The sequence below is a fragment of the Dickeya oryzae genome, from assembly GCF_020406815.2.
GTDB lineage: Bacteria > Pseudomonadota > Gammaproteobacteria > Enterobacterales > Enterobacteriaceae > Dickeya > Dickeya oryzae.
Window position 1 is genome coordinate 3,979,327 of sequence record NZ_CP162670.1, and the last position, 57,671, is coordinate 4,036,997.

Sequence of the window (57,671 nt, forward strand, 5' to 3'; positions counted from 1 at the left end):
CTGTTTATCACAGGCCACCACCACCACCTGCATCCCCGCCATCTGTGCGGAAGCCGGGTTGGTGCCGTGGGCGGAACTCGGGATCAGACACAGGGTACGCTCGCCTTCATTGCGGCTTTCGTGATAGCGACGGATAGCCAGCAAACCAGCGTATTCGCCCTGCGCACCGGAGTTGGGCTGCATGCACACCGCGTCATAGCCGGTCAGTTGCACCAGCCACTCGGACAACTGCGTGATCAGTTGGCGATACCCCAGCGCCTGTTCAGTGGGGCAGAATGGGTGCAGCTCAGCAAATTCCGGCCAGGTGATCGGCAACATTTCTGCCACCGCGTTGAGTTTCATGGTGCAGGAACCGAGCGGGATCATCGCCTGATTCAGCGCCAGATCCTTGCTTTCCAGACGGTGCAGATAACGCATCATCTCGGTTTCGCTGTGGTATTGATTGAACACCGGGTGAGTCAGGATATCGTCACTGCGCAACAAGGCTGAGGGGATCGACGCCGACTGCCCGCTGACCGCCGCATCCAGTGTGTCGATGTCCAGACCATGCGCGTCCCCCAGCAAGACAGCGAACAACGCCAGAACGTCATCACGACCGGTGGTTTCATCCAATGCGATGCCAACCGCGCCATCCAGATCGGCGCGCAGGTTGATACCGGCGCTCACCGCACGCCCCAGTACGGCCGCTTTATCCGCGACCTCGACGGTCAGGGTATCGAACCAGTGTTGATGACGCAGCGTCAGACCGCGCGCCGTCAGACCGGCGGCCAAAATATCCGTCAAACGGTGGATACGCCCGGCAATGCGTTTCAGCCCCTGCGGACCGTGATACACCGCGTACATCCCGGCAATGTTGGCCAGCAGCACCTGAGAGGTACAGATATTGGAGTTGGCTTTTTCCCGGCGGATATGTTGTTCACGGGTCTGCATTGCCATACGCAGCGCGGTGTTACCGGCCGCATCGCGGGAAACACCGATAATACGGCCCGGCATCGCACGTTTATATTCATCACGACAGGCGAAAAAGGCCGCGTGCGGACCGCCGTACCCCATCGGGACACCAAAACGCTGGGCAGAGCCCAACACAATGTCCGCGCCCTGTTTGCCGGGTGCCGCCAGCAGCACCAGCGCCATCATGTCCGACACCACACTGATGATGACTTTGCGCTCTTTCAACTCGGTCATCAACGCGCGATAGTCGTGCAACTCGCCGGTGGTGCCTGTCTGTTGCAACAACACGCCAAAAACGTCGTCGTATTTCACCGCCTCAGCGGCGTTGCCGGTCACTATCTCAAAACCAAAGGTCTGAGCACGGGTACGCACCACATCCAGCGTCTGTGGGTGGACATCGTCGGCGACAAAGAAACGATTGGCCTGCTTGAGCTTGCTAACACGTTTAGCCATCGCCATCGCTTCCGCAGCAGCGGTCGCTTCATCCAGTAACGAAGCGGAAGCCAGCTCCAGCCCGGTCAGGTCCTGTGTCAATTGCTGGAAATTCAGCAACGCTTCCAGACGCCCCTGCGATACTTCCGGCTGGTACGGCGTATACGCGGTATACCAACCTGGGTTTTCCAGTACGTTGCGCAAAATCACCGGCGGCGTCAGCACGGCGTGATACCCCATGCCGATATAGCTCTTATAGCGCTGGTTGCGGCTGGCGATGGCTTTGAGTTCGGCCAGCGCCTGATATTCGGTGGCGGCGTCGCCCACCGCTGGCGGCTGAGGTAACTGGATATCAGCAGGTACGATGTGACGGATAAGTTCGTCCAGCGAAGCCGCGCCAATGGCGGTCAGCATCTGTTGTTGCTGAACAACTGACGGGCCGATGTGGCGCTCGGTGAACGCACTGCCGTGTTCGAGTTGACTGAGAGTCTGGGTCATGTGGGGGAATTTCCTGCATTTGGCACAGTGATGTGCAGCGCAATTAACTAATTCAGAAAAACAAGCAAACCATTCACAAAACAAACCAATAGCAAAACCAGGCGGACCATAAAAACGCCCCGTTGCGGGAAGCAAACGGGGCGTCAGGCTTATTCTTCTTCGTCGCTGTCTTCTTCTTCCAGCAGTGCCTGATAACCGGCGGCATCAAGCAGTTCGTTCAATTCGGCTTCGTCAGAGGCTTTGATGCGGAACAACCAGCCTTCAGCGTAAGGCGCGCTGTTCACCAATTCCGGTGCGCCTTCCAGCTCTTCGTTGATCTCCACGATTTCACCGCTGATCGGCGCGTAGATATCCGACGCGGCCTTGACGGATTCTGCGACCGCGCAGTCGTCGCCAGCATTCACCGTACTGCCGACTTCCGGCAGATCGACAAACACCATATCACCCAGCAATTCCTGGGCATGCTCGGTGATACCCACGCTGTAAACGCCATTGCCTTCCGCCATCACCCACTCATGGGATGAGGAATACTTCAGTTCTGCCGGAACATTGCTCATTGCCACCTTCTCCTTCCATTAATGCCAAAAATTAAAACTGAACCAGCGCTTTGCCTGCCCGGACGAAATTCGGTTTGGTCACGTGCACCGGCATCTCACGATTGCGAATCTGCACGATTGCCTGCTCGCCGATACCGGCGGGCACACGGGCCAGCGCAATGCTGACGCCCAGCGTAGGCGAAAACGACCCGCTGGTGATCACCCCTTCCTGCATCACGCCATGATTATCGGTAAAGCGAACGGGTTGACCGTGACGCAGCACGCCTTTTTCCGTCATCACCAAACCAACCAACTGTTCAGTGCCTTCAGAACGCTGACGTTCAAGCGCCTCACGGCCGATAAACTGACGATCTTCCGGCTGCCAGGCAATAGTCCAGCCCATGTTGGCCGCCAGTGGAGAGATGGTTTCATCCATATCCTGACCGTACAGGTTCATGCCCGCTTCCAGACGCAACGTGTCACGTGCGCCCAGCCCACAGGGTTTTACGCCAACAGCCAGCAATTGTTGCCAGAAGTTGACCGCGAGTTCCTGCGGCAACGCAATTTCATAGCCTGCTTCGCCAGTATAGCCAGTGGTGGCGATAAAAAGGTCGCCCGCCTGCAAACCAAAGAAAGGCTTCATGCCAGCAATGATGTCACGCTGTGCATCACTGAGCAGGCTACGCACTTTCTCCTGTGCCTGCGGCCCTTGCACCGCAATCAGCGACAGGTCTTCGCGTTCGGTAATCGCAACCTGGAAGGAAGCGGCATGCTCGGTAATCCAGGCCAAATCTTTCTCGCGCGTGGCGGAGTTCACCACCAGCCGGAAATAATCTTCGGTCTGGAAATACACGATTAAATCGTCGATCACGCCAGCAGACGGCGTCAGCATCGCGGTATAGAGCGCCTTGCCGGGCTGGGTCAGTTTGGCAACGTCATTCGCCAACAGGTGACGCAAAAATTCGCGGACACGGGCACCGCGCAAATCCACGATAGTCATGTGCGACACATCAAACATGCCAGCACTGCTGCGTACAATATGATGTTCATCCAGTTGGGAGCCATAATGCAGCGGCATCATCCAGCCATGAAAATCCACCATTTTGGCGCCATCGGCCAGATGCTGTTCATATAACGGGGTGTGGTTTGCCATTTTTTTCTCTCTACGTTAGCCGTGCGTTGTGACGCCAGACCTCACGACGCAAACGTTTATCCTGTACCTGAACTTACCACTGAAGTCGACGTTCCACCACTCCCACAACCATAAGTTTATCTATATAAAAAGACAGAACCTCACCTTATTCACAAAACCAAAGAAAAATATATAAAACCAAAAATTATTAATTAAGTGAAATTTAAATCCAATTAAATTAATAAAATTGGCATATATAATTATTAAAAAATGATTTCATGGTGTGATATCAGAATCAGAATTCACCACATGAATTAGATAAAGTAATGCGAAAAAACCCTAAAATTAGATTATTTCAGGCAATAGAGGTGCCCTCAATCATCGCATGCACAGGCTGAGTTTGTGATCGCCATCGTGGACATCTTCCCGTCAACGACAACCTGATGCGGTTACTGGCGAGCGCGAGAAGGTGACAGATACAGAATGTGGATGATCACGTCAGACCATCACCAACGGTGGGATATTTCAATGCAAGACATAACAGATAAGGCGAAAAAACGCGCGTCCTGCCACTCTCGGACGGCGTTCCCGACCGTGTGAAACACAGTGGGGGACGCGAAGCACCCTATCTCGGGGCTTCAGGACGCGTGGAGCATCATGAGCGAATCACACTCAAAAAGGCTGCAAACCCTGCAGCAGGTAGGATGACAGGGCCTGAATAACTGACGATACGACGTCTTAAATCAGGTGGCTGATGTTGACGTTCTCCATCAGGTAATGGTTGTCGGAATAATCCACCGGAATGGCGATAACCGCCGGGCCGTCGACGTCCATGGCCTGCCAGAGTTTCGGCACCAGTTCAGCCGCCGATTCCACGGCAAACCCTTTGGCACCGAAGGCTTCCGCATAGGCTTTGAAATCGATAGGCCCGAACTTGACGCCAGAAGCACGGTGATACTTTTTCTCTTCCTGAATTTCCACCATGTTATAGGCGTTATCCACCCAGATAATATGCAGGATGTTGGATTTCAGCCGTACCGCCGTTTCCAGCTCCATACTGGATTGCATGAAACCGCCATCACCCGAGACGGATACTACCTTCTGACCAGGATTGACCAACGCAGCAGCAATCGCCCACGGCAATGCCACCCCCATGGTTTGTTGTCCATTCGTCATCAACACCTGACGGGCACGGAAGCTATAAAGATAGCGCGCCAGCCAGATATGGAAGCTGCCCATGTCCACGCACAAGGTCACATCTTTATTGACCAGATCTTGCATGACCCGCACCAGCCGCAGCGGGTGAATGGCAAAGCCGTCCATGTTAATCGCGCGGGTCGCCAGTTGATGACGCAACTGACGGCGCTCTTCCAAAATTGCCTGAGCTTTTGACGACAGCACAATCGGTGAGGTCAGTTGCTCATTGAGCATATCGATGGTGATGCTGATGTCACCCACCAGTTCCACATCCGGGCGGTAGGCGCTTTCCACTTCAGCGGGCAACACATCAATGTGCACCAGCGTCGCCTTACCGGTATTCCACAACGCCGGGGCATACTCCACCGGGCTGTATCCCACCGTCACGATAAGATCGGCCTGCTGTAACAGCTTGTCGCCGGCCTGATTATTAAACAGCCCAACCCGCCCGGCAAAATGGTCAAAGTGCTGTTGGTCGATCACCCCAGCCGCCTGATAAGTACTGGTGACCGGCAGGCCGCTGTGATGCAGCAACCGGCGCAACGCCTGCGCATTTTTCGGCTGGCTGGCCATCAACCCCAGCAACAGGATCGGGTTCCTGGCATTTTTGATAAGCCCGGCCACCCGCTCGACATCGGCATACGGCGCACTGTTGAGGGTCGGCAACGTGGTTCGAGCCAGAACAGGGCTATCAACCGGTTCGTTAACAATGTCTTCCGGCAGGCTGATAAACGCGGCCCCTGGACGACCAAATTCGGCGGCACGAAAGGCGTTGGCCATCACTTCTGAAATCGCCGACGACACGGTGATTTCCGCACTGTACTTGGTCACGGGCTGAAACAGGCTAACGGTATCCAGGCTTTGGTGGGTCAGCTTCAGGCGGTCGGCACGTTTTACCGCGCCGCCCAGCGCCACCATCGGGTCGCCTTCGGTTGTCGCGGTAGCCAGCCCGGTCACCAGATTCGAACAGCCAGGCCCCGAGGTCACCAGCGTCACACCGGCTTTACCGGTCAGGCGACCGACAGCCGCCGCCATAAAAGCGCCGTTGGCTTCATGCCTGACGGGAATGGTCTGAATGGGTGAGTCCACCAATGAATCAAACACGCGGTCGACTTTTGCACCAGGAATGCCGAAGACATAGTTGACGCCTTGTTGCTCAAGATGTTTTACGATCAGCTCCGCACCGCTCGTCCAGTGCTGTTGACCATCCATATTTTCCATAATGTTTATCCTCTGCATAACAGTGTGCTTGTGCTTTCAGTACCTACACCTACCCGATGTCTCAGCTCTCTACGGAGTGAATGACGCTATCGAGATCGTCAGGGGATAAATTGGCTTTCAGAAAATCCCGGTCACGGGGAAGGTCGATAACCAGCTTCGCGATAGAGCCAAAGGTCAACACGCCTTCTTCCAATTGATAATCAAGGAGATGTCCACCACCTTTGCGATCGTCGGTGATGAAATGCTCATGATAACCAGCCACATTAATCCCCTGAACATAGGCAGGACTACGGAAACCGATTACGCTGCCCTGACAGTGTTCGAAACGAAACGTCGGTTGTTGGGCAATCGCTTCCAGCATCGGTTTATAAGGTCGTTCCTGGCGGGGTACCGTACGGGTTTCTGCATGGCTAAAACGGCCATCTATCCGCAGGGCACAAAACAGATTATCTGTTGCAATCAATTCATTAATGCGCTGATGAATCGCTTCGCGGCCGATGGTCTGTCCGAAATGGATCTGTTCCGTCGGCCGGAAAAAGGTCATTACCGCGAAAGGGGTTTTCTGGTACGGCAACGCCGCACGTGCGCTACCGTCTTCACGAAGCTGAAAGATGCGGCTATTGAGCGCCACCAGCTCACCATCGAGATTGTTAAATGTTCCTAATCCAAAATCGCCATGTTTAAGAAGTTCTTCCATGGTGGTGTGACCTTCGTAAACCCCATTAATAAGGCCACTCATTAATGAGGTCTGATAAATAACGCATTCTGGATGCTGTTCCTGATGATGAAGTGCAAAGCTGGCCAGTTCCCTGACACACGGGTCGACACAGTTAACATCTTTCATATCCATTCCCTTTCGACGATGATCAACTTAAATTTATTTAACCTTTCACTTGAATATTGACCGCCGTCACACCAAAGTTCCAATACAGAGAAGTGGCCAATTGGAGATCGAAAATATATGGAATTACGTTATCTGCGCTATTTTGTCGCAGTGGCCTCAACCCGGCATTTCACCCGTGCAGCGGAAAGCCTTGGCATATCACAGCCCCCATTAAGTCAGCAGATTCAAAAGCTTGAGCGGGAGATCGGCACACCGCTGTTCAAGCGGCTAACCCGTGGAGTGGAGATGACGGAAGCGGGCGAAGCGCTGTATCAAGACGCCAACCATATTCTTGAGCTGACCGATGCCGCCGTGGAAAGGGTGCGCAGCATCGCTCGTGGAGAGAGCGGCGTTATCAATGTCGGCTTTTCCTGCGCCGTCACCTTTCACCCAGCGGTACTGACACTGCTGCGCCGCTATCGACAACACTACCCCAAAATACGGCTACAGCCGCGGGAAGAGCACATCCATGAAATTCTGGAGAGCCTGCGTAACCGCACCATCGATATCGCGTTTGTACGCCTGCCAGACAACATCGGCGAAGAGTTTGAAGGTGAACTGCTGGCTAACGAGCCGATGCGTCTGGTGCTGCCGGAAAACCACCCATTTAGCGATCAAACGCGAATCAATCTTGGGCAGTTGCAGAATGAACCGCTGATTATTTTCCCACGTGAGCTCTGCCCCAGCCTGCACGACCTGATTGTCCGGGCCTGCTACTTGTCGGGTTATCAGCCCAAAATCAACCCGCTGGCACCACACCTCACCGCGACCATCAGTATGGTGGCATCCGGCTTTGGCGTGACCTTCGTCCCGGCATCGATGACCAGCATCCAGACCGGTAATGTGACCTACCACGATACCAACACCCCCCACCTCACCACGCAGATTGCCGTCATCTGGCGTAAACATGACCGCAATGCCACGCTACTCAACATGTTACAGCTGGTACGCAGCTATCTGCGTGACGCGCCTGAATCTGCCTGATTTATCCCCCTGCCGTCGGCCAAACGGCAGGTCATAGAAAAATCACACAGCATCGGTTGTGTAGCGGAAAATCTGATATATGATATTGGTTATCATTATCAACAAGAGAAACCACCATGCTGACTGCCATGATCGCAGCGTGCGGGCTGTGGGGAATAAGCTGGTATTTTGGTAAACGCCTGTCCAGCGCCTGGGGTGTACTGCTACCGGCTGCGTTGATGCCGTTACTGGCCCTGCCGGAACTGAATCAAACGCACTTAAAATACATCTGTGCGCTGGCCATGCTGCTCACGGTGGGCATGTTGTTCCACCGGCGTATGCGCCACTATCTGCTGCTGCCTTCCTGCATTGCACTGGCAGGCGGCCTGGCGGCGCTGTCGCTCACGCTTAAAGGCTGGCCGCATTGGCCCTGAATCAGCATAACGGTCAGGCGCATGAGGAAATATGAGGGAAAAACGAACAGTAGTAGATGTAGTTATGGGTGGGTATTGCTGTGTTGAAGCCAAAGAAAGATAAGGAGAGTGGTGCGAAGAGAGGGACTTGAACCCTCACGTCCTAAGGACACTAACACCTGAAGCTAGCGCGTCTACCAATTCCGCCACCTTCGCACTGTGTACTACGATTGCTTACTACACGATTACTTACTGCGATGATACAACAAGATGCTGATTTGTATCCCAGTGGTGCGAAGAGAGGGACTTGAACCCTCACGTCCTGAGGACACTAACACCTGAAGCTAGCGCGTCTACCAATTCCGCCACCTTCGCAGGTACTGTGAAATACAAATCTGTGGTGAGTTTGGTGCGAAGAGAGGGACTTGAACCCTCACGTCCTAAGGACACTAACACCTGAAGCTAGCGCGTCTACCAATTCCGCCACCTTCGCAAACCAAGCAACATTACGTCACATAATGCCACCACGGAGGCGCATTCTAGAGATTTTCGCACCAACGTCAATCATTATTTCCTTAGCGCTACAGCGTTTGCTGTAAAAACCAGCATTCACCCAAACGGTGGCTGATGAAAGCATTGCGACAACCAGTCGATCACGGCCCGAATGCGCGGTGCCAGAAAACGCCCGGAAGGATACATCACATACAGCGGCATGTCGGGCGGTGGCAACTGCGGCAGTATCTCAATCAATTCGCCGCCAGAGAGCAACGACTCCAGGCCATAACGGGGAGCCTGGATAATCCCCATCCCGGCCTGACAGGCAGCGATATACGCATCCGCACCGCTTATCTCGACCAGACTGGGCAAGGTACGGGTAACGAGCTGCCCTTGCTGCATGAATTCCAGCGGATAACGCTGCAATGTGCGTAACGAAAAATACCCGACCATGCGGTGTGTCGCCAGCGCCTCCAGCGAGTCAGGCACACCAAACTCCGCACAATAGGCCGACGAAGCACAGGTAACCTGCGGCAGCGACGGCAATGATCGCGCGACCAGTGAGTCATCGTCCACCTGCCAGGCACGCAATACGCAGTCCACGCCTTCTCGCAACACATTAATCGCCGCGTCGTTGGCACTCAGCACCAGTGAAATCTGCGGGTACCGGCGGTAAAACGCAGGTAATGACGGGATCACCACCTGTCGTGCCAGCGAGTGAGGCATATCGATACGCACACGGCCGCTGGGCTGCTGACGCTGATGGGAAAACAACGCGTCCGTCTCGTCGAACTCCGCCAGCAGTTGAACACAACGCTGGTAGTACAGCAGGCCTTCGTCCGTCACCTGTACCTGACGTGTAGTACGTTGCAGCAAGCGCACGCCCAGCCTGACTTCCAGCCGTTTCAGCGTCTGGCTCACGGTGGCGCGCGGCAATCCCAGCTTTTCCGCCGCCCGACTGAAGCTCTCCGCCTCCACGATACGCACGAAGACCCGCATGGCCTGAACCTGATCCATTCCCGGCTCCATTGTTTGTATTTTACAAACAGTGTTGCATAAAACCGCGAATTTATCTTTTTGATTGAAACAACCACACTGAGAAACCGCCGCTAACAACACGGAGCAAGAAACATGCAACAGCGAAAACTCGGCCCGCAGGGGCCAACGGTATCTGCCCTCGGCCTCGGCTGTATGGGAATGAGTGACTTCTATTCCACCCGTCAGGATGAAAACGAGGCCATCGCCACCCTGCATCGGGCGCTGGAACTGGGTGTCACCCTGCTGGACACCGCCGACATGTACGGCCCCCACACCAATGAAATACAGGTAGGCAAAGCCATCAAGGGCAAACGGGATCAGGTGTTTCTGGCTACCAAATTCGGCATTTTGCGCGATCCGGCCAACCCGGCGTTGCGCGGTGTCTGTGGCCGACCTGAGTATATCCGTCAGGCCGTTGAGGGCAGTCTGACGCGTCTGGGCGTTGATGTTATCGATCTCTACTACCAGCATCGCATCGACCCGGCCGTGCCGATCGAAGAGAGCGTTGGCGCGCTGGCTGATTTGGTGAAAGCGGGCAAGATTCGGTATATCGGCCTGAGCGAGGCGTCTGCCGCCACGCTGGAGCGGGCACAGCGCGTGCATCCTATCACCGCACTGCAAAGTGAATACTCCTTGTGGACACGCGATGTGGAAGCGGAGATCCTCCCCACCTGTCGCCGTCTGGGTATCGGTTTTGTGCCTTACAGCCCGTTGGGGCGTGGCTTCCTGACCGGTGCCATCACGCGCCCGGAGGCCCTGGCCGCAGACGATTTTCGGCGCAGTAACCCGCGTTTTAGCGATGAGAATTTCGCTAAAAATCTACAACTGGTAGAAAAAGTCACGCAAATGGCGCGGGAAAAAGCCGTCACGCCCTCACAATTGGCATTAGCTTGGGTGATGGCACAAGACGAGCATATCGTGCCGATCCCTGGGACCAAACGTCGTCGCTATCTGGAAGAAAATATCGGCGCACAGTCGATATCCCTGACACCACAGGAACTGGATGAGATTAACGCTATCTTCCCGCCGCATGTCGCGGCTGGCGAGCGCTATGGCCGAGAGGGGATGGCGACGATCGATAACGCCTGAGCATCAAGCCTGAAGGTCCGGCGAGAAAGCCGGACCTTCAAGTGAATTGCGGGTTACTTTCGGGTGAATCAGCGGTTTTTATGGCGACGCAGCACAGCGCGGTACACGCGGAAACGGCCGGTCTGAGCCAACACTTCATGACTGCCGAATGTCTCGTCCAACAGCGCCGGGTATGGCAGGAAGGCGTTGGCGACGATGCGCAGTTCACCTTCGATGTTCAGATGAGCGGCAGCACCGCGAATCATCATTTCCGCCGCATGCAGGCTGGTTTGCATGCCGTCGTGGAACGGTGGGTTCGAGATAATCAGATCAAAGCGCCCTTGAATATCCGAGTAGGCATTGCTGGCGATAACCTGGCCTTCCAGTCCATTCGCCGCCAGCGTCGCCTGGCTGGCTTCCAGCGCCGCCGCGCTCACATCGCTCAGCGTCAGGCGAATTTTCGGCGATAACCGGGCGAATGACGCCGCCAGCACCCCAGCACCGCAGGCAAGATCCAACACTTTCCCTTTACGATGCGGTTCCAGCGTCGAGAGCAGCAACTGGCTGCCGCTATCCAGTCCCTCACGGCTGAATACCCCCGGCAATGTGCGTACCGGCACACCATCCACGTCATATTCCAGCCACCAGTCTTCCAGTGCAAACGCGGAAGCAGCATCCAGACGACCGTGGTACAAACCGCAGCGACGTGCGCTGTCTATCTTATTGATAGCGGCGATCGGCTCCAAAATACCTTCAGCGCTGCGCACCCCACTACGGTTTTCGCCGACGACAAAAATCTCACAGCCGACCGGCAACAGCGACAGCAGATTAGACAACTGGAACTGTGCTTCCTGTTTGCTCTTCGGCCAGTAGTAAATCAAGGTGTCGCACCCGGCGACCATATCCGCCTGCGCCAGCAGCGAAAAATGCACGTTGTCGCCCAATACAGGCTGCAACTGCTGCCAATGATGGTATTGCGTGGTGTGCACAGTAACGGCCGCCGCCTCAAAATGCGCAGGCAATGTATCCTGCAAATCACCGGCAAACAGTACCCGGCGGGCAACAAATTCATCACTATGGCGCAATATCACTTCACTGGCGGGGGTTAATGCTGACATCAGGTCTGGCTCCTCAATAAACTGAGCGAGGATTATAGTGGTTTGTTGGCGCAGGTTCAGCGATTTGTTAGCATAGCGCCGCACAATCGTGCGCCACCATCGCCAGATACGACGATTTGCGACATCGGGCGCGGTTACCACGGGCACTAACATCGCACGCAGAGTGAGTAAGGCATGACATCAAGACGGGACTGGCTGTTACAGCAACTGGGGATCACCCAGTGGACCTTGCGTCGTCCGTCGGTGCTGAAAGGCGAAATCGCCGTCAGCCTGCCGCCTGATGCCCGGCTGATTATCATCGCCGATCCACTGCCCGCCAGCGATGACCCGCTGTTACAGGATGTTTTGCGCAGCCTGAATCTCTCTTCGCAGCAGATGATAAGCCTGACGCCACGTCAGGCACAGATGCTACCGGAACATACCCGCTGCCACAGTTGGTGGCTGGGTCAGCCAGTCACCGATGCGCTGGCATTGGATGGCGTGCAACTGACCAGCCCATCTCTGGCCGAGCTCTCTCACAACGCCGGGGCGAAACGCGCCCTGTGGCAACAGATTTGTCACCATGAACATGATTTCCACCCTGACCACGGCTGACCTGCCGCAGGCGTTTGATATTGAATGCTTAAGCCACGCTTTTCCGTGGAGCGAAAAAACCTTCATCAGCAATCAGGGCGAGCGTTACCTCAACCTGAAACTGTGTCATGACCAGCAACTGGTGGCCTACGCCATCACCCAGGTGGTGCTGGATGAAGCCACGCTGTTCAATATTGCGGTTGACCCGGCGCACCAGCGCCACGGCTACGGGCGTCAGTTGCTGGAACACCTGATTACCGAACTGGAGCAGCGTGGCATTGTGACGCTGTGGCTGGAAGTGCGCGCGTCCAACGCCCGCGCCATCGCGCTGTATCAAAGTTTGGGATTTAACGAAGTCTCGGTACGGCGGGATTATTACCCGACTGCCAACGGCCGCGAAGACGCCATTATTATGGCGCTACCGCTGGGGTGATAAGGCGGGAGATACAGAAGCTGAAAATAACAACGCTGCCAGGCGGCAGCGTTGTTTTATCGCATCAAGCCTCAGCGGCGTCGCCCAGCAGTACCGACTCCAGCGCGATTTCGATCATCTCGTTGAAGGTGGTCTGGCGCTCGGCTGCCGTGGTCTGCTCGTGGGTGCGGATATGGTCGGACACGGTGCAGATAGCCAGCGCTTTCGCGCCAAATTCCGCCGCCACGCCGTAGATACCGGCCGCTTCCATTTCCACACCCAGAATGCCGTATTTTTCCATCACGTCGAACATTTGCGGGTCCGGCGTGTAGAACAAATCAGCGGAGAATAGGTTACCAACGCGGGCGTTGATGCCGCGTGCTTTCGCCGCATCCACCGCGTGACGCAGCAGATCAAAATCGGCAATCGCCGAGAAATCATGATCTTTAAAGCGCATGCGGTTCACTTTGGAATCGGTGCAAGCCCCCATGCCGATCACGACATCACGCAGTTTCACATCGGCGCGCACCGCACCGCAGGACCCCACGCGGATGATTTTCTTCACGCCGAACTCGGTTATCAGCTCTTTGGTGTAAATCGAGCAGGACGGGATGCCCATGCCGTGGCCCATCACGGAGATACGACGTCCTTTGTAAGTCCCGGTGAAGCCCAGCATGCCACGCACGTTGTTCACTTCCACCGCGTTTTCCAGAAAGGTTTCCGCGATGTACTTAGCGCGCAGCGGGTCGCCCGGCATCAGTACCACGTCAGCGAAGTCACCCATTTCTGCATTGATATGTGGCGTAGCCATCCTTTTTCTTCCTTTTTAAATCCAGTGTGAATTCATGATGATGAAGTATAGCGTCGCGCGGTCAGCGCATCGACCTATCAACGTATCGATCCATCAAAGCATTGATCCATAAAACATTGATCCATAAAACATCGAGCCGATCCGTTAAAACAGCGGCGTACCGTAATCCATCGGCGACAGGCCGAAATAACGGGCAACCGTCTGGCCGATGTCGGCAAAGGTGGTGCGATGGCCGTAATCACCCGGCTTCACACCCGGTCCGTACATCAGTACCGGTACGTGCTCACGGGTGTGATCGGTTCCGGGCCAGGTCGGGTCACAGCCGTGGTCGGCCGTCAGAATCAGAATGTCATCACCCGTCACGCGAGCGAGCATCTCCGGCAGGCGGCGGTCAAACAGCTCCAGCGCGGCGGCATACCCTGCCACATCACGACGATGGCCGTAAGATGAGTCGAAATCCACAAAGTTGGTGAACACGATGGTGTTGTCACCCGCCTGCTCCATTTCGCTGAGCGTGGCGTCAAACAACGCATCGATACCGGTAGCTTTGATCTTTTTGGTGATGCCGACGTTAGCGTAGATATCGGCGATTTTCCCTACCGATACCACCCGGCCGCCTTTTTCATCCACCAGCTTTTTCAGCATGGTCGGTGCTGGCGGTTCCACCGCCAGATCATGGCGATTGCCGGTACGCTGGAACTGGCCGGCTTTATCACCGACAAACGGCCGGGCGATCACGCGACCAATGTTGTAACCGCCTTCGGTCAGTTCCTCACGGGCGATTTCACACAGTTCATACAGTTTATCCAGCCCGAAGGTCTCTTCATGGCAGGCGATCTGAAATACCGAATCCGCCGAGGTATAGAAAATCGGCTTGCCGGTTTTCATGTGCTCCTCGCCAAGCTGGTCAAGGATCACCGTACCGGAAGAGTGGCAGTTACCGAGATAGCCCGGCAACCCGGCGCGTTCTACCAGCCGGTCCAGCAACGCCTGCGGGAAGCTGTTGTGTTCGTCGAGGAAGTAGCCCCAGTCGAACAACACCGGCACCCCGGCGATTTCCCAGTGGCCGGATGGCGTATCTTTACCCGAGGAGATTTCGCTGGCGTAGGCATACGCGCCGATGATATCCGCCTGTGCATCCAGCCCCGGCGGGAACTGCCCGGTGGAGCCTTCCGCCGACTTGCCCAACCCTAAACGGCTCAGGTTCGGCAACCGCAGCGGCCCCTGCCGACCGGTATCCGCCTTGCCTTGTGCGCAGGCCTGTGCGATATGGCCCAGCGTATCTGAACCCGCGTCGCCAAACCGCCTGGCATCAGCAGTGCTGCCAATCCCAAACGAGTCGAGAACCATAATAAATGCACGTTTCATGTTGTTATCTCCTGCGTCGTGCGTAAGGGCACAGCGTGTACATAAAGTATAAATGCGCGTAGGGCAAAACGGCGACCAACGCTTAGATATCCGCGATATCCAGTCGGCGATAAATCAATGGACAAGGCGCAGGTGCCTGAGAATCCAGACAGATTGCTTCACGCAACGCCTGTGCCGCCTGCTGCCAATCCGATTCGGTTCTGGCATGGATAACCGCCAGCGGACGCTCGGCATCCACCCGATCACCCAGGCTGACCATGTCACTCAACCCTACGCTGCTATCAATGATATCACTGGCCTGACGTCGGCCACCACCCAACGCCACCACAACCATACCCAACGCTCGTGCATCCATCGCGCTGACAATCCCATCCCGTTCGGCAAACACGGGTTTGCTTAGCGTCGCCGGTTGCAGATAACGATCGTAATGCTCGACGAAATCCGCCGGGCCATGCTGGGCTGCCACCATACGGCCAAAGACCTCCGCCGCACGGCCACTGTCCAACGCACTCTGGAGTTTGGCTCGCGCCTCGGCGGCGTCGCGCGCCAGGTTGCCCGACAGCAACATCGATTCGCACAGCGCCATCGTCACTTCAAACAGGCGAGGATTACGCTGCTCGCCGGTCAGAAAACGCACCGCTTCGCGGACTTCCAACGCGTTACCCGCACTGGAAGCCAGCACCTGGTTCATGTCGGTTAACAGCGCACTGGTACGGCAACCGGCATTATTGGCGACACCGACAATCGCCTTCGCCAGCTGTTCAGACTGTTCATAGGTCGGCATAAACGCACCGGAACCGACCTTAACATCCATCACCAGCGCATCCAGCCCTTCCGCCAGTTTTTTCGCCAGAATGGAAGCGGTAATCAGCGGGATGGAATCCACGGTAGCGGTGATGTCGCGGGTGGCGTAAAAACGCTTGTCTGCCGGAGCCAGCGAGCTGGTTTGTCCGATAATCGCCACCCCAACCTGACGAATAATCTGACGAAACACCTCGTCATCAGGGAAGATATCCAGCCCCGGAATAGACTCCAGTTTATCCAGCGTGCCACCGGTGTGGCCCAGTCCCCGGCCAGAGATCATCGGCACATAGCCGCCACAAGCCGCCACCATCGGCCCCAGCATCAGCGATGTCACATCGCCAACACCACCGGTAGAGTGCTTGTCCACCAGCGGGCCATTCAGGTGCAAGCCGGACCAATCTAACACGGTGCCGGAGTCGCGCATCGCCAGCGTCAGCGACACCCGTTCATCCATCGTCATATCGTGAAAGAAGATGGTCATCGCCAGTGCGGCGATCTGCCCCTCTGACACGGTGTTATCGCGCACACCGTTAATAAAAAAGCGAATCTCTTCCGCACTGAGCGGATGGCCGTCCCGTTTTTTACGAATAATTTCCTGAATCAGAAACACGATAGCTTCTCCTGTCTGGTGCTGAGGTACGTCTGCGTCGCGCCGGTAGCACGAACCGCATTAGTAGCTGCTGCGTGCCTGCCCGACGGCGTGGCCCAGTGTGGTCAGCAAGCTGCCGAGCAAACCGGACGCGCCGAAGCGAAAATGACGGGCATCTGCCCAGCCAGCGCCCATTATGCTATCGGCCAGTTGCAGATAATCGGCAGCATCTTGTGCCGTACGCACACCACCCGCGGGTTTAAACCCAACCTGCTCGCCAACGCCTTTATCGCGGATGACACTCAACATCACCTCAGCCGAATGCAGCGTAGCGTTTACCGCGACTTTTCCGGTCGAGGTTTTGATGAAATCCGCTCCCGCATCAATAGCAATCTCACTGGCTTCACGGATCAGTGCGTCGGTTTTCAGCTCACCGGTTTCAATGATGACCTTCAACAGCACACCGGCTGCCGCACAGGCCGCTTTACAGGCTTTCACCAGCTCGAAACCGACCTCGCGGTTACCCGCCATCAACGCCCGATACGGGAACACCACGTCCACCTCGTCGGCACCATAGGCGATAGCCGCATTGGTTTCCGCCAGCGCGATATCAATGTCGTCGTTACCGTGTGGAAAATTGGTCACGGTGGCGATACGAACATCCGGCGTACCCTGCTCACGCAGCACCTTGCGCGCCAGCGGTATGAAACGCGGATAGATGCAAATAGCGGCGGTTTTCCCCGCCGGGCTATTGGCCTGACGACACAGGGCCGTCACCTTTTCATAGGTGTCGTCGTCATTCAGGGTGGTTAAATCCATCAATCCCAGCGCACGCTGCGCTGCTGCAGTTAAATCAGTCATACAAGGCTCCCGCTTATCGACCACACGGTCATCTCTCCGGCGAATACTGCTATTTCACCCGGAGATGACAACCCTTTTTGTGGTTTTATTCACATAAAAAAGAAATTACACACACATAATTCACGATAGATGTGAATATTATCACAATAAAGCCCAATGCATCGCGACGGATTGTGCCGCGCTATTACGTTAACGCTTATCCCCGCTAACGCGGGGAACACAGGACACCAGCACCGCCGTACACGCCAGCCCACGGTTTATCCCCGCTGGCGCGGGGAACACGTGAAAAGACGCGGCATACTGTTCATGTCAAGCGGTTTATCCCCGCTGGCGCGGGGAACACGCGAACCGATTCATGTTCCTGCCGAAATTGAGCGGTTTATCCCCGCTGGCGCGGGGAACACGTCGGTTGAGGTACGCTGTGAGAGGAATATTCCGGTTTATCCCCGCTGGCGCGGGGAACACAACAGCCCAATTAGCAACATTAGTTACACCATCGGTTTATCCCCGCTGGCGCGGGGAACACCATAATTACCTCAACCACAGCCATCGGATTGGCGGTTTATCCCCGCTGGCGCGGGGAACACCGGTTTACCAGCTATTCAAAAACGGCCATTTTCGGTTTATCCCCGCTGGCGCGGGGAACACGCGTAACACTTAAAGGGAATGCATTCCATCTGCGGTTTATCCCCGCTGGCGCGGGGAACACTAACGTGACCGGCACAGTAACAAAGCTCGCCACGGTTTATCCCCGCTGGCGCGGGGAACACATCATATCCACTCCTAATAGTGCGTTATTCCGCGGTTTATCCCCGCTGGCGCGGGGAACACGCCGTGTGGTGTACATCTTTTTGCGCAAGCGCTCGGTTTATCCCCGCTGGCGCGGGGAACACCCCCATTCCAGCACTGCCAGTAGCAAGCTCATCGGTTTATCCCCGCTGGCGCGGGGAACACTGAGCGAACTCAAACATGGTCGTCCTGTCGCGCGGTTTATCCCCGCTGGCGCGGGGAACACAGACGGTTTTCGCTCAGAGGGGTACATCCCGCCGGTTTATCCCCGCTGGCGCGGGGAACACGTGAAAACAGTTGGAAAAAAACACTGTCCTCACGGTTTATCCCCGCTGGCGCGGGGAACACTATGCAGCGCGGCGCTTCTTGTCGGTCGCGGCCGGTTTATCCCCGCTGGCGCGGGGAACACGGCCGCAGGCTCCTGAGTCGTAGTCGTTGTCGCGGTTTATCCCCGCTGGCGCGGGGAACACTTAAAGATTCCGCTTTACTCACGCCAGAAGCGCGGTTTATCCCCGCTGGCGCGGGGAACACCAGCCCTGCTTGGCAGTGCATCGAAAGAATACCGGTTTATCCCCGCTGGCGCGGGGAACACTGTATCCAGATGCCACGGGTAATCCCGAGCGACGGTTTATCCCCGCTGGCGCGGGGAACACAATTCGGTACGCCGTCCGGCGGCCTGATCCAGCGGTTTATCCCCGCTGGCGCGGGGAACACGAGCTTGCTGAAAGTGCTGAAGCGCAACCCTAAAGGTTTATCCCCGCTGGCGCGGGGAACACTCTAAAAGTATATACTTGTTTTCTAATGACTTTTAAAGCCTGAAAAATTCCACCAACTTTTTCACGTTGTTAAAGAGCGCTAACTCATTGATAAATAAAGGTCGCAATTTCCCTCACCCACGTCCACCGATGAATGCCGTCAAACAGGCAGCCTTTATCGGCTTGTCACCGTAAAATAAGCGCTAAACCACGAAAAGGAAATGGCGTGAACAACAGTGAGACTATCTGGTTTGTCTATCTGCTGCGTACTGGCAGCGGGTGGCTTTATACCGGCATTACTACCGATGTCGACAGGCGTCTGGCAGAGCATCAGAATGGCAAAGGTGCGCGATCACTGCGCGGAAAAGGGCCGTTGACGCTGGTGTATCACTGTGTGGCGGGTGATCGCTCGACGGCGCTGAAATGGGAATACCGCATCAAGCAACTGAGCAAACTGCAAAAAGAAAGGCTGGTACAACACCAGCCTTCAACACTGACCGATTTTCTGCCGTGCTTTAAAAACGATTAAACGGTTCGGCGTACTCCACCAGACCACTGGCACCCTGAAAGTGGTTATCTGCCAGCGGATAGACCTGAAAGTCCGACTCGTAACCCAGCCAGCGGCAATACAGTTGCTGTTCCGCTGCCGGCACAAAGCCGAAGCGCGCGTAGTAACGCGGGTTGCCCAGCACTACCACCGCGGTATAACCAAACTCGTTAAGTGCATCCAGCCCTTCGTACACCAGCTTCTCGCCAATACCCTGACAACGGTGGTTTTCGTCCACCGCCATCGGTGCCAGCGCGACCCACTGTAAATCTTCGCCGCCCAGCGTGACCGGGCTAAACGCGGCATAGCCGATGACACCGCCCTCGTCGTCAGTCGCGACGATCCCCAGCGTCAGCTGGCCGTCTTCACGCAACTGATGCACCAGCTCCGCCTCCGCACTGGTCGGGAACGAGCGCCGCAGTAAAGCATCAATCCCCGGTGCATCCACCGGAATCTCAACACGAATCAACATGATACTGGCGCGTGCGGGCTAACCGGCTCCGCGCCCTCCTGTAAACCGGCTGCGACAAATCCCGCCAGTTGCAGCAACGCCACCCGCAACGGTGCAGGCATATTTTCCAGCTCGATGGCGTCCATCAGGTTTTTGACGTACAGCCCCAGCTCGGTATCGCCTTCAATACGCAGACGACGCTGGAAAAACAGCGTATCCGGGTCTTCCCGGCGAGCGGCTATCAAAATCAGATCGTTGGCGTCGGCGCTAAAGCTGACATCCGCCAGCTCATTATGGCTGATTTCCAGTCGGTTATCGCGCAGCGTAACAAACCACTGCAAACCGATATCACGGACTTCAACCCGTAACCAGCGACCCTCCAGAAAATCCAGTTCGCCCTCTTCCAATGCCTGACGGAACTGCCAACCCAGCAGTTGCTCCAGCACCCGGCGTTGCAGGAAGAAAGGCGTTAACGTTAACGGCTTACTCAGTAAACGTGGCCCCTGACGCACAATCTGCGCCCGTAATTTTTCCAACACTGGCGTACTCCTCATAAAGCAATGCTGCCTGACCGACATGGTCATTATTCTGCCATAGAACGGGAAACGGGCAGCAAGGGTCTACATCAATAAAAGTGCCGGAAGCGTTTTTTTAACGTCGTCTGGCGACACCCGCAGGAAAAGTCACACGATGGTGATGAAATAAATTTAGCGTGTTCTGCGCGAAATCACGACCGCAAAGCGCCAGCAATTCCCCGATATGCTGGTTTAAATCAAAGTTGCTGGCAGCCGGGTTCACTAAGATTCTGTCTCATTGCAAACCGGCCCGCTGCGTCAGGCCGTGATGAAAGGACGTAAGAATGGAACTGCTTTGCCCCGCCGGTAACTTGCCGGCATTGAAAGCCGCCATCGATCATGGCGCCGACGCGGTGTACATCGGGCTGAAAGACGATACCAATGCCCGCCACTTCGCCGGCCTCAACTTCAACGACAAAAAATTGCAGGACGCCAGCGACTACGTGCATCGCCACCGTCGCAAGCTGCATATTGCTATTAATACCTTCGCCCACCCGGATGGTTACCCACGCTGGCAGCGAGCGGTGGATACCGCCGTGCAAACCGCGGGAGCCGATGCGCTGATTCTGGCGGATCTGGCGATGCTGGAATATGCCGCCGAGCGTTATCCGTCGGTAGAGCGCCACGTGTCGGTTCAGGCTTCCGCCACCAACGAGGAAGCCATCCGCTTTTATCAGCGCCACTTTGATGTCGCCCGTGTTGTGCTGCCGCGCGTGCTGTCCATCCATCAGGTCAAACAGTTGTCGCGCACCAGCCCGGTGCCGCTGGAAGTGTTCGCCTTCGGTAGCCTGTGCATCATGGCTGAAGGGCGTTGTTACCTGTCGTCTTACCTGACCGGCGAATCCCCCAACACCGTGGGTGCCTGCTCCCCGGCCCGCTTCGTGCGCTGGCAACAAACGAAGAACGGTATGGAATCAAGACTGAATGATGTGCTGATCGACCGCTATCAAGACAATGAAAACGCCGGTTACCCGACGCTGTGTAAAGGCCGCTATCTGGTGGATGGCCAGCGCTATCACGCACTGGAAGAGCCCACCAGTCTGAATACGCTGGAACTGTTGCCGGAATTGATGGCGGCGAATATCGCCTCGGTAAAAATCGAAGGCAGGCAACGCAGCCCAGCCTACGTCAGCCAGGTAACCCAGGTGTGGCGGCAGGCGATAGACCGCTGTAAAGCTGACCCGGCACATTTTACCCCCACCGCCGAGTGGATGGAGGCGCTGGGTGCCGTTGCCGAAGGTACGCAGACCACGCTGGGCGCTTATCATCGCCAGTGGCAGTAGTCAGGAGACATCAATCACATGAAATATTCACTGGGCGCCCTGCTCTACTATTGGCCGAAAGCCGACATTGAAACCTTCTATCGTGCTGCGCTCGACAGCAGTGCCGACATCATCTATCTGGGTGAAACCGTGTGCAGTAAACGCCGGGGGATGAAAGCCGGCGACTGGCTCACACTGGCGCGTGAAGTCGCCGCCAGCGGTAAACAGGTGGTGATATCTACGCTGGCGTTGTTACAAGCGCCTTCCGAATTGACCGAACTGAAAAAATACGTGGAGAACGGCGAATTTCTGCTGGAAGCCAACGATCTTGGCGCGGTCAATATGGCGGCAGAACGTCACCTGCCGTTTGTCGCCGGTCATGCGCTGAACTGTTATAACGCTTACACTCTGCGGTTGCTGCACAAACAAGGCATGATGCGCTGGTGCATGCCGGTGGAATTGTCGCGTGACTGGCTGCAAAACCTTCTTAATCAGTGTGATGAACTGGGTTTTCGCCATCAGTTTGAAGTCGAGGTGCTGAGTTACGGCCATCTGCCGCTGGCCTATTCCGCCCGCTGTTTTACCGCCCGTTCGGAAAACCGCCCCAAAGACGAATGCGAAACCTGCTGCATCCATTATCCACAAGGACGCCAGATGTTGTCGCAGGAAAATCAGCAGGTATTTGTACTTAACGGCATCCAGACTCAGAGCGGTTACTGCTATAACCTCGGTAACGACCTGACTTCCATGGAAGGGCTGGTGGATATCGTACGTCTGTCGCCTCAAGGGCTGGACACACTGGCGATTATCGACCGTTTCCGCACTAACCAGCACGGTGAGCAACCACTGACACTGGAAAATCAGCAGGATTGCAACGGCTACTGGCGACGCGTCGCCGGGCTGGAACTGGTCAGTTAACACCGTCAGGGCGATGCGCACGCATCGTCCGTTGCAACGTGTTAAGATCGCGTAACATCTTATCTGTGTTTATTTGGGCTGATGCGTCAGCCCCTCAACCTGATGAGTGACGCTTATGACCGCTACCGTTCCTTTCTCGCTACTCGATCTGGCTCCCATCCCGCAGGGCAATACGGCCCGTGATGCGTTCCACCATTCTCTGGATTTGGCGCAACATGCGGAAAAGTGGGGGTATCAGCGCTATTGGCTGGCGGAACACCACAACATGACCGGTATCGCCAGCGCGGCCACCTCGGTGTTGATCGGTTACCTTGCCGCAGGAACGCAGCGCATTCGGCTCGGTTCCGGTGGTGTGATGCTGCCAAACCACGCACCACTGGTGATAGCCGAACAGTTCGGGACACTCGAATCGCTCTATCCTGGCCGTATTGAACTCGGTCTGGGGCGCGCACCCGGAACCGATCACCGCACCATGCAGGCGTTACGCCGCCACCTGAATGCCGACATTGATGATTTTCCCCACGACGTGCAGGAACTTCAACGCTACTTCGGCCCAGCTCAGCCGGGTCAACCCGTGCAGGCCGTACCGGGACAAGGGCTGAACATTCCCATCTGGCTATTAGGTTCCAGCCTGTACAGCGCCCAGTTAGCGGCATCAATGGGGTTACCGTTTGCCTTCGCCGCCCATTTCGCACCGGATATGCTGCTACAAGCCCTGCAGCTTTATCGTGACACTTTCCGCCCGTCGGCCCAACTGGAAAAACCGCACGCCATGGTGTGCGTCAATGTCGTCGCCGCCGATAGCGACCGTGACGCCCGTTTCCTGTTTACGTCATTACAGCAGCAGTTTATCAACCTGCGACGTGGTACGCCGGGGCCGCTGCCCGCACCGGTAGAGTCGATGGAAACACACTGGTCTGCGGCCGAGCAATTTGCTGTTGAGCAGACATTACGGCTGGCTATTGTCGGCGATATCGCCAAAGTGCGTCACGGCCTGCAAACCTTGCTGCGGGAAACCCAGGCGGACGAGCTGATGATCAACGGCCAGATCTTCGATCATCAGGCACGGCTGCGCTCCTTTGAGCTGGTCGCGCAACTGCAACCGGATATCGTGCGGGAAGCACGCATCCAGTAACCGTCAGATTGATGCCATAAAAAAACCAGCCCGAAGGCTAATGCCGATCGTTTAAGGATCGGTTGACCGATCCGGTGGCTGATGTAAAAAGGGTTCATGTCTTCACATGGACCCTTTTTAATGGAACTTTCACAGGCCCTCGGCATTATCAATCTTACTGCTCCCGATGAAGTTCAGAGTCTTGCCGACCTCCTTTCCCCCGACCTTATTCAGCAGGCCTTTACCCTCACGGATACCGTGACGCTACGTAAGCGTAAGCTTCCCCTCGAATCCATGGTCTGGCTGGTTATAGGTATGGCTATTTTCAACAACAAGCCTGTGTCCCATATCGTCAATCTGATGGACATCGCTGACCGGACTGGCAGACCTTTTACCGCACCCAGCTCCGTCATTGCCCGCCGCAAAACGCTGGGTGAGGATGCCATTAGAGTTCTGTTCGAACTGACACAACAGCACTGGCATGAGGAATCCCGGCATCCGCTCTGGAACGGGCTGACGCTGAACGCCGTTGATGGCGTGGTCTGGCGAACGCCCGACACACCGGAAAATGCCGCTGCCTTCGCGAAAGCGGAAAATCAGTACGGTGAAAAAGGCTTCCCGCAGGTCCGCATGGTGTGTCTGATGGAACTGAGCAGTCACCTGCTGCGCGCCAGCGTGATGGGCCGGTATGACGTTAATGAGATGCGGCTGGCGGCAGGACTGGCAAAGCAGGCACCGGATAATAGCGTGACGTTGTTTGACAGGGGCTTCTGGTCAACAGGCCTGCTGCATGACTGGCACAGGGCAGGAGAGAACCGCCACTGGTTGTTGCCGCTGAAAAAGGGCACGCAGTATGAGGTGATACGCAGACTGGGCAGGCAGGATGAACTGATAACGCTGAAGACCTCGCCACAGGCAAGAAAACAGTGGGAAGGTCTGCCGGATGAGCTCACTGTCCGGTTAATCAGCAGGAAGGTTAACGGTGTGGAACGTCAGGTTGTCACATCGATGACGGACGCGATGCGTTACCCGGCGGCAGACATAGCAGAACTCTACAAACACCGGTGGGAAATCGAACTGGGGTATCGTGAGGCGAAGCAGTTCCTGTGCGGCAACCGCTGGACGCTGAGAAGTAAATTACCGGAGATGGTGAGACAGGAGCTGTGGGGGATACTGCTGACATACAACCTGGTGCGGTATCAGATGGTGAAAATGGCGTTCAGCCTGAAAGGAGATTATCTGCCGTATCAGCTGAGCTTCAGCGGTTCGGTGGCAGAAATAATGCGGCTGTTAATCGGGCTGCCATGGTCCTCACCGGGAGCAGTACCGGGACACCTGAAACACTTCTACAGCAATGCCGCGATGCTGAAACTGCCGCCGAGACGGGAGCGGGAGTATGAAAGAGAAGTGAGGCAAAAAAAGCCCAAATACCCTTTTAAAAACAATGCCAGTCACCTTAAGTGACTGGCATTAGCCCGAAGGCTGGTTTTTTTATGGCATCAATCGCTGAGGTTATCAGCAACGGACATTATCAGGCATCGTTGAAACGACGCGGTGCGCGCTGACCATCGCGGTTACCGTTACCACGACGCTCGCCGCCTTCACGACGTTCACCACTGAACGGACGACCACGACCGCCACCGGTACGATCGCCAAACCCACGGGCACCACGATCGCCACGCTCACCACCATCGCGGCGCTCACGGCGTTCATGCGGCTGTGCATCACCCATCAGTTGCATGTTCATCGGCTTGTTCAGAATACGCGTACGGGTAAAGTGCGACAGCAGGTCTCCCGGCATACCTTTCGGCAGCTCGATAGTGGAGTGCGAAGCAAACAGTTTGATGTTACCGATGTAACGGCTGCTGATATCGCCTTCGTTGGCAATCGCGCCCACGATATGACGCACTTCTACGCCATCATCACGGCCCACTTCGATCCGGTACAGATCCATTTCACCCACGTCACGACGCTCGCGACGAGCCGGACGATCATCACCACGCGGAGCACGATCGTTGCGCTCGCCACGACGTTCGAAACGCTCATCACGATCGCGGAATTCGCGACGCGGACGGCGCTCAACCACCGGATCCGGCGGCAGAATCAGCGGACGTTCACCCTGCGCCATCTTCAACAGTGCGGCGGCCAGTGTTTCGATATCCAGCTCTTCCTGCGGCTGCAGTTTGCCAAGCAGCGCACGGTACATGTCCAGATCGCTGCTTTCCAGTTGCTGCTGCACTTTGGCAGCAAACTTCGCCAGACGACGCTGACCGAGCAGTTCGGCGTTCGGCAATTCCACTTCCGGAATCGTCAGCTTCATGATGCGTTCGATATTACGCAGCAGGCGGCGCTCGCGGTTTTCCACGAACAACAGCGCACGACCAGCACGACCGGCACGACCAGTACGGCCGATACGGTGTACATAGGATTCGGAATCCATCGGGATATCGTAGTTCACCACCAGGCTGATACGATCAACATCCAGACCACGTGCAGCAACGTCAGTCGCAATCAGGATATCCAGACGACCGTCTTTCAGGCGCTCCAGCGTTTGTTCACGCAGCGCCTGATTCATGTCACCGTTCAGCGCGGCGCTGTTATAACCACTGCGCTCCAGCGCTTCGGCCACTTCCAGCGTAGCATTTTTGGTACGCACGAAAATGATCGCGGCATCAAAGTCTTCAGCTTCCAGGAAACGGATCAGCGCTTCGTTTTTACGCATGCCGTATACCGTCCAGTAGCTCTGGCTGATATCCGGACGCGTGGTCACGCTGGACTGAATACGCACTTCCTGCGGATCGTTCATAAAGCGACGAGTGATACGGCGAATCGCTTCCGGCATAGTAGCGGAGAACAACGCCGTCTGATGCTCAGCCGGGATCTGCGCCATGATGTTTTCCACATCTTCGATGAAACCCATACGCAGCATTTCGTCAGCTTCGTCCAGCACCAGACCACTCAGGTTGGACAGGTCCAGCGTACCGCGTTTCAGGTGATCCAGCAGACGTCCCGGCGTACCGACAACCACCTGCGGCCCCTGACGCAACGCGCGCAACTGCACGTCATAACGTTGGCCACCATACAGTGCGACCACATTGACGCCCTGCATGTGTTTGGAAAATTCATTACAGGCTTCTGCAACCTGCACCGCCAGTTCACGGGTCGGTGCCAGCACCAGCAACTGCGGTGCTTTCAGATCAGCCTTGATATTGTTCAGCAGCGGCAGGGAAAATGCCGCGGTCTTGCCACTCCCGGTTTGCGCCATACCCAGTACGTCGCGCCCGTTGAGCAGATGAGGAATACATTCCGCCTGAATTGGGGACGGTTTTTCATACCCCATCTCAGACAGTGCATTCAGAATAGGAGCAGACAGCCCCAAGCTAGCAAAAGAGGTTTCAAACTCTGCCATGTAAACTTTGCCTCACTTCAAAATGGCGGCCAGTCTACATAACTTGTCGAGAAAATACTCAATCATTTTCATTGAAAAGTGTGAACCGGCTCAAATTGGATTAAAAAGCGAACAAAAAAGCCTCGCCCGTTAAGGCGATGAAGAAATCGTCATGATCTCTGGCTGAAAGGTGTTCGTCAGCTATTGCTGGTCCGATCCTGATAGGTCGTCTTGCTCTTGGCCTAACTGCGCCAATTCCAACAATGCATAGCGGTGCTCAACAAAATTGTGGACATTGTTAGCAACCGTCAGCTTGAACAACGCCTCGGCGGTGTTCTTGTCCCCCAGACTTAGGTAGTGCTTACCTAAATAGAAGTCAGTTTCACTGAGATGCTCGGCGAGCGAAGTGTTATCCTTAGCTTCTTCCTGTACACGCTGCATCAGCGCTTTTTCGCTGATGTTGCCCAGGTAGAATTCGACAATCGTCCATCCCCACACACCTTTCTTTGCACCCTCGTAGCGTTCTTTCAACGCTAGTTTGGCTTTCTCGGGATTGATTTCTCTCTCCACCAGATAAAGCCACAGGGAACGGAAAGGATCATTAGGATCGTCGCGATAAAACGCTAGCAGATCATCCTGCGCCAACTGGTAGCGACCGCCGTAGTACAAAGCGATGCCCCGATTCAAACGCGCATAATTGTAAGTTGGATCAAGCTCTAATACAGAATCAAACGCTTCATAGGCAGCATCAAAATTGCCTGCCTGCGTCAAGTAAATGCCGAGATAGTTAAACACTTCCGGCATATCGGGACGGATAGAAAGCGCTTGTGAAAAATCATTTCGCGCCAACGCCCGTAACCCGAGGCTATCATACAGCACTCCGCGCTCATATAACAGCTGTGCTCGCTCATCGGGAGTAATTGCCCGGCTCGCCAGGATTTGCTCCATGCGCGCCAGGATGACTTCCTGCTGCAACGTAGGCTGCAACGGAACCGCCAGCACTGCATCTTTGCGCCAATCCGTGTTGCTGCATCCTGCCAGCATAATTGCTGTCGCAACATAACACCAGCGCAAGAAAGGCTTCATTTCCCACTCCCGAAGACAAACATTGGATGAACATCCTGTCCCCGACTGCTCAGCATAAGGATATCCGTTCCTTATAATACACGCAGCTCCTTCATACTGTAAGGAGCTGCCAATTGATTATCCGCTATTATTCTGCCTCGGAAACCGGTGTAGTTTCCTGAGGTTGAGCAGTTGCTTCTTTTATGCTCAAACGGATACGACCCTGACGGTCCACTTCCAATACCTTGACCGGTACTTCCTGGCCCATCTGCAGATAGTCGGTCACTTTCTCAACACGCTTGTCGGCGATCTGAGAAATATGAACCAGACCTTCTTTACCGCCACCGATGGCAACAAACGCGCCAAAGTCAACGATACGAGTCACTTTGCCCTGATAGATACGGCCCACTTCGATTTCAGCCGTGATCTCTTCGATACGACGAATCGCGTGTTTAGCTTTTTCGCCGTCGGTCGAGGCGATCTTCACCGTACCGTCATCTTCGATCTCGATAGTCGTACCGGTTTCTTCAGTCAGCGCACGGATAACAGAACCACCTTTACCGATCACATCTTTGATCTTGTCAGTGCTGATCTTGATGGTGTGGATACGCGGTGCGAATTCGGAGATATCGCCACGCGGCGTGCTGATAGCCTGTTCCATCACACCCAGAATGTGCAGACGCGCACCCTTGGCCTGATTCAGCGCCACCTGCATGATTTCGCGGGTGATCCCTTCGATTTTGATGTCCATCTGCAACGCGGTCACGCCTTCACGGCTACCGGCTACTTTGAAGTCCATATCGCCCAGGTGGTCTTCGTCACCCAGAATATCAGACAGGACAACGTAGTTGTCGCCTTCCTTCACCAGACCCATCGCGATACCGGCAACAGCCGCTTTGATCGGCACGCCTGCATCCATCAGCGCCAGCGAAGCACCACAGACGGAAGCCATGGAAGAAGAACCGTTGGATTCGGTAATTTCAGACACAACACGTACGGTGTACGGGAAGGCTTCCGGTTTCGGCATAACGGCCAGCACACCACGTTTAGCCAGACGACCGTGACCGATTTCGCGGCGTTTCGGCGATCCAACCATACCGGTTTCACCTACAGAGTACGGAGGGAAGTTGTAGTGCAGCAGGAAGCGATCGGTACGCTCGCCAGTCAGCTCATCGATGTTCTGTGCATCACGCTCGGTACCCAGCGTCGCGGTAACCAACGCCTGAGTTTCACCACGAGTGAACAGCGCGGAACCGTGAGTACGCGGCAGCACGCCAGTACGTACATCCAGACCACGGATCATGTCTTTTTCGCGACCGTCGATACGCGGTTCGCCACGCAGCACACGGCTACGTACCACGTTTTTCTCGATGCTACCGAGGATGTCACGCAGTTCGTTTTCGTCCAGCGTTTCATCTTCTGCCAGCAGGGCTGCAACCACGTCAGCTTTGATGGTATCAACCTGCGCGTAGCGTTCCTGTTTTTCAGTGATGCGATAAGCGTCACCCAGACGCGCTTCAGACAGCGCCTGCACACGGTTGTGCAATTCGACGTTCACTTCCGGCGCCTGCCAGTTCCACTTCGGTTTACCCGCTTCTGCCGTCAGTGCCTTGATGTTCTCGATAACAACCTGTTGCTGATCATGACCGAATACCACTGCACCCAGCATCTGATCTTCGCTCAGCAGGTCTGCTTCAGATTCCACCATCAGTACCGCACCTTCAGTACCAGCGACAACCAGATCCAAACGGCTGGTTTTCAGCTCTTCGGTCGTCGGGTTCAGCACGTACTGATCGTTGATGTAACCAACGCGAGCGGCACCAATCGGGCCATTGAACGGGATACCCGACAGACTCAGCGCCGCAGAAGCACCGATCATGGCAACGATATCCGGGTTAACCTGCGGATTCACGGAAACCACAGTGGCAATAACCTGAACTTCGTTAACGAAACCATCTGGGAACAGCGGGCGGATCGGACGGTCAATCAAACGGGAAATCAGCGTTTCGCCTTCGCTCGGACGGCCTTCACGGCGGAAGAAACCACCGGGGATACGACCAGCAGCGTAGGTACGCTCTTGATAGTTAACAGTCAGCGGGAAGAAATCCTGTCCCGGTTTAGCGTGTTTGGCGCCCACAACAGTTACAAATACTGCAGTGTCATCCATGCTAACCATAACAGCGGCAGTGGCCTGACGGGCCATCATGCCGGTTTCCAGTGTTACGGTATGTTGACCGTACTGGAATTTACGAACGATCGGATTTAGCAAAATACTATCCTTTACCAGAGGCGCGCACCATATCCCTGATATGGCGCACCAGTTAAATACCCGATCCGCTCATTACATCCTCGCGACTAATGACAGACTTTATTCTGATAACGCTATTTTCGATGCAGCTATTTCCCATGCACCCGTATATATAGCAACAGTAATAAATAAAGCCTCTCATTAGCCGCGCGAATCGCTGTAATTACGGATCCTATTCACAACAGCAATACATTACTCTGTTTTGCTGGTACTTCCTAGAAGAAAGGGGCCCAAAGAGGCCCCTTTCTCCTGAAACTCGTCGAATTAGCGACGCAGACCCAGACGTTCAATCAGGGTAGTGTAGCGTGCCAGATCTTTACGCTTCAGGTAGTCCAGCAGCTTACGACGCTGAGAAACCATACGCAGCAGACCGCGGCGGCTGTGGTGATCTTTCTTGTGCTCAGCAAAGTGACCCTGCAGATGATTAATCTGCGCGGTCAGCAGAGCAACCTGGACTTCGGTAGAACCGCTGTCATTCGTGCCACGACCAAATTCCGCAACAATTTTCGCTTTTGCTTCAACGCTTAGAGACATGATTTACTCCAAAATAATATAAATAGAACGAGCGCCGATCTCTAATTCAGCAGCCCAAGATTTAAGCCGCACTATTTTACTCTTAGCGCTATATAATCGCAAGGCGCTCAGATACCCGTCGGCTCAGGGTTTTCTACTACCAGACGGCGCGGTGCCACCCGTCCTTCATCATCGATTTCACCCATACCGATGAATCGGTGTTCGTCACCCTCAGTGATGCGCACCATGCCATCGGTCGGTACAGCAGTAGCACGCACTGCCTGGCCGAGTTTAAGGTAACCCGCCACCACCGGTGACAGATTCACCTCTGGAAACGCCTGCACAGCGGTATCCATTGGTAACAGCAGTACATCCAGCAAGTCACTAATTGGTTGTTCTTGTACTTCTGCCTGTTCACGCAGCGTCTGTAACTGCTCCAGCGTGACCATACGCTTGGTAGGATACGTCGCGACCTGCAAACGGCGCAGATACATCACATGAGCGCCACACCCCAGCTTCTCACCCAGATCATCAATGATGGTACGGATATACGTTCCCTTGGAGCAGTGGATTTCCAGTTCCAGCTCATCGGCTTCCCAGCGGATAAACTGCAACTCATAGACGGTGATGTCACGCGCTTCCCGCGGCACAACCAGCCCTTGACGGGCGTACTCGTAGAGCGGGCGGCCCTGGTATTTCAGTGCAGAATACATCGACGGTACCTGCTGGGTATCGCCGCGAAAACTGTCCAGCGCCAGCATTAACGCGTCATGCGTAAATGTGACGGGTCGTTCCTGGATAACATTACCGTCTGCATCAGACGTATCGGTCCGTTGCCCCAGACGGGCTATCACCCGGTAACGCTTATCGGCATCCAGCAGGTATTGGGAAAACTTGGTCGCTTCACCCAGACATATCGGCAGCATACCGGTCGCCAATGGATCCAGTGCGCCCGTATGCCCGGCTTTGTTGGCATTGAAGAGGCGCTTTACCTTCTGTAGGACATCGTTAGATGACGCCCCTTGTGGTTTATCCAGCAGTAGAACGCCGTGGATATCACGACCACGACGGCGAGGACGCGACATTACGCCTCCTGCTCATCATCTGTGTCAGATGTACGACGCTCGGCATCGCGTTTAACCACGCGGGTCACCAGATTGGACATCCGCATCCCTTCGACCAGAGAGTTGTCATAGGAGAAGGTCAGTTCAGGCACGACGCGCAGACGCATCGCCTTGCCCAGCAGCATACGGATAAAACCGGATGCATCCTGTAATGCTTTCACCCCGGCTTTAACCTGCTCAGGCTCGTTGTCATTCAAAAAGGTCACAAATACTTTGGCGTAAGCCAGATCGCGTGACACTTCTACGCCAGATACTGTCGCCATACCGACACGCGGATCTTTCACTTCACGCTGAATAATAATGGCGATTTCTTTTTGCATTTCCTGCGCCACACGCTGCGTGCGGCTGAATTCTTTTGCCATGATGAATCCTCAAAGAAAAATTGGGGGGCACTCGGCCCCCCAGCATGAAAACATCAGGTACGTTGTTGCACGTATCACTCGATGGTGCGTTTGATCTCAATAGTTTCAAACACTTCGATCATGTCACCGGTGCGAACATCGTTGTAGTTCTTCACGCCGATACCACATTCCATACCATTACGGACTTCGTTGACGTCATCCTTGAAGCGACGCAGGGATTCCAGCTCACCTTCAAAGATAACCACGTTGTCACGCAGCACGCGAATCGGGTTGTGACGTTTCACCACCCCTTCGGTCACCATACAGCCAGCAATCGCGCCGAACTTCGGTGACTTGAACACATCGCGCACTTCCGCCAGACCGATAATTTCCTGCTTGTATTCCGGTGCCAGCATACCGCTCATTGCCTGTTTCACTTCGTCGATCAGGTCATAGATAACGGAGTAGTAACGCAGATCCAGGCTTTCTGCTTCAACGATACGACGAGCAGAGGCATCCGCACGGACGTTAAAGCCAAGGATAATCGCGTTGGAGGCAGCAGCCAGTGTGGCATCAGTTTCGGTGATCCCACCCACGCCGGAACCCACAATTTTGACTTTGACTTCGTCGGTAGACAACTTCTGCAACGAATCGGAAATGGCTTCCACAGAGCCCTGAACGTCGGCTTTCATTACGATGTTCAGTTCGGATACTTCGCCTTCAGTCATGTTGGCGAACATATTTTCCAGCTTGGACTTCTGCTGACGCGCCAGTTTCACTTCGCGGAACTTACCCTGACGATAAAGCGCAACTTCACGTGCTTTCTTCTCGTCACGGACAACCGTCGCTTCGTCACCCGCAGCCGGTACACCGGACAAACCCAGAATCTCTACCGGAATAGACGGACCTGCTTCGGTAATTTCACGGCCCAGCTCGTCACGCATGGCACGAACACGACCATATTCAAAGCCACACAGTACGATGTCGCCCTTGTTCAACGTCCCTTCGCGTACCAGCACGGTAGCCACCGGGCCACGGCCTTTGTCCAGGAAGGATTCGATGACCACGCCACTGGCCATACCGCTGTGAATGGCTTTCAGTTCCAGTACTTCAGCCTGCAGCAGGATAGCTTCCAGCAGTTCGTCGATGCCTTCGCCACTCTTGGCAGAAACATGTACAAACTGGGATTCACCACCCCACTCTTCCGGCATAATACCGTACTGGGAGAGTTCGTTTTTAACGCGATCCGGATCAGCTTCCGGTTTATCGATTTTGTTAACCGCCACAACCACCGGCACTTTAGCCGCTTTGGCATGCTGAATAGCTTCAATCGTCTGCGGCATCACGCCGTCATCAGCAGCCACTACCAGCACCACGATATCCGTCGCCTGAGCACCACGAGCACGCATAGCGGTAAACGCCGCATGCCCCGGGGTATCCAGGAAGGTAATCATGCCGTTATCCGTTTCAACGTGGTAAGCACCGATATGCTGGGTAATACCACCCGCTTCGCCTGCTGCCACTTTGGTTGAACGAATGTAGTCCAGCAATGATGTCTTACCATGGTCAACGTGACCCATGATGGTGACCACCGGCGCACGTGATTCAGATTCGGAGGACAGACCGGTATCACGGTCGCTCATTACCGCTTCTTCCAGCTCGTTTTCACGGCGCAGGATCACTTTGTGACCCATTTCTTCCGCGACCAGTTGAGCAGTTTCCTGATCGATAACCTGGTTGATGGTTGCCATCGCTCCCAGCTTCATCATCGTTTTGATGACCTGAGAACCTTTGACCGCCATTTTGTTGGCCAGCTCGGCAACGGTAATGGTTTCGCCAATCACAACATCACGGTTAACCGCCTGCACCGGCTTATTAAAGCCTTGTTGCAGCGTACTCGGCTTACGTTTGCCTTTGCCGCCGCGAGTCACCGCACGGGCTTCTTCACGGTCAGCTTTCGACTCAGACAGGCGATTGCCTTTCTTCTGTTTGGCTACTTTGCCACCGCGACCGCGACCGCGGCCACCTTCGACCTGACGATCGTTCTCATCTTCCGCTTCACGCGCGTGATGAGAAGTGGTTACGTGATAATCGGCGTCTTCGGTGACTTCGCTGCCTTCTTTTTCCCAGCGTCCGGCATTTTCTTCTGCCATACGGCGAGCTTCTTCAGCGATACGACGAGCTTCTTCCTCGACCTTACGACGAGCCGCTTCTTCCGCCTTACGCTTGAGTTCAGCCGCTTCCGCTTCGCGACGCGCTTTCTCAGCCTGAGCTGGTTTAGTCATACTATCGTTTTGTTGATTGCTCACTTTCTCTTTTTCCGCTACGTCACGCTTAGCTTTTTCGGCGGCCTCACGTTTGGCTTGCTCTTCAGCAACAGCGCGTTTTGCCTTCTCTTCTTCCTCACGTTTGGCTTTTTCTTCAGCTTCACGTTTGGCTTGTTCCTCAGCAGCACGCTGTGCCTGTTCTTCCGCTTCACGCCGTGCCTGCTCTTCCTCAGCCGCAGCTTGCTGCTCTTCGTGAGGATCGCGTTTTACATAGGTGCGTTTCTTGCGGACTTCGATCTGCACCGATTTACTCTTACCACCGGTGCTGGGAATATTTAACGTGCTACGTGTCTTACGCTGCAAGGTCAATTTCCCTGGCGCAGCACCGCGATCACGGTTCAGGTGCGCCAATAGTGTTTCTTTTTCGTTCTGAGTCACAGAGTCCGACGCAGATTTGGTGATCCCCGCATCAGCAAACTGCTGTATCAGGCGGTCAACCGGCGTCTGGATCTCTGCGGCCAGTGATTTCAGGGTTACATCTGTCATGCTGTTCCTTTCCTGCTACAGTTCGTTATTCGTTACTGCCACCAAACCAACAGATATTACGTGCAGCCATAATCAGCTCACCGGCTTGTTCTTCATTAAGCCCTTCGATATCTGCCAGGTCATCGACGCCCTGCTCAGCAAGATCTTCCAGCGTGCAAACACCGTGAGCTGCTAGTTTAAACGCCAGCTCACGTGACAGACCAGATAAATTGAGCAAATCTTCTGCCGGCTGACCGTTGCCACGGTTCTCTTCATTCGCCAGAGCCAGTGTGGTCAGCGCCGCTTTCGCACGCTCACGCAATGCCTCGATGGTTTCTTCATCCAAACCATCGATTTCCTGCAACTCATGGATGGGGACATAAGCCAGCTCTTCTAGTGAAGAAAAGCCTTCTTCAACCAGCGCAGTAGCGAACTCTTCGTCGATATCCAGATGTTTGGTGAAAATATCGATAGCAGCATGGGCTTCGGCCTGATGTTTAGCCTGCAAGTCCTCAATGGTCATCACGTTCAGCTCCCAGCCACTCAGTTGGGAAGCCAGACGCACGTTCTGACCGTTACGGCCGATGGCCTGAGCCAGGTTACCCGCCTCAACCGCGATATCCATGGTGTGTTTATCTTCATCAACCACGATGGATGCCACATCAGCCGGTGCCATGGCATTAATCACGAACTGTGCCGGATTGTCATCCCACAGGACGATGTCGATACGCTCGCCGCCCAGTTCGCTGGATACTGCCTGAACGCGTGCACCACGCATCCCCACGCACGCACCGACCGGGTCGATACGCTTGTCGTTGGTTTTAACCGCGATTTTAGCGCGGGAACCTGGATCGCGGGCAGCGGCTTTGATTTCAATGACTTCTTCACCGATTTCCGGCACTTCAATGCGAAACAGTTCAATCAGCATTTCAGGGCGGGAACGGCTCACAAACAACTGCGCGCCACGCGCTTCCGGACGAACGGCGTACAATACACCGCGAATACGGTCACCTGGGCGGAAATTTTCACGCGGCAGCATATCTTCACGGCCGATCACTGCTTCGGCATTACTCCCCAAATCCAGCGTGATGTTATCGCGGTTCACTTTCTTCACTACACCGGTAACAATTTCGCCTTCCTGCTCGCGGAACTGATCAACCACCATCGCACGCTCAGCTTCACGCACTTTCTGTACGATAACTTGCTTAGCGGTTTGCGTGGTGATGCGGTCGAAAGTCACGGATTCGATCTGATCTTCGATGTAACCACCCAGATCAATACTCGGCTCTTCGAATTGCGCCGCTTCCAGAGTGATTTCACGTGTTGGCTGGGTTACTTCGTTGACAACCAGCCAGCGGCGGAAAGTATCGAAATCGCCGGTTTTACGGTCGATGCAAACACGAACATCAATTTCCTGCTCGTATTTTTTCTTGGTCGCTGTCGCCAGTGCAGTCTCCAGCGCTTCAAAAATCTTTTCGCGCGGCACGGCTTTTTCATTGGAAACCGCTTCAACAACAGCCAGAATCTCTTTATTCATCCTAGTTGCCTCATCCAAACTTTAAAAGTGGGGTACCAGGTTCGCCTTCTGGATATTGCTCAGCGCGAACACTTCATCTTTGCCTTCCACTGTTACGGTAATCATCTCACCTTCGACGGACTTGATAATACCTTGCCACTTGCGGCGATTCTGAACCGCCATGCGCAGTACCAGACTCACTTCTTCACCCACAAAATGCGCGTAATGTGCAGCAGTAAAAAGCGGCCGGTCCAGGCCCGGTGACGACACTTCCAGGTTATAGGCAACGGATATGGGATCCTCAACATCCAATACCGCACTGACCTGGTGGCTAACATCAGCACAATCATCAACAGTGATACCATCTTCACTATCAATATAGATACGCAGTGTCGACTGGCGTCCCCGGATGAACTCAATGCCCACCAGCTCATAGCCAAGGGCTTCAACAGGTGCCGAAATCATCTCTGTTAACTTTTGTTCTAATGTGGACAAGCCCACCCCCAAGACATAAAAAAAGGGCTTAATAGCCCAGTAATTCTGCTGTCAGATAACAAAAAACCCCGATATATCGGGGCTTTATGCAACTGGACCCTATTTACCGCAAACTGCTGCGGTATAACTACCATCAAGTATTCTTTCAAAATTCACCGTAAACAGTACGCTTGATGCAAAACAGTTTATTTGAAAAAAAACTTTTCTGGGAAGTTAAGTGGTTGCGGGGGCCGGATTTGAACCGACGACCTTCGGGTTATGAGCCCGACGAGCTACCAAGCTGCTCCACCCCGCGTCCGAAAACGTGGCAAATACTACGCTGACAACCGCGAAAATGCAAGTTATCTATAGGATTGGTACCGAGGACGGGACTTGAACCCGTAAGCCCAATCGGGCACTACCACCTCAAGGTAGCGTGTCTACCAATTCCACCACCTCGGCATCACAATTTGTTTTTATCATCAACATTTTTGTTGATGAAGCGTCTGCGATTATTTAGGAATATCGCTCGACGGTGCAGCTGGTGCTTTAGGCTGGTCTGCTTTCTCAGCAGCAGCCGGCTGACTCAGGTTATCCCAGCCACTGCTTTTTTTGCTGTGGTCAGAACTCATGTTGCCCAGAATCAGACTGAGTACGAAAAACAGCGTGGCAAACAGCGCCGTCATTCGGGTCATGAAATTGCCGGAACCGCTAGAACCAAACAGCGTAGCGGAAGCACCTGCTCCGAACGACGCTCCCATATCTGCACCTTTACCTTGCTGCAGCATGATAAGACCAACAAGGCCAATCGCTACCAGCAGGAAAATTATCAGAAGAGCTTCGTACATAGTTGTACCCGTTATGTATCCCCACCATTCGGCAAGGCATCGCTAATTCTTGCGGTTCACCCGCGACTATCCGCAATAGGATGTGTTACATCCCCTATAAAGCGGGTCTGAATACTAACTAAAGCCTCGGATGTACGCAAGGGTAATTTGGTGCCCATTAACCGATTGAGGAAAAAAACAGCGCATCGGGAAAAAAGACCGGAAAATACTGATTACTCAGTGGTTCACACATTTGTCGGCGTGGTGGCAAGAGTCTCAGCCCCTTGCCACTGTTTCAGTCCGCTGTGTTGCCGTTTAGCCTGCGGCTTTTACTGCATCCGCAATGTGGTTTGCCATCTGTGTCACGGTCGCCTCATCTTCCCCTTCCACCATCACACGGATTAGCGGTTCTGTACCCGATTTACGCAGCAACACCCGACCACGACCGGCCAGCTGTGCTTCCACATCCTGGGTCGCCTGTTTCACCGCATCGCTTTCCAACGGGTCACCCTCACCGGAAAAGTGAACATTCACCAGTATTTGCGGGAAGAGTTTCATACCGCTGCACAGGTCATGCAAGCTCATGTGGTTGCGAACCATCGCCGTCAGCACCTGCAAGCCTGCGATAACGCCATCACCCGTCGTCGTTTTATCCAGCAGGATAACGTGGCCTGAATTCTCCGCCCCCAGCCGCCAGCCTTTTGACTGCATCAGTTCCAGAACATAGCGGTCACCCACTTTAGCGCGGGCAAACGGCACACCAAGCTGTTTTAGCGCGACTTCAAGCCCCATGTTACTCATCAGCGTGCCAACCGCACCACCACGGAGCTGGCCCTGACGCAACGCTTCACGCGCGATGATATACAGGATCTGGTCGCCATCCACTTTGTTACCCTGGTGATCAACCATAATCAGACGATCACCGTCACCATCAAACGCCAGGCCCACATCAGCCTTTTCAGACAGTACGCGTTCCTGAAGTTGGGTCACATCGGTCGCGCCACACTGTTCATTGATGTTCACCCCATCAGGCTCACACCCAATCGCGATCACCTTGGCACCTAACTCGCGCAATACGCTGGGTGCAATGTGATAGGTCGCGCCATTCGCACAATCCACCACGATTTTGAGGCCATTAAGACTCAGCTCACTCGGAAACGTACTTTTGCAGAACTCAATGTAACGCCCAGCGGCATCGACAATACGGCTTGCCCGGCCCAATTCGGCTGATTCCACGCAAGTCAGCGGTTTTTCCATTTCCGCTTCGATCGCCTCTTCAACTTCATCCGGCAATTTAGTGCCGTCAATCGAAAAGAATTTGATGCCGTTATCGTAGTAGGGGTTATGAGACGCTGAAATAACGATGCCAGCCTCTGCACGGAAAGTCCGGGTAAGATACGCCACCGCCGGGGTTGGCATCGGGCCGGTGAACGATGCTGACAGCCCTGCGGCAGCCAAACCTGCTTCGAGCGCAGACTCCAGCATATAACCCGAGATACGGGTATCCTTGCCGATAATGATCTTTCTGGAACCGTGGCGTGCCAGTACTTTACCGGCTGCCCAACCTAATTTCAGTACGAAATCAGGTGTAATCGGCAGATCGCCCACTTTGCCCCGAATACCATCAGTGCCAAAATATTTGCGGCTACTCATATTTGTTGTTATTCCTTCGCTGATAGAGTTGCTTCGACTACACGTATCGCATCCACCGTCGCTTTCACATCATGGACGCGGATAATATGGGCTCCTTTCATGGCAGCAATCACTGCACACGCCACACTCCCGTAAACCCGCTCAAGCGGCGGGACGCCCAGCAGTTGCCCAATCATGGTCTTTCTGGACATGCCAACTAATAGCGGTAAGCCAAATTGGTGTAAGTCTTCCAGACGTCCCAGCAGCCGATAATTATGCTGCAAATTCTTGCCAAACCCGAACCCGGGGTCCAGCAATAACTGCTCGCGTGGCATACCAGCAGCGGTACAGCGGGCAATATGATGCTCAAAAAATGCCATAACCTCACCCACGACATCATCATAATGCGGGGTGTGTTGCATGGTTTTGGGTAATCCCTGCATATGCATCAGGCAGACGGGTAAACCTGTTGCTACCGCAGCCTCCAGCGCCCCTGGTTCTCTGAGAGCGCGAATGTCATTAATCAGATGGGCACCTGCCTGCGCACTGGCGGTGATCACTTCCGGTTTAGACGTATCGACTGAAATCCAGGTTTCAAAACGTTGTGCCAACGCTTCCACCACCGGAACAACGCGTTCCAACTCTTCTTGCGTGCTGACTTCATCAGCACCAGGCCGGGTAGATTCACCACCAACATCGATGAAAGTCGCACCCGCAGAGATCATCTGTTCAGCATGTATCAATGCAGCGTTGAGGGTATTGTGCTTACCACCATCAGAAAAGGAATCAGGGGTGACATTCAGGATCCCCATAACCTGGGGACAGGAGAGATCTAGCGTTAATCCGCGCGCGTTCAATTTCATGTTCTGTATCTCAGTGCGTTTGGTCAGTGCGCCCTTCTGGAGTAAAAAACCCCGGCAAGCCGGGGTTTGAGGGGATTGGCAGCCCAGATGAGGACTGTCACACCATATTTGTCTTACTTGTCGTTCAACGGCCCAGACATCGTATTGCCCGACGTTGGGGCATGGGGTTCATCCGCTGTTGTCGGCGCTTTAGGTGTTCCGCCATTATCAGACGAGGAAGAGTTATTACCCGGTGTCGAATCTTCCCAACCAGCCGGAGGACGAACATCCTTGCGAGACATCAGATCGTCAATTTGCGGCGCATCGATAGTTTCATACTTCATCAATGCGTCTTTCATTGAGTGCAGAACGTCCATATTCGCCATCAGCAACTCACGGGCACGCTGATAGTTACGTTCGATCAACGCCTTCACTTCCTGATCGATGATGCGTGCGGTTTCATCCGACATGTGCTTGGCTTTAGCAACAGAACGGCCGAGGAACACTTCACCTTCCTCTTCCGCGTACAGTAACGGCCCCAGTTTTTCCGAGAAGCCCCACTGCGTTACCATGTTACGTGCAATAGACGTCGCCACTTTAATATCGTTGGACGCACCGGTAGAAACATGTTCCGGCCCATAGATGATCTCTTCAGCCAGACGACCGCCGTACAGCGTAGAAATCTGACTTTCCAGCTTCTGACGGCTGGCACTGATAGCATCGCCTTCAGGCAGGAAGAACGTCACCCCTAGTGCACGACCACGCGGGATAATTGTCACTTTGTGTACCGGATCATGCTCAGGCACCAGACGCCCGATAATGGCATGCCCAGCTTCGTGATACGCTGTGGATTCTTTTTGCGCCTCGGTCATGACCATAGAGCGACGTTCCGCCCCCATCATGATTTTGTCCTTGGCCTTTTCGAATTCCACCATAGAGACCACACGACGATTGCCACGAGCGGCAAACAATGCGGCCTCGTTGACCAGGTTGGCCAAATCGGCACCGGAGAAACCTGGCGTACCGCGAGCAATAACGGAAGCATCAATGTCCGGTGACAGCGGCACTCGACGCATATGAACCTTCAGAATCTGTTCACGGCCACGTACATCAGGCAAACCAACCACAACCTGACGGTCAAAACGACCGGGACGCAACAACGCCGGGTCCAGAACGTCAGGACGGTTAGTAGCGGCAATAACGATAATACCTTCGTTACCTTCGAAACCGTCCATCTCAACCAGCATCTGGTTCAGCGTTTGTTCACGTTCATCGTGACCACCGCCGAGACCTGCACCACGCTGACGGCCGACGGCGTCAATTTCATCAATAAAGATGATACAAGGCGCAGCTTTCTTAGCCTGTTCGAACATGTCTCTTACGCGCGAGGCACCGACACCGACAAACATTTCCACAAAATCGGAACCCGAAATGGTGAAAAACGGTACCTTGGCTTCACCCGCAATGGCTTTCGCCAGCAAGGTTTTACCGGTCCCTGGCGGGCCAACCATCAGTACGCCTTTCGGAATTTTACCGCCCAGCTTTTGAAAACGGCTTGGTTCGCGCAAATATTCAACCAGCTCGGCGACTTCTTCTTTGGCTTCATCACAGCCCGCGACATCGGCGAACGTGGTTTTAATCTGATCTTCAGTCAGCATCCGTGCCTTGCTTTTACCGAACGACATGGCACCTTTGCCACCCCCGCCCTGCATCTGGCGCATAAAGAAAATCCAGACGCCAATCAGCAACAGCATGGGGAACCAGGAGATGAAGATCGACGCCAACAGGCTCGGTTCTTCCGGCGGCTCACCAACAACTTTTACGTTTTTGGTCAGAAGGTTATCCAGCAGTTTAGGATCGTTGACAGGGATATACGTGGTGTAACGGCTGCTGTCTTTTTTGACAACATTGATCTCGCGCCCATTGATGCGCGCCTCACGGACCTGATCCTGATTCACTTCAGTCAAAAAGGTTGAATAATCCACCCTACGGCCATTCGACTCGCTGGGCCCAAAGCTCTGGAATACGGACATCAGCACAACTGCGATGACCAACCAGAGAATCAGGTTTTTCGCCATGTCACTCAAGGGATTAACCTCATATTACAACTGTGTTAAAGAATAGCGTCAGGGTACTATAGTTTACGGCCTGTCGCTACAATGTACACCTCACGGGACCGGGCTCGGGAGGCATCTGGCTTACGAATCTTTACCGTCGTAAACAGGGAGCGAATCTCGCGCAGGTACTCATCGAAGCCCACGCCCTGAAATACTTTCACTACGAAACTCCCACCTGGCGCTAATATATCCCGACACATATCCAGTGCAAGTTCAACCAGATACATCGCCCGGGGAATATCTACCGCCGGCGTACCGCTCATGTTCGGGGCCATGTCAGACATCACCACCTGAACCTTTTCGTCCCCAACCCGCTCCAGCAGGGTTTTGAGCACTAATTCATCACGAAAGTCCCCTTGAAGGAAATCGACTCCAACAATAGGATCCATCGGTAAAAGATCACACGCGATAATGCGCCCTTTTCCGCCAATCTGGCTGACGACATATTGCGACCATCCGCCTGGTGCCGCCCCCAGATCTACCACAGTCATACCGGGTTTAAACAGCTTGTCCGTTTGCTGTATTTCATCAAGTTTAAACCAAGCACGCGAGCGAAGCCCCTTTTTCTGCGCCTGCTGTACATATTTATCGCTAAAGTGTTCCTGCAACCAGCGACTGGAACTTGCAGAACGCTTTTTGTTAGCCATCGATTTTCCAACTATGATTTTTCTAACTAGTGTTAATTAAGATGCCAGCAGCGGACAACAGCGCTCAACGATAGCCAATCAGTATAGCCGGATTGGTGATAATCATCAGATGGCGGTAGAATGGTCCGCTTTCAATCCTAACCTAAGCAAAAAAGACAATGAATCTGAGTAACAAACAAAAACAGCACCTGAAAGGCTTGGCTCATCCGCTAAAGCCAGTCGTCATGCTGGGCAACAACGGCCTCACCGAAGGTGTACTGGCTGAAATCGAACAGGCTCTGGAGCATCACGAACTGATCAAGGTGAAAATCGCTACCGAAGATCGTGAAACCAAAGGGTTGATTGTCGATGCCATTCTGCGTGAAACCGGTGCCAGCAACGTTCAGGTTATCGGCCACACTCTGGTGCTCTATCGTGCGTCAAAAGAGCGCAAGATTGTGTTGCCTCGTTAACATTTTCGGTTCAGGTTACCTTGTTTCACCGCAAGGTTCCATGACCCGCTGGTGAGAAAAAAGGCCGATATCGGCCTTTTTCCTTTCTTTACAATCCAGACTGGCGTCTTGTTTGCTCGCCATTATCAGAGGTATTCAACCTTCAGAATTTCGTACTCCACCACGCCACCCGGCGTGCTGATCGTCACCACATCATCTTCTTCTTTGCCAATCAGGCCACGGGCAATCGGCGAATTCACAGAAATCAGGTTCTGCTTGAAGTCAGCCTCATCGTCACCCACGATACGGTAAGTCTGCTCTTCTTCCGTATCCAGGTTCATGACCGTCACCGTCGCACCAAAGATAACGCGACCATTGGCCGCCATTTTGGTGACATCGATGACCTGAGCATTAGACAGCTTGGCTTCAATTTCCTGAATCCGGCCTTCACAGAACCCTTGCTGCTCACGAGCCGCATGGTATTCCGCGTTTTCCTTCAAATCGCCATGTTCACGCGCTTCAGCGATCGCTGCGATAATTTCAGGCCGACGCACCGACTTCAGGAAGTCCAGCTCTTCGCGTAACTTTTCAGCACCACGCAACGTCATCGGAAATTGTTTCATATCGTCACTACCTCTAAAAAAATCCGTACGGCTCACGTTACCGTCATCCTGACGCGATAAAATCACCTGCGACGGAATGTTTCCATGCCAGTGCACCTGACAATTTAAACAAAAACCGCCTCGCCCGGAACATGACTTCCAGGCCAGACGCGTTTTTGCATTTTGATACGCATTTTACCCCAGAGTTCCACCAGGGTCATCGTTTACTTTATCCCTTGATGCGCCGTAGTATGACCACCACGTTACCCTGTACTTGATTGAGATTATGCGTTTTTTATCGATTCTGACCGGTTTTACCTGCGCAGTTGCCCTGCATGCCAACGCCGCCGCCATGGATGAGTACACCAAATACCTGCCAGATGGGGCCAATCTGGCGCTGGTGGTGCAAAAAATCGGTGCCACGACGCCAACGCTCGATTACCACAGCCAACAGATGGCGTTACCTGCCAGTACGCAGAAGGTTATTACTGCGCTGGCAGCATTGTTGCAGTTGGGGCCGAATTACCGTTTCGTCACGACGATAGAAAGCAACGGTGCGCTTACCGGCGGGGTATTACGCGGCAATCTGACAGTACGCTTTAGCGGTGATCCTTCACTGAAACGTCAGCAGATTCGCAATATGGTACAGGAACTGAAAAAGCAAGGTGTCCGGGAAATCAGTGGTGACGTCTTTATCGACACATCCGTGTTCGCCAGCCACGATAAAGCCCCCGGCTGGCCCTGGAACGACCTGACCCAATGCTTCAGTGCGCCGCCTGCCGCAGCTATTGTCGATAAAAACTGCTTCTCTATTTCGCTTTATAGCGCGCCCAAAGCCGGTGACAACGCATTTATCCGGGTGGCATCCTATTATCCGGTGCACATGTTCAGTGAAGTACGCACACTGCCAAAAGGCTCGCCTGACGCCCAGTATTGCGAGCTGGATGTCGTACCGGGCGAACTCAACCGATACACCCTCACCGGTTGCCTGACACAACGGGCGGAACCCTTACCGCTGGCGTTTGCGATTCAGGATGGTGCCAGCTATGCCGGAGCCATCGTAAAAGACGAGCTGGAACAGGCTGATATCCGCGTCGATGGAAACCTGCGACGCCAGACATTACCGGGTGCACCCGGCACAGTACTGGCGCAGACCGAATCCGAACCGCTGCATGACCTGCTGACGACTATGCTGAAAAAATCGGACAACATGATTGCCGATACCGTATTTCGCACCATAGGGCATGAGCGCTTCAAAGTGCCCGGCACCTGGCGAGCCGGGGCCGATGCCGTACGCCAAATCCTGCGTCAGAAAGCGGGTATTGATCTTGGCAACACCATTATCGTTGATGGCTCGGGACTCTCCCGACATAACCTGATCGCCCCAGCGACCATGATGCAAGTACTGCAATACATCGCCCAACACGATAATGAGCTGAATTACATCAAGATGCTGCCGCTGGCCGGTTATGACGGCACATTACGCTATCGGGCAGGCCTGCACGAAGCCGGGCTTGATGGCAAAGTCTCAGCCAAAACCGGTTCTCTTCAGGGCGTATACAATCTGGCAGGGTTTATTACCACCGCCAGTGGTCAACGCATGGCTTTCGTGCAGTATCTCTCTGGTTATGCCGTACCACCGGAAGATCAAAAAGAGCGACGCATTCCGCTGGTCCGTTTTGAAAGTCGTCTTTACAAAGACATCAACCAAAACAATTAACCAGACAAAAAAATCCCCTATCTGCGGTATGCAGATAGGGGAAACATGTACAACTAACAAGCAAATCTTTCGACTACCGACCTGATGGTCGTCGCGGCATTAACGCTGATAAACGATTTCGACGCCTTCGTCGTCATCCTCATCCCAGTCGTCATCCCACTCTTCTTCCGCTTCTGCCTGAGCCGCTTCCAACTGCTCACGGTGATAGTCATCCCACATGAAATCGACTTTTTCAGGTGCCTTGCTTTCGACTTCAGCCATTGCTTTCGGCTGAGTCTCCAGGAAGTTCATCACATCCCAGCACAGGGCATTCACCCCTTCACGGTTAGCCGCCGAAATCAGATAATATTTGCCTTCCCAGCCCAGCGCTGTGGCAATTGCCTTCGCACGGCTTTCCGCCTCGCTTTTCTCCAGCAAGTCGACTTTGTTAAATACCAGCCAGCGCGGTTTTTCCGCCAGAGATGCGCTGTATTGCTGCAACTCATTGACGATCACTTTGGCATTTTCGATCGGATCAGATTCATCGATCGGTGCCAGATCGATCAGGTGCAATAGCACACGACAACGCTCCAGATGTTTCAGGAAACGGATCCCAAGCCCGGCACCTTCAGATGCCCCTTCGATAAGCCCAGGGATATCCGCCACGACAAAGCTTTTCTCGCTATCCATACGCACAACGCCCAGACTCGGCACCAGCGTTGTAAACGGATAATCGGCTACCTTCGGTTTGGCCGCCGACACCGCACGGATAAAGGTCGACTTGCCCGCATTCGGTAACCCCAGCATGCCAACATCCGCCAGCAACAGCAACTCCAGCAGCAACTCACGTTCTTCACCCGGCGTACCATTGGTTTTCTGGCGAGGCGCGCGGTTGACGGAAGATTTAAAGCGGGAGTTACCCAGCCCGTGCCATCCGCCTTTCGCGACCATCAATTTCTGCTGATTACGGGTCATATCGCCCAGCACTTCGCCTGTGCTTTTATCCAACACACGCGTACCAACCGGCACCTTGATGGTGATGTCTTTACCGCGCTTACCAGTACAGTCACGACTCTGGCCGTTCTGACCACGTTCTGCGCGGAAACTTTTCTCAAAACGATAGTCAATCAGGGTATTGAGGTTTTCATCCGCCAGCAGGTAGACATCACCGCCGTCGCCGCCATCACCACCATCAGGCCCACCGTTTGGAATATATTTTTCACGGCGGAAGCTGACACAGCCGTTGCCACCGTCACCCGCCACAACCAAAATAGTGGCTTCATCTACAAACTTCATGAACTATCTCCGCAAAAAACCAATAGAGAATGACCGACGCGTTTGAATAATTTATTGGTTCTCTTTGGCTCAACGAATTGGGTTGATGACAGATAACCACAGTATGTCACCTGCCACTGAAAAACCGACGCATCAGAACTGTTTCGATAAAAGGGCGCTGATTGTACCTGCTTGGCGAAAGGATTTCACCTGTATTAAAAATAATCAGTCCACATCAGCTTCGTCATGGCCTTAAACATGCCTTACCACAGCGGCCTCACACCCGTGGGTATTTGGAACGCCTTGCTGCGATCACATGATGCCCGATCGCGGCAAACATCGCCCCTGCCACAACGACAAACGCGCCGACGTATCCCAGCAGGTTAAGCGATGGCGCAGCAAATACCGATGGCCAGGCCAATGACAACAGATCCGAGAAAAACAGCGTAAACAGCGGCGTCAGCGTAATAATGGTACTCACCTGTGCGGCTTGCCAGCGAGCCATGGCTTCCGCCAGTGCACCGTAACCAACCAGCGTATTCGCACCGCAAAACACCAGGCAAGCTAATTGCCAGCCGGTTAACTGAAACAGAGTGCCCGGCTTCGCCCACGGTGTGATAAACAACACGCAGAGTGCATAGAGCAGAAAAAGCAGTTGCTGCGAAGTCAGACGTCGCAGCAATACCTTTTGTGCCACGCCATACGCAACCCACACGGCAGCAGCCGCCACGCCCAGTAATATCCCGAAGGTGTAATCCGTCAGGCGAGTAAACAACTCCATCAGACTGTTGTTGAAAAACATCAACAATCCACAGATCAATATTCCGGCACCGATGACCTGGTTGACGCGCATCTTCTCTTTCAGAATAACGACGCTGGCGACCATCAAGCCTACCGTAGACAATTGCCCGATCACCTGTGACGCAGTAGGACTCAGATATTGCAACGAAGAGCTGAACAATACGAAGTTGCCCAACAGTCCTCCTGTTGCTATCAGCAGCAAAATCCACCAACGTTGATGATCGAACGCCCGAAGCTGTGGCAACGAGCCTTTGCTGTACAAGAAAATGCCCAATCCGACGGACGCAATCAGAAACCGATACCAGACGATGGTGTAAGGCTCCATCGTCGCCAGAACCTGTTTCATCGCGATTGGCAGCGCCCCCCAGCATACGGCGGTGGTCAGCGCCAGACAAAACCCGATGCCAGCATTCTGTTTCATCACATCACCTGTTCTTTTTATTGATGTCGTTAACGTGCAGCGTTTTTATCGTACATCTAAATGTAAAAAGCCCCGCAACAAGTGCGGGGCTTTATGATTCAACCTGATACCGGAAAATTACTCAGCAACGATGCTGATGTATTTACGGTTGTTCGGGCCTTTAACTTCAAATTTGACTTTACCGTCAGACAGTGCAAACAGGGTGTGGTCTTTGCCGCAACCTACGTTGCTGCCGGCGTGGAACTTGGTGCCACGCTGACGAACGATGATGCTGCCAGCCAGAACTGATTCACCGCCAAAGCGTTTTACGCCAAGACGTTTGCTTTCTGAGTCGCGGCCGTTACGAGTAGAACCGCCAGCTTTTTTGTGTGCCATTAATCCGCTCTCCTAAAACTTAAGCGCTGATGCCGGTGATTTTCACGTCAGTGAACCACTGACGGTGGCCAGCCTGCTTACGGTAGTGTTTACGGCGACGAAACTTAACGATTTTAACTTTCTCGCCACGGCCGTGAGCAACAACTTCAGCCTTGATTTTGCCGCCGTCGACGAAAGGAACGCCGATTTTGACATCTTCACCATTGGCAACCATCAGAACCTGGTCAAACTCAACAGCTTCACCGGTTGCGATGTCCAGCTTTTCCAAGCGAACGGTCTGGCCTTCGCTTACTCGGTGTTGTTTACCACCACTTTGGAAAACTGCGTACATATAAAACTCCGCTTTCCGCGTGCTTCTTTGAAAGATGTGAAGCGCGCTATAAATATTCACAATAGGGCGCGAATTCTACGCAAAAAACCTACTGATGACAAGCGCAGAATCAATCAATGTGAAGAAAAAGGATACAACCCATGAACTGCCGTTTATCTATGCCGTTTTTCAAGTACAATCGGGCCTAACGTTCCCTTTTCGGTGCCGATATCAGCAGTATTTTCACGGCAGAAACAGAAGCAATCAGCTGGCAGAAACAATGAACTTAGAGCAAATCACAGCGTTAAGCGCACAGGATATGGCCGCCGTCAACCAGACCATACTGGATCAGCTCAACTCCGATGTTGTCCTGATCAATCAGTTAGGAAATTACATCATCGGCGGTGGCGGCAAGCGCATCCGTCCCATGATAGCGGTACTTGCCGCCAGAGCGCTGAATTACCAGGGTGACAAGCACATTACCGTTGCTGCGCTGATTGAATTTATCCACACCGCCACGCTTCTCCATGATGACGTTGTCGACGAAAGTGATATGCGCCGCGGAAAAGCCACGGCGAACGCGGCGTTCGGTAATGCCGCCAGCGTGTTGGTCGGCGATTTCATCTATACCCGCGCGTTTCAAATGATGACCAGCCTGGCTTCGCTACGCGTTATGTCAGTCATGTCTGACGCCGTTAACGTCATTGCGGAAGGCGAAGTACTCCAGCTCATGAACTGCAATGACCCGGACATCACCGAAGACAGTTATATGCGGGTGATTTACAGCAAAACGGCCCGGTTATTCGAAGCAGCCGCGCAATCTTCCGCTATTTTGTCGGACGCCAGCAGCGAGCAGGAAATGGCGTTACAAGAATACGGCCGCTACCTTGGCACCGCATTCCAATTGATTGACGATTTGCTCGACTACAGCGCCGACGGCAAAACACTGGGGAAAAATACCGGTGATGACCTGAACGAAGGCAAACCCACGTTACCGTTGCTGCATGCCATGCACCACGGTAATGATGAGCAGCGCACCATGATTCGCCAGGCGATTGAGCAAGGCAACGGCCGACATTTACTGGAACCGGTATTAGCTGCCATGCAATCTTGTGGCTCTCTCGCCTATACGCGCCAAAGAGCCGAGGAAGAAGCCGATAAAGCCATCACCGCGATTCAGTGCCTGCCTGCCAGTGATTTTCGCACTGCGCTTGAAGGGCTGGCCCACCTTGCAGTGCAGCGCGACTTCTAAATCACTCTTCTTTATTTACACAGTCCTGGTTTTTGCATTTATGCGGCCCGTTTTCCAAACGGGCCAGCACACTCATCGCCCCTTCACGCAGAATGTGCCCAATTAACCGGGTACGTTCTTCTGCCGACAGTTGATGATAAATTTGAATCCAGGTGTATTCCTGAGCACCGTCCAATGCTGCCGAGACATAATCGGGCGAGGTTTCACGCATCAGCGTCGTCCCCATCAACGTCGCGCTCATCAATGTTGCTTTGACTTCTTCCGGTAAGCTCCAGATAGCGTATTCAACACCTTTACCCTGAACGCCTTTGCGACGTCGTCTTTCCCAGCCATGATCCTTGGCTTTTTTATTCAGCCCCTGACGCGATTTCGGCAACCCTGCCACGCCCAATAATTCATTCGTCGTAAACCATGTTTTTTCCATCCTAATCTCTCCCTTTCATCTCATTCCTGATACGAATACATAACCAGGCGACTAAAAACCCGATTACGTTTCCATATAATAGACTAATTTTATTCAAATCACTAACGCAATAGCGTTAAAGGCAGGAGTAGTGGTGTCGGTGAAAGTTCCACTGAAAGAAATAAACTGGAGAAACCGTAGGGAAATAAGAGAAAGCCATTCCACAATAAGAAAGCAACTGGGAATGGCTGAGAGATTTAATCAGAAAAATCTTTTATCAAAGTTGCGCTTAACGTATTAGCCAGACCTAACTGCTTCAACGTAGAAGACACCCCTTCGCGCATGATATGCGCCACCAATTTTTCCCGTTCAGGGACCGACAACTGGTGGTAAATTTGAATCCAGACTGACAGCATGTCTGATGGTTTTGCCGCATATTCACCTGACGTTTCCTGCAGTAGCAGCGTTTGCTGAACAGACTGAGGTAAGCTATGGATAGAATATTCTACCCCACGTCCTTGTACACCTTTACGGCGACGCTTTTCCCAACCATCTTCTCGGGCTCGCTTATTCAATCCTTGCCGTGATTTAGGGAGTCCGCCAATACCAACCAATTCGCTGGTCGCAAACCACTCTTTTTTCATGTCCTTTTCATCCCGATAGTGATACACGTTACCTATTCAGATCCATTTGGAAATTAATTTGGAAATATTAAGGAAATTGGTGCTATATTATTTCCAAATAATGGCTTGAGGTTAGCAAAACCATTAACCATTAGCTGTTAGTTATACCATTAATACGCTGTCGTCTTAATAGCAATAAGGGAAGGATTATGAATTCAAGGAAAAATGACTGGCATCCTGCCGATATTATCGCAGCATTGAGAAAGAAAGGGACAACACTTGCTGCAGTATCGCGCGGTGCCGGCTTGAGCTCTTCCACACTGGCTAATGCCCTATCCCGTCCATGGCCAAAGGGTGAATGGCTAATAGCCGATGCGCTGGGGATTCATCCGTCGGAAATATGGCCCAGCCGCTATTACGATCCACAAACGCAAGAATTACTCGACCGCAAAAAACTGATCCGTCCTCCATCCGATCCACAACCCGAATAATGCTGCCAAAAAAAGAAAGGCCGGAGCATACACTCCGGCCTTATCAGCAACACAGGTAATCACAATCGTGATTATTTCTTGTTGATGAACTCTTCGCCCAGCGCGATATCCTGTTTCAGGGTATCCAGCATGCTGACCAGAGCCTGTTGTTCAAATGCGCTCAGCGTACCAATCTCTTTACGCTCAGCCACACCGTTTTTGCCCAGCAACAGCGGTTGTGCGAAGAAGCGGGCATGTTTGCCATCACCTTCAACATAAGCACATTCAACCACACCGCTTTCACCCTGCAGAGCACGTACCAGAGACAAACCAAAGCGAGCTGCAGCCTGACCCATGGACAAAGTTGCAGACCCGCCACCAGCTTTTGCTTCAACCACTTCAGTACCGGCATTCTGAATACGCTTGGTCAGGTCAGCCACTTCCTGCTCAGTGAAGCTTACGCCCGGAATCTGAGACAGCAACGGCAGAATGGTCACGCCGGAGTGACCACCGATAACCGGTACTTCAATATCCTGCGGCTGTTTGCCTTTCAGTTCAGCCACGAAAGTATTTGAGCGGATAATGTCCAGCGTCGTGACACCGAACAATTTATTTTTGTCATAGACGCCCGCTTGTTTCAGGACTTCAGCCGCAATCGCCACCGTCGTATTGACCGGGTTGGTAATGATACCGATACAGGCTTTAGGGCAGGTGCTGGCAACCTGAGAAACCAGGTTACGCACAATGCCCGCGTTAACGTTAAACAGATCGGAACGATCCATTCCCGGCTTACGGGCAACCCCGGCAGACATCAGCACGATATCCGCGCCTTCCAGAGCCGGAGTCGCATCTTCACCACTGAAACCTTTGATTTTCACGTCGGTAGGAATGTGGCTCAGATCAACCGCCACGCCCGGTGTAACCGGAGCAATATCATAAAGTGAGAGCTCTGAACCTGAAGGAAGCTGGGTTTTGAGGAGAAGAGCAAGGGCTTGACCAATACCACCTGCGGCTCCGAGAACTGCAACTTTCATCCTAAACTCCTTATTATGTTAAGTAAAATTACCGTGGATGCGTTTAGTTAAAAACGTTTTATGCTCGCGAGACAAGCCAGGCACCAGACCTGCTTTCAGAGGGGCACTACATAGGTCCGCTGCAAGTAGATCGGTGCACAGCGATAACGCACTATGTGATTAATAATAAACTAACAATCCGCCTGATCTCTGAAAGGTAATTAAAGTAACAGGCAATTGTGATGTGCCCCGACATAAGCCCACGACTGATTAACGGGTATGTTACATTACACCTGTAAGTAGCCTCCAAACAACATCATTTTGATAACATTTATTTTACTTTTATGTGATGAAGAGCACACTTTTTGACGTCTCGGTAAAGTATCGCCCTACACATTTTCTCGCCTGATAACCCCTCCTCGCAATCCGGTTTTATACGCACCCATATTGCATAAAAATTCATTTAAATGCATAATCGCGGTATGTTTCACTTTTCCTCGGACACGGTGCAGAATGCGTAGCTCCCCTAAACAAGAAGATCTGGTAAAAGCGTTCAAAGCGCTGTTAAAAGAAGAGAAATTCAGCTCTCAGAGCGAAATCGTGCAGGCATTGCAGGACGATGGCTTCGACAACATCAACCAGTCGAAAGTGTCACGCATGCTGACCAAGTTTGGCGCGGTGCGTACCCGCAACGCCAAAATGGAAATGGTTTATTGCCTGCCCGCTGAGTTAGGGGTACCAACCACCACCAGCCCGCTAAAAAATCTGGTGCTGGATGTTGATCACAACGATGCCGTGGTCGTCATTCATACCAGCCCGGGTGCGGCGCAGTTAATCGCACGCCTGCTGGACTCACTGGGCAAATCGGAAGGTATTCTTGGCACGATTGCGGGTGATGACACCATTTTCACCACGCCTGCCAGAGGATTTAGCGTCAAGCAACTGTATGAAGCCATCCTGGTTCTGTTTGAACAGGAACTCTGATTTCCCGCCGCCCCGCGATCTGTTCGGGGCGACAAGACGATATCAGCAACGCATCACAAGGCCGGCAACTCTGCCAACGGCCAGCGTGGCCGCACAGTAATGCCAAGCTCCCCGGTAACGCCCTGAGCGAACCGTACTGCGCCCGCATACGCAATCATCGCGCCGTTATCGGTACAAAATTCAGGACGCGCATAGAACACCTCACCACCGCGTTTAGCCATGATCTCTGCCAGACGTTGGCGCAATGTCCGATTAGCGCTTACGCCGCCCGCCATCACCAGCCGACTGAACCCGGTCTCGTCAAGCGCACGCCGACACTTGATGGCCAGCGTATCAACGACGGCATCTTCGAATGCTCGTGCGATATCGGCTTGTGTCTGCGGATCGTTGCCATTCTCACGGATGGTATTGGCGGCAAAGGTCTTCAATCCTGAGAAACTGAAATCCAGACCGGGACGATCCGTCATGGGCCGGGGGAAGACAAAACGACCGGGGTGCCCATTTTGCGCCATTTTTGACAGCAACGGCCCCCCCGGGTAATCCAGCCCCAACAGTTTGGCGGTTTTATCGAACGCTTCACCCGCCGCATCATCAATGGATTCGCCCAGCAAACGGTATTCGCCAATACCGGTCACGCTGATCAACTGAGTATGCCCACCAGAGACCAACAGTGCGACAAACGGAAACGCGGGAGGGTTATCTTCCAGCATGGGAGCCAGCAGGTGCCCTTCCATGTGATGAACCGGTATGGCGGGCACATTCCAGGCAAACGCCAGCGAACGTCCCACTGTCGCCCCCACCAGTAGCGCGCCGACCAGACCTGGGCCTGCGGTGTATGCGATGGCATCGATATCACCCTGCTGTAGCCCCGCTTCTTTTAACGCCGCCTGAATCAGTGGCACGGTCTTGCGGACATGATCACGGGAAGCCAGCTCAGGCACCACGCCGCCATAATCGGCATGCAGTTTTACCTGGCTATAAAGCTGATTTGCCAGCAGCCCGGCCTGCGTGTCATAAATCGCGACTCCGGTTTCATCGCAGGATGTTTCAATACCCAATACGCGCATTGCTGTTTTCACTCTCGGTTACATTTTTACCGCGACCAACCTGGCCGCTTGATTCAGGCGGCGCATAGTCTATCATAAGCCTGCCCACAGACACGTACCCCCGCATCGCGCGTTTTATGATCGCTGATGGACTTTACAAACGCGCCACAGTTGCAGTAGAATTCCGCACCATTTTGAAAAGGCTGGCACAAGGCCAGCAACAAACCGAATTTACTGAGGTGAGAGGCACATGCCGGTAATTAAAGTACGTGAAAACGAGCCGTTCGACGTTGCTCTGCGTCGTTTCAAGCGTTCCTGCGAAAAAGCGGGTGTTTTGGCTGAAGTTCGTCGTCGTGAGTTCTATGAAAAACCGACTACTGAACGTAAACGCGCTAAAGCATCTGCTGTGAAACGTCACGCTAAGAAGCTGGCTCGAGAAAACGCACGCCGCACTCGTCTGTATTAATTTTTAGGAGGGTTATCCTCCACCGCGTGATTAATCCGCAGACTTAGCAGTTGCATACGAAGGCCGTGCATTTCCGAAAGGAATGCGCGGCTTATTGTCGTTTATAAACGTATATAGATAAGGGGCTTATGGCTGGACGTATTCCCCGCGTATTTATTAATGACCTGCTAGCCCGTACCGACATCGTCGACCTGATCGATGCGCGCGTTAAACTGAAAAAGCAGGGCAAGAATTATCACGCGTGTTGCCCGTTCCACCACGAGAAAACCCCGTCATTCACCGTAAACGGTGATAAGCAGTTCTACCATTGCTTTGGTTGCGGTGCCCACGGCAACGCCATTGATTTCCTGATGAATTACGATCGTCTGGAATTTGTTGAAAGCATTGAAGAACTGGCTGCAATGCACGGTCTGGATGTCCCTTACGAAGCAGGCACCGGTCCGACCCAGCTCGAACGCCATCAACGGCAAAGTTTATACGAGCTGATGGAACAATTAAGCGCATTTTACCAACATACTCTGAACCAACCCGCCGGTACGCCCGCCAGAGAGTATCTGGCCAGACGAGGCTTGAGCGATGATGTCATCCGTCAGTTCGCCATCGGATGTACGCTGCCAGGGTGGGATAACGCGTTAAAGCGTTTCGGGCGCAACAGCGACGATAAAACGACGCTGACTGATGCCGGTATGTTGGTAACCAACGAGAATGGTCGTACTTATGATCGTTTTCGCGATCGGGTGATGTTCCCTATCCGTGATAAACGCGGACGGGTCATTGCGTTCGGTGGTCGGGTCATGGGTGACGGCACCCCAAAGTACCTGAACTCGCCGGAAACCGAGATTTTTCATAAAGGTAGACAGCTGTACGGCCTGTACGAAGCACAACAGAAAAAACCGGAATTGAAACGGTTGTTGGTGGTCGAAGGCTATATGGATGTGGTTGCGCTGGCACAGTTTGGCATCGATTACGCGGTCGCCTCACTGGGAACCTCAACAACAGCGGATCATATTCAGTTGCTGTTCCGCGCTACCGATCAGGTGGTGTGTTGTTACGATGGTGACCGTGCTGGACGCGACGCTGCCTGGCGAGCGCTGGAAACCGCGCTACCCTATCTGGATGACGGCAGGCAATTGCGTTTTATGTTCCTGCCAGATGGCGAGGACCCGGATACGCTGATTCGCCAGGAAGGGAAAGCCGCGTTTGAGCAGCGTATTGAACAGGCGATGCCACTGTCATCATTTTTGTTCGATTCGCTGCTACAACAGGTAGACATGAGCACCCCTGACGGGCGGGCCAAGCTGAGTACGCTGGCATTACCCCTTATTGGTCAAGTGCCGGGTGAAACGTTACGCTTATACTTACGTCAACAGCTCGGTCATAAGTTGGGGCTGCTGGATGACAGCCAGTTAGACCGCTTGTTATCGAAGACAGCGGAACAAACATCGTCTTACCAGCCTCCACGGCTAAAAGTCACAACTATGCGTATACTGATAGGACTTTTAGTACAAAACCCGAGGCTGTCCGCCGAGGTGCCGACACTGGCACTGGATGGCGTGGAAGAAAGTAAAGTGGCAGGGCTGGAGCTATTTTTAGATCTGGTAAAAGCCTGCAATGAAAGCCCGGGCATGAACATGGGGCTGCTGCTGGAGAAATATCGCGAAAGTAAATATCGCAAGCAGCTTGAAACCCTCGCCGCCTGGGACCATATGATTGAAGACGACGAGCTCGAAGAGAAATTCCGGGTCAGCCTGGCCGAGCTCTACGACCAGTTGCTTCAGCAACGGATGGATATGCTCATTGCCCGCGAGAGAACACACGGGCTGAGCATGAATGAGCGCAAAGAGTTGTGGTCTCTGCAACTGGCGCTGACACGAAAAAACTGATTTCCTGCGGCTTAACTGCCGATAAATAGTAGGGTTGATCCCTACAGCGTGCCGCTACAGGGGCTGCGGCGATAAGAAAAATTCCCCTAATGCTATTGTTAGCGATTTACGCTGACCGACACCAACCCCAATATTCTGAAGTGTGGATACCGTCTTATGGAGCAAAACCCGCAGTCACAGCTCAAGCTACTTGTCACCCGTGGTAAGGAGCAAGGCTACCTGACCTATGCCGAGGTCAATGACCATCTGCCGGAAGA

General features: G+C 53.7%; 55 protein-coding genes, 5 tRNA genes and 1 CRISPR repeat array (2 of these 61 only partly in view). Of the genes, 18 read left to right on the plus strand and 42 right to left on the minus strand.

What is annotated here, in order from left to right; translation table 11 throughout:
- From gcvP to budA, 5 genes are all read right to left on the minus strand, one after another.
- Positions 1–1,881: the 5' portion of an aminomethyl-transferring glycine dehydrogenase gene (gcvP, locus tag LF929_RS17445; RefSeq protein WP_210175896.1), read on the minus strand. It extends 993 nt beyond the left edge of the window; only the first 1,881 of its 2,874 coding nucleotides appear in the window; its start codon is at positions 1,879–1,881; its stop codon lies beyond the left edge, outside the window.
- A gap of 149 nt (positions 1,882–2,030) precedes the next feature.
- The gene (gene gcvH / locus LF929_RS17450; RefSeq protein WP_016943572.1) at positions 2,031–2,438 is read right to left on the minus strand and encodes a glycine cleavage system protein GcvH; all 408 of its coding nucleotides are present in this window, start codon (positions 2,436–2,438) and stop codon (positions 2,031–2,033) included.
- A gap of 31 nt (positions 2,439–2,469) precedes the next feature.
- Complete coding sequence (gcvT, locus tag LF929_RS17455) at positions 2,470–3,570, minus strand: glycine cleavage system aminomethyltransferase GcvT (RefSeq protein ID WP_210175895.1); 1,101 nt, start codon at positions 3,568–3,570, stop codon at positions 2,470–2,472.
- 717 nt (positions 3,571–4,287) lie between these two features.
- The gene (gene alsS, locus LF929_RS17460) at positions 4,288–5,967 is read right to left on the minus strand and encodes an acetolactate synthase AlsS (RefSeq protein ID WP_210175894.1); all 1,680 of its coding nucleotides are present in this window, start codon (positions 5,965–5,967) and stop codon (positions 4,288–4,290) included.
- Positions 5,968–6,028: 61 nt separating this feature from the next.
- Positions 6,029–6,817, minus strand: coding sequence for an acetolactate decarboxylase (gene budA / locus LF929_RS17465; protein ID WP_080647262.1), 789 nt, complete (start codon positions 6,815–6,817; stop codon positions 6,029–6,031).
- 111 nt (positions 6,818–6,928) lie between these two features.
- Here budA and LF929_RS17470 point away from each other — a divergent pair, with 111 nt between their 5' ends.
- Positions 6,929–7,834 (plus strand): LysR family transcriptional regulator, encoded by a 906-nt coding sequence (locus LF929_RS17470; protein ID WP_210175893.1) that lies wholly within the window; start codon positions 6,929–6,931, stop codon positions 7,832–7,834.
- A gap of 116 nt (positions 7,835–7,950) precedes the next feature.
- Positions 7,951–8,247, plus strand: a complete 297-nt coding sequence (locus LF929_RS17475; protein ID WP_016943567.1) for a DUF1435 domain-containing protein — start codon at positions 7,951–7,953, stop codon at positions 8,245–8,247.
- 109 nt (positions 8,248–8,356) lie between these two features.
- Here LF929_RS17475 and LF929_RS17480 read toward each other — a convergent pair.
- From LF929_RS17480 to LF929_RS17495, 4 genes are all read right to left on the minus strand, one after another.
- Positions 8,357–8,442, minus strand: a tRNA-Leu gene (locus LF929_RS17480).
- A 73-nt stretch (positions 8,443–8,515) separates the two neighbouring features.
- Positions 8,516–8,601, minus strand: a tRNA-Leu gene (locus LF929_RS17485).
- Between the two features lie 32 nt (positions 8,602–8,633).
- Positions 8,634–8,719: transfer RNA gene (locus tag LF929_RS17490), tRNA-Leu, on the minus strand.
- A 116-nt stretch (positions 8,720–8,835) separates the two neighbouring features.
- Positions 8,836–9,738 carry a LysR family transcriptional regulator gene (locus LF929_RS17495; RefSeq protein ID WP_210174334.1) on the minus strand — a complete coding sequence of 301 codons (903 nt, stop codon included), beginning with the start codon at positions 9,736–9,738 and terminating at the stop codon, positions 8,836–8,838.
- A gap of 114 nt (positions 9,739–9,852) precedes the next feature.
- Between LF929_RS17495 and LF929_RS17500 the strand changes: the two genes are divergently transcribed.
- Positions 9,853–10,848 carry an aldo/keto reductase gene (locus LF929_RS17500; RefSeq protein WP_210174335.1) on the plus strand — a complete coding sequence of 332 codons (996 nt, stop codon included), beginning with the start codon at positions 9,853–9,855 and terminating at the stop codon, positions 10,846–10,848.
- A 68-nt stretch (positions 10,849–10,916) separates the two neighbouring features.
- On the opposite strand, the gene rsmC is transcribed toward LF929_RS17500, so the two are convergent.
- Complete coding sequence (gene rsmC, locus LF929_RS17505; protein ID WP_012883359.1) at positions 10,917–11,945, minus strand: 16S rRNA (guanine(1207)-N(2))-methyltransferase RsmC; 1,029 nt, start codon at positions 11,943–11,945, stop codon at positions 10,917–10,919.
- 174 nt (positions 11,946–12,119) lie between these two features.
- Between rsmC and LF929_RS17510 the strand changes: the two genes are divergently transcribed.
- Together LF929_RS17510 and rimI are read left to right on the plus strand one after the other, a co-directional pair.
- Positions 12,120–12,539 (plus strand): DNA polymerase III subunit psi, encoded by a 420-nt coding sequence (locus LF929_RS17510; protein ID WP_016943563.1) that lies wholly within the window; start codon positions 12,120–12,122, stop codon positions 12,537–12,539.
- Positions 12,508–12,951, plus strand: coding sequence for a ribosomal protein S18-alanine N-acetyltransferase (gene rimI, locus LF929_RS17515; RefSeq protein ID WP_016943562.1), 444 nt, complete (start codon positions 12,508–12,510; stop codon positions 12,949–12,951). The genes LF929_RS17510 and rimI overlap by 32 nt, the downstream gene beginning before the upstream one ends.
- A 64-nt stretch (positions 12,952–13,015) precedes the next feature.
- Here the strand turns inward: rimI and deoD are convergent, their stop codons facing one another.
- From deoD to deoC, 4 genes are all read right to left on the minus strand, one after another.
- Positions 13,016–13,741 carry a purine-nucleoside phosphorylase gene (deoD, locus tag LF929_RS17520; RefSeq protein WP_016943561.1) on the minus strand — a complete coding sequence of 242 codons (726 nt, stop codon included), beginning with the start codon at positions 13,739–13,741 and terminating at the stop codon, positions 13,016–13,018.
- A gap of 144 nt (positions 13,742–13,885) precedes the next feature.
- Entirely contained in the window at positions 13,886–15,109 is a 1,224-nt protein-coding gene (gene deoB, locus LF929_RS17525; protein ID WP_226093458.1) for a phosphopentomutase, read from the minus strand.
- Positions 15,110–15,191: 82 nt separating this feature from the next.
- Positions 15,192–16,523, minus strand: coding sequence for a thymidine phosphorylase (deoA, locus tag LF929_RS17530; protein ID WP_016943559.1), 1,332 nt, complete (start codon positions 16,521–16,523; stop codon positions 15,192–15,194).
- 60 nt (positions 16,524–16,583) lie between these two features.
- Positions 16,584–17,363: a deoxyribose-phosphate aldolase gene (gene deoC, locus LF929_RS17535; protein ID WP_226093457.1), complete on the minus strand. Its 780-nt coding sequence runs from the start codon at positions 17,361–17,363 to the stop codon at positions 16,584–16,586.
- A 192-nt stretch (positions 17,364–17,555) separates the two neighbouring features.
- A CRISPR array of direct repeats spans positions 17,556–18,928; the repeat unit is 29 nt; unit sequence CGGTTTATCCCCGCTGGCGCGGGGAACAC.
- A 205-nt stretch (positions 18,929–19,133) separates the two neighbouring features.
- Here deoC and LF929_RS17540 point away from each other — a divergent pair.
- Positions 19,134–19,436 carry a GIY-YIG nuclease family protein gene (locus LF929_RS17540; RefSeq protein WP_210174343.1) on the plus strand — a complete coding sequence of 101 codons (303 nt, stop codon included), beginning with the start codon at positions 19,134–19,136 and terminating at the stop codon, positions 19,434–19,436.
- Here the strand turns inward: LF929_RS17540 and LF929_RS17545 are convergent.
- On the minus strand, positions 19,423–19,926 hold the full coding sequence (locus LF929_RS17545) for a GNAT family N-acetyltransferase (protein WP_016943556.1): 504 nt from the start codon (positions 19,924–19,926) through the stop codon (positions 19,423–19,425). The genes LF929_RS17540 and LF929_RS17545 overlap by 14 nt on opposite strands.
- A complete protein-coding gene (locus LF929_RS17550; protein ID WP_012883350.1) occupies positions 19,920–20,444 on the minus strand; it encodes an SCP2 domain-containing protein in 525 nt (174 codons plus the stop codon). Before LF929_RS17550 ends, LF929_RS17545 begins: the two co-directional genes overlap by 7 nt.
- Before the next feature lie 320 nt (positions 20,445–20,764).
- Here LF929_RS17550 and LF929_RS17555 point away from each other — a divergent pair, with 320 nt between their 5' ends.
- The 4 genes from LF929_RS17555 (at position 20,765) to LF929_RS17570 (ending at position 25,238) form a co-directional block, all read left to right on the plus strand.
- A complete protein-coding gene (locus tag LF929_RS17555; RefSeq protein WP_012883349.1) occupies positions 20,765–21,763 on the plus strand; it encodes a peptidase U32 family protein in 999 nt (332 codons plus the stop codon).
- Between the two features lie 18 nt (positions 21,764–21,781).
- Positions 21,782–22,660, plus strand: coding sequence for a U32 family peptidase (locus tag LF929_RS17560; RefSeq protein ID WP_226093456.1), 879 nt, complete (start codon positions 21,782–21,784; stop codon positions 22,658–22,660).
- Between the two features lie 115 nt (positions 22,661–22,775).
- Positions 22,776–23,795, plus strand: a complete 1,020-nt coding sequence (locus LF929_RS17565) for an LLM class flavin-dependent oxidoreductase (RefSeq protein ID WP_038907032.1) — start codon at positions 22,776–22,778, stop codon at positions 23,793–23,795.
- 120 nt (positions 23,796–23,915) lie between these two features.
- Complete coding sequence (locus LF929_RS17570) at positions 23,916–25,238, plus strand: IS4 family transposase (protein WP_102800868.1); 1,323 nt, start codon at positions 23,916–23,918, stop codon at positions 25,236–25,238.
- Positions 25,239–25,305: 67 nt separating this feature from the next.
- Here the strand turns inward: LF929_RS17570 and LF929_RS17575 are convergent, their stop codons facing one another.
- The 17 genes from LF929_RS17575 to rlmE form a co-directional block, all read right to left on the minus strand.
- On the minus strand, positions 25,306–27,183 hold the full coding sequence (locus tag LF929_RS17575; protein WP_038903308.1) for a DEAD/DEAH family ATP-dependent RNA helicase: 1,878 nt from the start codon (positions 27,181–27,183) through the stop codon (positions 25,306–25,308).
- Between the two features lie 12 nt (positions 27,184–27,195).
- Complete coding sequence (gene yrbN / locus LF929_RS17580) at positions 27,196–27,255, minus strand: protein YrbN (RefSeq protein ID WP_107760761.1); 60 nt, start codon at positions 27,253–27,255, stop codon at positions 27,196–27,198.
- A 108-nt stretch (positions 27,256–27,363) separates the two neighbouring features.
- On the minus strand, positions 27,364–28,248 hold the full coding sequence (gene nlpI, locus LF929_RS17585; protein ID WP_016943787.1) for a lipoprotein NlpI: 885 nt from the start codon (positions 28,246–28,248) through the stop codon (positions 27,364–27,366).
- Positions 28,249–28,375: 127 nt separating this feature from the next.
- Complete coding sequence (pnp, locus tag LF929_RS17590; protein WP_038903307.1) at positions 28,376–30,496, minus strand: polyribonucleotide nucleotidyltransferase; 2,121 nt, start codon at positions 30,494–30,496, stop codon at positions 28,376–28,378.
- 303 nt (positions 30,497–30,799) lie between these two features.
- A complete protein-coding gene (gene rpsO, locus LF929_RS17595) occupies positions 30,800–31,069 on the minus strand; it encodes a 30S ribosomal protein S15 (protein ID WP_012771120.1) in 270 nt (89 codons plus the stop codon).
- Between the two features lie 107 nt (positions 31,070–31,176).
- Entirely contained in the window at positions 31,177–32,133 is a 957-nt protein-coding gene (gene truB, locus LF929_RS17600) for a tRNA pseudouridine(55) synthase TruB (protein WP_038907030.1), read from the minus strand.
- The gene (gene rbfA / locus LF929_RS17605) at positions 32,133–32,534 is read right to left on the minus strand and encodes a 30S ribosome-binding factor RbfA (RefSeq protein ID WP_016943784.1); all 402 of its coding nucleotides are present in this window, start codon (positions 32,532–32,534) and stop codon (positions 32,133–32,135) included. The genes truB and rbfA overlap by 1 nt, the downstream gene beginning before the upstream one ends.
- 74 nt (positions 32,535–32,608) lie before the next feature.
- Positions 32,609–35,326 (minus strand): translation initiation factor IF-2, encoded by a 2,718-nt coding sequence (gene infB / locus LF929_RS17610; RefSeq protein ID WP_226093631.1) that lies wholly within the window; start codon positions 35,324–35,326, stop codon positions 32,609–32,611.
- A 25-nt stretch (positions 35,327–35,351) separates the two neighbouring features.
- Positions 35,352–36,842 carry a transcription termination factor NusA gene (gene nusA / locus LF929_RS17615; RefSeq protein WP_038907028.1) on the minus strand — a complete coding sequence of 497 codons (1,491 nt, stop codon included), beginning with the start codon at positions 36,840–36,842 and terminating at the stop codon, positions 35,352–35,354.
- 21 nt (positions 36,843–36,863) lie between these two features.
- A complete protein-coding gene (gene rimP, locus LF929_RS17620; protein WP_026357807.1) occupies positions 36,864–37,316 on the minus strand; it encodes a ribosome maturation factor RimP in 453 nt (150 codons plus the stop codon).
- Positions 37,317–37,534: 218 nt separating this feature from the next.
- Positions 37,535–37,611, minus strand: a tRNA-Met gene (locus tag LF929_RS17625).
- Between the two features lie 59 nt (positions 37,612–37,670).
- Positions 37,671–37,757, minus strand: a tRNA-Leu gene (locus tag LF929_RS17630).
- A 50-nt stretch (positions 37,758–37,807) separates the two neighbouring features.
- A complete protein-coding gene (gene secG / locus LF929_RS17635) occupies positions 37,808–38,143 on the minus strand; it encodes a preprotein translocase subunit SecG (protein ID WP_012883338.1) in 336 nt (111 codons plus the stop codon).
- A gap of 294 nt (positions 38,144–38,437) precedes the next feature.
- Positions 38,438–39,775 (minus strand): phosphoglucosamine mutase, encoded by a 1,338-nt coding sequence (glmM, locus tag LF929_RS17640; RefSeq protein ID WP_038903303.1) that lies wholly within the window; start codon positions 39,773–39,775, stop codon positions 38,438–38,440.
- 8 nt (positions 39,776–39,783) lie between these two features.
- Positions 39,784–40,617: a dihydropteroate synthase gene (gene folP, locus LF929_RS17645; protein WP_038907027.1), complete on the minus strand. Its 834-nt coding sequence runs from the start codon at positions 40,615–40,617 to the stop codon at positions 39,784–39,786.
- Between the two features lie 113 nt (positions 40,618–40,730).
- Entirely contained in the window at positions 40,731–42,683 is a 1,953-nt protein-coding gene (gene ftsH, locus LF929_RS17650; RefSeq protein WP_071603246.1) for an ATP-dependent zinc metalloprotease FtsH, read from the minus strand.
- A 47-nt stretch (positions 42,684–42,730) separates the two neighbouring features.
- Positions 42,731–43,360: a 23S rRNA (uridine(2552)-2'-O)-methyltransferase RlmE gene (gene rlmE, locus LF929_RS17655; RefSeq protein ID WP_012883334.1), complete on the minus strand. Its 630-nt coding sequence runs from the start codon at positions 43,358–43,360 to the stop codon at positions 42,731–42,733.
- Positions 43,361–43,518: 158 nt separating this feature from the next.
- Between rlmE and yhbY the strand changes: the two genes are divergently transcribed.
- Positions 43,519–43,812, plus strand: coding sequence for a ribosome assembly RNA-binding protein YhbY (gene yhbY / locus LF929_RS17660; protein WP_012771131.1), 294 nt, complete (start codon positions 43,519–43,521; stop codon positions 43,810–43,812).
- 125 nt (positions 43,813–43,937) lie between these two features.
- Here yhbY and greA read toward each other — a convergent pair whose 3' ends face one another.
- Complete coding sequence (greA, locus tag LF929_RS17665) at positions 43,938–44,414, minus strand: transcription elongation factor GreA (RefSeq protein ID WP_019843796.1); 477 nt, start codon at positions 44,412–44,414, stop codon at positions 43,938–43,940.
- Positions 44,415–44,679: 265 nt separating this feature from the next.
- On the opposite strand from greA, the gene dacB reads away from it, so the two are divergent.
- On the plus strand, positions 44,680–46,113 hold the full coding sequence (gene dacB / locus LF929_RS17670; RefSeq protein ID WP_038903300.1) for a serine-type D-Ala-D-Ala carboxypeptidase: 1,434 nt from the start codon (positions 44,680–44,682) through the stop codon (positions 46,111–46,113).
- A 99-nt stretch (positions 46,114–46,212) separates the two neighbouring features.
- On the opposite strand, the gene cgtA is transcribed toward dacB, so the two are convergent.
- The 4 genes from cgtA to rplU all read right to left on the minus strand — a co-directional run bounded on the left by cgtA (position 46,213) and on the right by rplU (position 49,295).
- Positions 46,213–47,388, minus strand: a complete 1,176-nt coding sequence (cgtA, locus tag LF929_RS17675; RefSeq protein ID WP_016943774.1) for an Obg family GTPase CgtA — start codon at positions 47,386–47,388, stop codon at positions 46,213–46,215.
- A 256-nt stretch (positions 47,389–47,644) separates the two neighbouring features.
- Positions 47,645–48,589 carry a DMT family transporter gene (locus tag LF929_RS17680; protein ID WP_153508597.1) on the minus strand — a complete coding sequence of 315 codons (945 nt, stop codon included), beginning with the start codon at positions 48,587–48,589 and terminating at the stop codon, positions 47,645–47,647.
- 117 nt (positions 48,590–48,706) lie between these two features.
- Positions 48,707–48,964 (minus strand): 50S ribosomal protein L27, encoded by a 258-nt coding sequence (gene rpmA, locus LF929_RS17685; RefSeq protein ID WP_012771136.1) that lies wholly within the window; start codon positions 48,962–48,964, stop codon positions 48,707–48,709.
- A gap of 19 nt (positions 48,965–48,983) precedes the next feature.
- Entirely contained in the window at positions 48,984–49,295 is a 312-nt protein-coding gene (rplU, locus tag LF929_RS17690) for a 50S ribosomal protein L21 (RefSeq protein ID WP_016943772.1), read from the minus strand.
- A 259-nt stretch (positions 49,296–49,554) separates the two neighbouring features.
- Between rplU and ispB the strand changes: the two genes are divergently transcribed.
- Positions 49,555–50,526 carry an octaprenyl diphosphate synthase gene (ispB, locus tag LF929_RS17695; protein WP_016943771.1) on the plus strand — a complete coding sequence of 324 codons (972 nt, stop codon included), beginning with the start codon at positions 49,555–49,557 and terminating at the stop codon, positions 50,524–50,526.
- Between the two features lies 1 nt (position 50,527).
- Here the strand turns inward: ispB and LF929_RS17700 are convergent, their stop codons facing one another.
- A complete protein-coding gene (locus LF929_RS17700; protein ID WP_210174348.1) occupies positions 50,528–50,950 on the minus strand; it encodes a DNA-binding protein in 423 nt (140 codons plus the stop codon).
- Positions 50,951–51,186: 236 nt separating this feature from the next.
- Positions 51,187–51,573 (minus strand): DNA-binding protein, encoded by a 387-nt coding sequence (locus LF929_RS17705; RefSeq protein ID WP_016943770.1) that lies wholly within the window; start codon positions 51,571–51,573, stop codon positions 51,187–51,189.
- Positions 51,574–51,761: 188 nt separating this feature from the next.
- On the opposite strand from LF929_RS17705, the gene LF929_RS17710 reads away from it, so the two are divergent.
- Positions 51,762–52,043: a helix-turn-helix transcriptional regulator gene (locus tag LF929_RS17710; protein WP_019843790.1), complete on the plus strand. Its 282-nt coding sequence runs from the start codon at positions 51,762–51,764 to the stop codon at positions 52,041–52,043.
- A gap of 71 nt (positions 52,044–52,114) precedes the next feature.
- Here LF929_RS17710 and mdh read toward each other — a convergent pair whose 3' ends face one another.
- Positions 52,115–53,056, minus strand: a complete 942-nt coding sequence (mdh, locus tag LF929_RS17715) for a malate dehydrogenase (protein ID WP_038903296.1) — start codon at positions 53,054–53,056, stop codon at positions 52,115–52,117.
- Between the two features lie 492 nt (positions 53,057–53,548).
- Here mdh and argR point away from each other — a divergent pair, with 492 nt between their 5' ends.
- Complete coding sequence (argR, locus tag LF929_RS17720; RefSeq protein WP_016943767.1) at positions 53,549–54,019, plus strand: transcriptional regulator ArgR; 471 nt, start codon at positions 53,549–53,551, stop codon at positions 54,017–54,019.
- A 53-nt stretch (positions 54,020–54,072) separates the two neighbouring features.
- On the opposite strand, the gene tsaD is transcribed toward argR, so the two are convergent.
- Entirely contained in the window at positions 54,073–55,086 is a 1,014-nt protein-coding gene (gene tsaD, locus LF929_RS17725) for a tRNA (adenosine(37)-N6)-threonylcarbamoyltransferase complex transferase subunit TsaD (RefSeq protein ID WP_016943766.1), read from the minus strand.
- Between the two features lie 229 nt (positions 55,087–55,315).
- On the opposite strand from tsaD, the gene rpsU reads away from it, so the two are divergent.
- The 3 genes from rpsU to rpoD form a co-directional block, all read left to right on the plus strand.
- Positions 55,316–55,531 carry a 30S ribosomal protein S21 gene (gene rpsU, locus LF929_RS17730; protein ID WP_001144069.1) on the plus strand — a complete coding sequence of 72 codons (216 nt, stop codon included), beginning with the start codon at positions 55,316–55,318 and terminating at the stop codon, positions 55,529–55,531.
- A 128-nt stretch (positions 55,532–55,659) separates the two neighbouring features.
- Complete coding sequence (dnaG, locus tag LF929_RS17735) at positions 55,660–57,414, plus strand: DNA primase (protein WP_226093632.1); 1,755 nt, start codon at positions 55,660–55,662, stop codon at positions 57,412–57,414.
- Positions 57,415–57,570: 156 nt separating this feature from the next.
- Positions 57,571–57,671, plus strand: partial view of an RNA polymerase sigma factor RpoD gene (gene rpoD / locus LF929_RS17740; RefSeq protein WP_038903292.1) — the 5' end (the start) only. Its footprint extends 1,735 nt past the window's final position; only the first 101 of its 1,836 coding nucleotides appear in the window; its start codon is at positions 57,571–57,573; the stop codon falls past the right edge of the window.

Bases quoted from the DNA above. Each gene is read 5' to 3' on its own strand.
- gcvH (WP_016943572.1), bottom strand. From the start codon at position 2,438: ATGAGCAATGTTCCGGCAGAACTGAAGTATTCCTCATCCCATGAGTGG.
- gcvT (WP_210175895.1), bottom strand. From the start codon at position 3,570: ATGGCAAACCACACCCCGTTATATGAACAGCATCTGGCCGATGGCGCC.
- alsS (WP_210175894.1), bottom strand. From the start codon at position 5,967: ATGGAAAATATGGATGGTCAACAGCACTGGACGAGCGGTGCGGAGCTG.
- budA (WP_080647262.1), bottom strand. From the start codon at position 6,817: ATGGATATGAAAGATGTTAACTGTGTCGACCCGTGTGTCAGGGAACTG.
- LF929_RS17470 (WP_210175893.1), top strand. From the start codon at position 6,929: ATGGAATTACGTTATCTGCGCTATTTTGTCGCAGTGGCCTCAACCCGG.
- LF929_RS17475 (WP_016943567.1), top strand. From the start codon at position 7,951: ATGCTGACTGCCATGATCGCAGCGTGCGGGCTGTGGGGAATAAGCTGG.
- LF929_RS17495 (WP_210174334.1), bottom strand. From the start codon at position 9,738: ATGGATCAGGTTCAGGCCATGCGGGTCTTCGTGCGTATCGTGGAGGCG.
- LF929_RS17500 (WP_210174335.1), top strand. From the start codon at position 9,853: ATGCAACAGCGAAAACTCGGCCCGCAGGGGCCAACGGTATCTGCCCTC.
- rsmC (WP_012883359.1), bottom strand. From the start codon at position 11,945: ATGTCAGCATTAACCCCCGCCAGTGAAGTGATATTGCGCCATAGTGAT.
- LF929_RS17510 (WP_016943563.1), top strand. From the start codon at position 12,120: ATGACATCAAGACGGGACTGGCTGTTACAGCAACTGGGGATCACCCAG.
- rimI (WP_016943562.1), top strand. From the start codon at position 12,508: ATGAACATGATTTCCACCCTGACCACGGCTGACCTGCCGCAGGCGTTT.
- deoD (WP_016943561.1), bottom strand. From the start codon at position 13,741: ATGGCTACGCCACATATCAATGCAGAAATGGGTGACTTCGCTGACGTG.
- deoB (WP_226093458.1), bottom strand. From the start codon at position 15,109: ATGAAACGTGCATTTATTATGGTTCTCGACTCGTTTGGGATTGGCAGC.
- deoC (WP_226093457.1), bottom strand. From the start codon at position 17,363: ATGACTGATTTAACTGCAGCAGCGCAGCGTGCGCTGGGATTGATGGAT.
- LF929_RS17545 (WP_016943556.1), bottom strand. From the start codon at position 19,926: ATGTTGATTCGTGTTGAGATTCCGGTGGATGCACCGGGGATTGATGCT.
- LF929_RS17555 (WP_012883349.1), top strand. From the start codon at position 20,765: ATGGAACTGCTTTGCCCCGCCGGTAACTTGCCGGCATTGAAAGCCGCC.
- LF929_RS17560 (WP_226093456.1), top strand. From the start codon at position 21,782: ATGAAATATTCACTGGGCGCCCTGCTCTACTATTGGCCGAAAGCCGAC.
- LF929_RS17565 (WP_038907032.1), top strand. From the start codon at position 22,776: ATGACCGCTACCGTTCCTTTCTCGCTACTCGATCTGGCTCCCATCCCG.
- LF929_RS17570 (WP_102800868.1), top strand. From the start codon at position 23,916: ATGGAACTTTCACAGGCCCTCGGCATTATCAATCTTACTGCTCCCGAT.
- LF929_RS17575 (WP_038903308.1), bottom strand. From the start codon at position 27,183: ATGGCAGAGTTTGAAACCTCTTTTGCTAGCTTGGGGCTGTCTGCTCCT.
- nlpI (WP_016943787.1), bottom strand. From the start codon at position 28,248: ATGAAGCCTTTCTTGCGCTGGTGTTATGTTGCGACAGCAATTATGCTG.
- rpsO (WP_012771120.1), bottom strand. From the start codon at position 31,069: ATGTCTCTAAGCGTTGAAGCAAAAGCGAAAATTGTTGCGGAATTTGGT.
- truB (WP_038907030.1), bottom strand. From the start codon at position 32,133: ATGTCGCGTCCTCGCCGTCGTGGTCGTGATATCCACGGCGTTCTACTG.
- rbfA (WP_016943784.1), bottom strand. From the start codon at position 32,534: ATGGCAAAAGAATTCAGCCGCACGCAGCGTGTGGCGCAGGAAATGCAA.
- infB (WP_226093631.1), bottom strand. From the start codon at position 35,326: ATGACAGATGTAACCCTGAAATCACTGGCCGCAGAGATCCAGACGCCG.
- nusA (WP_038907028.1), bottom strand. From the start codon at position 36,842: ATGAATAAAGAGATTCTGGCTGTTGTTGAAGCGGTTTCCAATGAAAAA.
- secG (WP_012883338.1), bottom strand. From the start codon at position 38,143: ATGTACGAAGCTCTTCTGATAATTTTCCTGCTGGTAGCGATTGGCCTT.
- glmM (WP_038903303.1), bottom strand. From the start codon at position 39,775: ATGAGTAGCCGCAAATATTTTGGCACTGATGGTATTCGGGGCAAAGTG.
- folP (WP_038907027.1), bottom strand. From the start codon at position 40,617: ATGAAATTGAACGCGCGCGGATTAACGCTAGATCTCTCCTGTCCCCAG.
- rlmE (WP_012883334.1), bottom strand. From the start codon at position 43,360: ATGGCTAACAAAAAGCGTTCTGCAAGTTCCAGTCGCTGGTTGCAGGAA.
- yhbY (WP_012771131.1), top strand. From the start codon at position 43,519: ATGAATCTGAGTAACAAACAAAAACAGCACCTGAAAGGCTTGGCTCAT.
- greA (WP_019843796.1), bottom strand. From the start codon at position 44,414: ATGAAACAATTTCCGATGACGTTGCGTGGTGCTGAAAAGTTACGCGAA.
- dacB (WP_038903300.1), top strand. From the start codon at position 44,680: ATGCGTTTTTTATCGATTCTGACCGGTTTTACCTGCGCAGTTGCCCTG.
- cgtA (WP_016943774.1), bottom strand. From the start codon at position 47,388: ATGAAGTTTGTAGATGAAGCCACTATTTTGGTTGTGGCGGGTGACGGT.
- LF929_RS17680 (WP_153508597.1), bottom strand. From the start codon at position 48,589: ATGAAACAGAATGCTGGCATCGGGTTTTGTCTGGCGCTGACCACCGCC.
- rpmA (WP_012771136.1), bottom strand. From the start codon at position 48,964: ATGGCACACAAAAAAGCTGGCGGTTCTACTCGTAACGGCCGCGACTCA.
- rplU (WP_016943772.1), bottom strand. From the start codon at position 49,295: ATGTACGCAGTTTTCCAAAGTGGTGGTAAACAACACCGAGTAAGCGAA.
- ispB (WP_016943771.1), top strand. From the start codon at position 49,555: ATGAACTTAGAGCAAATCACAGCGTTAAGCGCACAGGATATGGCCGCC.
- LF929_RS17700 (WP_210174348.1), bottom strand. From the start codon at position 50,950: ATGGAAAAAACATGGTTTACGACGAATGAATTATTGGGCGTGGCAGGG.
- LF929_RS17705 (WP_016943770.1), bottom strand. From the start codon at position 51,573: ATGAAAAAAGAGTGGTTTGCGACCAGCGAATTGGTTGGTATTGGCGGA.
- LF929_RS17710 (WP_019843790.1), top strand. From the start codon at position 51,762: ATGAATTCAAGGAAAAATGACTGGCATCCTGCCGATATTATCGCAGCA.
- mdh (WP_038903296.1), bottom strand. From the start codon at position 53,056: ATGAAAGTTGCAGTTCTCGGAGCCGCAGGTGGTATTGGTCAAGCCCTT.
- argR (WP_016943767.1), top strand. From the start codon at position 53,549: ATGCGTAGCTCCCCTAAACAAGAAGATCTGGTAAAAGCGTTCAAAGCG.
- tsaD (WP_016943766.1), bottom strand. From the start codon at position 55,086: ATGCGCGTATTGGGTATTGAAACATCCTGCGATGAAACCGGAGTCGCG.
- rpsU (WP_001144069.1), top strand. From the start codon at position 55,316: ATGCCGGTAATTAAAGTACGTGAAAACGAGCCGTTCGACGTTGCTCTG.
- dnaG (WP_226093632.1), top strand. From the start codon at position 55,660: ATGGCTGGACGTATTCCCCGCGTATTTATTAATGACCTGCTAGCCCGT.